Raw genomic sequence first — 56,343 nt, 5'->3', positions numbered from 1 at the left:
CCGCGAATTCGTCGCCGATGTCGATCGCCTGGAACGCTTGACCGGCGGCGATCCCACCCGGCTCGACGATCGCCGGTTGCTGAGCCTGATCTCGTTGGCGCGTGACCAGGTTGTGCACGGCTGGGTGCTGGCGGCGGGCTCATTCCTGTTGTGCGCGGCTTTCAACGTGTTGCTGCGCGGTTTGTGTGGCCGGGACACGGCCGCACCCGCCGGACCGGAATTGGTCAGCGCGCGTTCGGTCGAGGCGATGCAGCGGTTGGTGGTCGCCGCACAGCGCGATCCGAAAGTGACGGCGCTGCTGGCCGAACCGGGGGACCGCCTGGACAAGCTGGCCGTGGAGGCACCGGAATTCCATGGCGCGCTGCTGGCCGAGCTGGCGCTGATCGGACACCGTGGCCCGGCCGAACTCGAGATGCTGTCAACCAGCTACGCCGACGACCCCGAGCTGCTGGTCCGGATGGTGACCAGAGCGATGTGCGCGCCACCCGCGCCGGAGCCCCAGCGCACTCGGATCCCACTGCGGGCCAAGCCCATTGCGGTGCTGGCCACACAGCAACTCCGGGACCGCGAAGTCCGCCGTGACAAGGTGGTGCGGGCGAACTGGGTGCTGCGCAAGCTGCTGCGTGAGTATGGGCGTAGGTCGGTTGAGGCCGGGATCTTCGGGACCGCCGACGACGTCTTCTATCTGCTCGTCGACGAGCTCGATCCACTACCGGCGGATGTCGGGGCCCTGGTGGCCCGCCGCCGGGCCGAACAACGCCGCCTGGTTGCGGTGGCTCCGCCGACGGTATTCAGCGGAAGCTGGCGGCCAAGCACGACCTCGTCACCCGCGCTGGCCGGCGGGGACACCCTGCGCGGGGTCGGCGTGTGCGGGGGACGGGTTCGCGGTCGGGTGCGCATCGTGCGGCCCGACACCATCGACGAACTACAGCCCGGAGAAATCCTGGTGGCAGAGGTCACCGACGTCGGGTACACCGCTGCATTCTGTTACGCCGCGGCCGTGGTGACCGAACTCGGCGGCCCCATGTCGCATGCCGCCGTGGTGGCCCGCGAGTTCGGTTTCCCCTGTGTGGTGGACGTTCAGGGCGCCACTCGGGCGTTGCCGCCGGGCGCGCTCGTCGAAGTCGACGGCAGCACGGGGGAGATCCGAGTGCTCGACGCGGACACCGACGACGTCTCGTCACTCCCGGCGAGCGACCGGCGTCCGAACGCCTCCTAAGCGGATGAGGGATCGAACTCCACGTGCAGGCTCGTCGGTCCGCTCATGCCCAGCAGCGGCTTCCACGGTGCCGGTCCGACGCGGCGAGGGTGGCGGATCCGCCGCGTCAGGATCTTGAGCGCTTCTGAAAGCTCGAGCCTTGCCAGGTTCGCGCCCAGGCAATAATGGGCGCCGCCGCCGAAGGTCAGAATGGGCGGCGGTTCGTCCCGGGCGATGTCGAAGCGGTCGGGTTCGGCATAGACCGCCGGATCACGGTTGGCGGCAAAGGTATTCACAAGGATGAATGTACCGGCCGGGAAGGTGTAGCCACCGAGCGTCGTGTCGTCGGTGACGGTGCGAAGTGTGCTGCAGACGGCGGGTGAGTGTCGCATGCTTTCCTCGACGGCGGGCATCGCCAGTTCGGGATGGTCGGCCAATAATGTCCACTGCTCGGGGTGATCGCACAGGACCTGTACCGAAGCCGCCAATTGACCACGCGTGGTGTCGGTTCCGGCTACCAGGATGCTGAATGCCAACATGCGCAGTTCGGCGGCGTTGAGCCGGTCGCCGCTGTCCTCGGCGCGGATGAGCTCGGAGAGCAGGTCGTCGGTCAACCGATCCCGCCTCAGCGAAACCATCTTGTCGACGTAGTCGTCGAACTCACCCCACGCACGCAGGACGACCGGCTCCTCCTCGACGAGATTGCAGTCGAAGCTGACGATCTTGAAGATGTCTTCGGCCCAGCGCGAAAATTGTTCCCAATCCTCGCGTGGAGCGCCAAGCAGCGCGCAGATGACCGGAATGGGGTAGGGCCGGGCGATGTCTTCGACGATGTCACACCGGCCGATGCCCAGGAACCGGTCCACGAGTTCGTTGACCACGGTGTGGATGGTGCCATGCATACGCGAGGTGGCCCGCGGCGTGAAGGCCTTGGACACCAGGCCGCGCAGGCGGCGGTGCTCGTCGCCTTCCATGCACAAGATGCTGCGAATCACTCGGTCCCACAGCGGGCCCGACGTGATGCCGTGCGCGGTGAGATGGATACCCGGGGGGATGACGAAACGAGGGTCACGAAGGAGGGACCGGGCGAGGTTGTAGGACAGCACTTCTGGACCCAACGGGCCGATCGCGATGGGAGCGAGGTCCTGCGCTGCCCGAATCCTCGGGTAGACGTCCAAGGGGGCCTCGGTGGTGTCGTAGCTGAGCGCCGGAAGGCCGGCATCGAAGATGCTCGGCATCGTGGTGTTCACGGTCATGGTGTCTCCCTTCACGGGATGTTGGTCGCCAGGAATGTCAGTGTCAGCCCGAGGATCGACACGTCGTTTTCGTCAAGGTAGGTGCCCTCGCCCTCCATGCGTTGCCGAAAACGCGTTGTCGCGCCGTAGCGCTCGGCGACGGCGTCGGCCCTGGAAGCTGCCGGGACTCCGATGACCACGGTGAACACGCCGTCGCCGTGGCGCTCGAGGAACTCGGTCACCGAAACGGCGACCTCCCCGGTCGACCCGGGGATCGGGCTGATCAGCTCGATACCCCGATTCCAGTCGAGATGGATGTCCAGGCCGAGCTCGGCCAGCTGCAGCGGCTGGAAGACGAATCCGAGATCGCTGAACATTTGCGCCGCGGCGGCATGTCGTTCCGGTGCTACGGCGAACACGACGTGATGGAGCGAGGGTTCTTGTGTTGCGGTCATGTTGTCAGGACTCCGCGGGGAAGTGGCAGCGGTAGGTCGGTGTAGGTGACGATGCCAGGAGGCGCGGCGACCACGGCGGGTATCGCGGTGATCGCCGGCATCGCGGTGATGGTCAGGCCCAACATGATGTAGTCGTCCAGTGTCTCGCCGACAAAATCTTGCGGTGGAAGGAAACTCAGGGTGGTCTTGATCGTCGGTCGACCCTGCACCTCGATCGTGTAGCCCATGTCCAGCGGCCAATCCGGATCCAGTGTCTGGCCCTTGCGCCATCGGCCGCGGATCTCAATGACCTCCCGGTCCCCGACAATCCCTTTCCAGCGGACGTCCACGCCGGCGACACACCCCTTTGCGATCGTCCAATCGCCGGGAAGGTGGAGATCCTCGGTGGTCTGGGCGTATTCGGCTTCGCAGCGCACCTCGTCGAGCTCGACGCCCAGCGCGTCGGCGATCAGCAACACGCCATCGGCGAAGATGCCGGACCCCTTCTCGGTGATGGCCGCAAGATCGGGCTGGTCGATGGGATAGCCGAAGCCCATGGGTATCTCGGTGGCGGGTGAGTTGTAGATGGTGGTGTCAACGGATTCCAGCATCGAGACCTTGTCCACCCGTTCCGAGAGGCCTGCCGACACGATGGCGAAGAGTTGGATGAAACCGGGGTTGATGCCGCTGCCGAAGATGGACGATCCGCCCGCTTCGCAGGCCCGCGCGATGCGCTCCCGTCCCGCACCCAGGAAGTGACCGGTGATGAACCCGGCCGTGCCCACCACGTTGATGCCCGCGCCGAGGATACGGACCAGCTCGTCGACGTCGGCGAACATCGGGTTGTAGACCACACAGTCCGGCTTGAGCGCGAGCAGCGCCTCAATATCGTTGGTGGCCTTCACATCCAGCGTTTCGATCCCGCACAGCTCGCCGACGTCACGCCCGGCCTTCTCCGGCGACCAGGCATAACATCCGACCAGCTCCAGTGTCGGATTTGCGGCGATCGCCTTGACGGAACTCTTGCCGACGTTACCGGTCGTCCACTGAACGACCCGATAGGTCAACGGGCCGGCCCCGTCATGGGTGCGGCACCGCCTGCTGTGGGGCTGCTTGCCGAGCCAGCCTTTCGTCGTGGATCCTGACGAGCTCGCGGAACCCCAGCCGGTGGTATTTGGGTATCGGCTGGATCCCCCAGACGTCCTGTGCGGTGGCCTTGCCCTCGGCGCCCTCCGGGGGCCCGAACGGCGGGTAGGGGTACTTGCACTCCAAAGTGTCGTTGGAGTACCGGATTTTGAGCAGTTCACTGCAGACCTCAGTGAGGCTCAGCGTCGGGTAGCCGTAGTAGACCGCCATGAACGGCAACGTGAACGCACCTTCGATGACCAAAGCCACCAGGCACACCAAGACGGCCCGCTTGATCCATCGGTGCATTCGTGCGTAGTACGGCGTGGTCCCCGGCTCGAGATCGGCGGCCGGGTCTTTGTCTTCGGTGGTGGGTGCGGTCATGGCACAGTTCCTTTTAGTCGGAGAAGATTTCGCGATTGACGGTGTGCAGATAGGGGATGGCCAGGAACGGGGTGATGTAGAAGATGTCGTAGAGCCACCAGCCGATGACCGGGAACACGACACCGGCGTAGCGCACATCGGCGAACATGGTCATGTTGAACACGTAGGCGGACCAGATCACCACGCCCATCCAGCAGGTGACGACCATCCACTGATGACCCCACCGCTTCATCTGTAGAAACCCGATCGCCGCGGCCACCCGCATCGAGAAAACGGTGAAGATCAGGCCGGCCACATAGGCTTTCTCACCCGGGCCCGCCGAGCCGCCGATCCATAACTCGTTGTAATGCCAGAAGTAACCGGCGTCGAACATGTTGCCCCACCCGACCATCAGCACCCTGTTGATCAACGTGTGGTTGGCGACCAGGTCCAGGGCCCAGCCCAGGCTGTTGAGCATCCCGTCGATCAGGACCAGATACCCGATCAGGGTCACGATCATGGGCCGGACCGATAGGCCCGCGCGCAGCGCCTGGCGCTGCAGCCATACTCCGCGCATGAAAATGGGAAATCCGATCAGGCCCGGCGCCCACATGCCCATCAGGGCGGCGCCGACGATCATCCACTTGTCGGCATGGCGCTGGGCCCGGCGGGATTCGTCGTGGTGATCCTCGAGGCTGGGCGATCCGTCGGCACGGTCCGGCTCGCCCCCCGAATTGCGTTTGAGCAGCGGCACATTCACAGATTCCACCACCCCCGCGCGAACGACATGTAGAGCTGGATGCCAAACATCGCCAGCAGATAGCCGTAAATGAAGATTTGGAAGATGATGAGCGCCCTTTTGCGCTTCTCCTCCTGTCGGTCCATGCCGGTTGCTCCTTTCTCTAAGACGAACTGTTCGAGGCGGCCAGGCTGGCGGCCGCGACTTCACGCAGACCGTCGGTGACCGCGCCGTCGGTGCTCAGTGGCGCGAGTATGCAGGCGTCAGCCGCGTCCAATTCGGTTGCGCCGGCGGCGATCAACTGGGCGGCGGTGACCAGCACCCTGGTCGACGGCGGCTCGAAATGGAAGGCTTCGTCAGCGGTGCGGATCGCCACCGCGCAGCCGACCAGCCGCCGGGCGGTGGTCAGGGGGATTCCGGATTCGGCGACGATCACATCGGCCTCGCGGTCGGGCGGCAAATACTGCATCGTCAGCGTGGCGAACCGCTGGCGGAACGACGGTTTGAGCTCTTTGAGTGAGCTGCGATAGGCCGGGTTGTACGAACACACCAGCATGAACTCCTCGGGCGCCTTCACCACCTCACCGGCGCGGTCCAGGTACAGCGACCGCCGGTGATCGGTGAGCGAATGCAGGATCGCCAATGAGTCGTGGCGAGCCTCGACGACTTCGTCGAGATAGCAGATCGCGCCGGCCTTGACGGCCCGGGTCAGCGGGCCGTCGGTCCAGACGACATCACCGCCGGTCACCATGAAGCGGCCGACGAGGTCGGAGCTGGTGAGATCGTCGTGGCAACTGATCGTCACCACCGGCCGCCGCAGCAGCGAGCCCATGTGCTCGACGAAGCGGGTCTTGCCGCACCCGGTCGGACCGGTGAGCATCACCGGCAGGCGCCGTAGGAAGGCCTGCTCGAATAGCTGAACTTCGTTGCCGTTGGCGAAATATGTGTCGGTGGTCATCTCTTCCTCAGGTGGTCGGCAGTCAGGCTGCGACCAGTTCGCGATGGACATGGGCCAGTACCCGGGGCAATTCCTCGATGCGCCGGATTCGTTGCGACCGCCGCGGTCCGAACACCTCCGGAAGGGGGTCGACGCGGGTAGGCCCGACGCCCACGTAATACATCGACACCCCGGCCTCGTTGGCCTCCTCGACGGCGTGCGCGGTGTCGGCCCAGGCGTAACGGCCCTCGTAGCCCTCATCGGAGATCAGCCCGTCACCGATGATGATCAGCAGGCGCCGCTCGGAGGTCTGCGCCAGCAGCCGGCTGGTTAAATGGCGAAGTGGCGCACCGAGTCTGGTGTAGCCGCGGGTGGACAGGCCCAGCCCGCTCGGCGGCACGAACCGGCGGTCTTCGAAGTCTTTGAGGCACCGCACTTCGACCCGATGGCGGGTGTTGCCGGTGAACACGAAGACGCCATGGCGTTCGCGCGCCAGCGTCATGGCACGCGAAAGCGCGTCGGCGCACGCCAATTCGAGTTGGAACACGCGACCGCCATGCACCCCCAGCGACGAGCTGCCATCGAGCAGCAATGCGGTGGTGACGTCGCGGCTGCTGGGCAGCAGGTCGCGGAACACCCTCGGTTCCTTGGCCTCACCGGTCGTCAGGTCGATGTAGTGGTTGACGTATTGGTCGACGTCGAGGTCGGACCCGTCTTCGAGGCGGTTGGTCATCGTCCGGTGGGTGTGTTCTTCGAACCACTTGCGGACGTCGACGGCCACCGGCACCGGCCGGCGGAGGTGTCGGCCGTCGGCATGCTCGATGACGGCGACGTGGTCGTGCATGAATCGCTGTGTCCACATGTTCCATTCGGGATAGGGAATCCCGGGCCGGTGTTGGGGTGTGACGTCGAGATCGTTGTCCTGCGGCCGGCTCGGCGGCGGCAGGTTGGGATTGCGGACGCCCCCATCACCGCCGACCGGAACCGAGTACGGCCGGGGGAGACGTTTCTGCGTGGTGGTCCACGGCATCCTGCCAAAGCTGCGTCGCAACTTATCGGTCAACCCATGCGGCGCCGTGTAGGCCAGCGGTAGGGCGCCCAGCAGCGGATGGACCGTCAATTCCTGTCCCGTGGCCGCCAATGCGATTGCCCGGCTGAGCATCTGCGTGGCATCCATGTCAGCGGCTTCGGTGCCGACCTCGGGGAGCAGTCGTTGAACCTCGGGTAGCAGGCCGGGCCACCGCGCCGCTATCCAGCCGACGGCGACGCCGCCTTCGACCAGCGTGAGCGCACGCAGTTCGGGTACGGACAGCTCGTTCAGGCGATATTCGGTGACACGTTCCTTTGATGGCGAGCATTGCAGCGCCACACCGCAGGTCACGGTCCTGCGTGTCCAATCGGCATTCCAGCGGCCGGGGGCGGGGTAGGGGACATGAACGAAGGTGAGCGCCGCGTTCAACCCGAAACCTCGCCGGTCGCCGGTGACGAGCCGGACGCCTTCGCGCCGCTGCTCGCTCAGCGCGACCGCCGTCACGGCGCAACTGCGTTCCAGCGCCATGGCGTGGCCATCGGAATGTTCGGTCATCGGTCCAATCCCGCGTTCCCCGACCCCGGCTCAGAACGTCCCGATGTTGGAGAACAGCCAGTACCAGAACCAGATGATCAGTCCGGTGCCGCCCCACGCGGCGACATAGCGAAGGATCTCCCACAGATAGCCCACGATGTGACCTCCTCGGTGACGTGGTCGGTTGATGCGTACTGAGATGTCGAGAACTCTCGTGAACCAAAGGCGCGTACGGCTTTCAGTCGGAGAAGAGTTCGCGGTTGACGGTGTGCAGATAGGGGATGGCCAAAAACGGGGTGATGTAGAAGATGTCGTAGAGCCACCAGCCGACGACCGGCAGCACGACGCCGGCGAAGCGCACGTCGGCGAACATGGTCATGTTGAAGACGTAGGTAATCCAGATCACCACGCCCATCCAGCAGGTGATGACCATCCACTGGTGGCCCCAGCGTTTCATCTGCAGAAAGCCGATGGCCGCGGCGATCCGCATGGTGAAGACGGTCAGGATGAGGCCGACCTCCAACGCCTTTTCGCCGGGGCCCGCCGCGCCGCCGACCCACAGCTCGTTGTAGTGCCAGAAGTAACCGGCGTCGAACATGTTGCCCCACCCGTTGAGCAGCACGCGGGCCAGCAGCGTGTGGTTGGCCACCAGGTCAAGGGCCCAGCCGACGGTGTTGATGGCGGCGTCGATAATGACGAGATAGCCGAGCAGGGTGACCAGCATCGGCCGAACGGAGAGGCCGTCTCGTTGTGCCCGCCGCAGCAGCCGCACTCCCCAAAGGAACAGGGGCAGCCCGAAAATGCCCAGGGCCGCGGTGCCGATCAGAAGACTGCCCGAGATAAGCCATTTGTCGGCCCGGCGCTGCGCGCGCTGGGAGCGTTCCATGTGCTCGTCGATGGCCAGACCCGGCGGGGCGGAGCCGGACGATCGCGTGGCTGCACCTATCCCGGCGTCGCGCTGATGCAGCTTCGGCAAATCCACGAACCCTCCCCGGTCATCGACGCTGATTGGATCGGCTCGTGCACTATAACAGGCTGACTAGAGTCAGCAAAAGGCATCGACAGGGTTGGTATGGCGCTAAGCCGCGCTTCGCTGTGTTCCCAGATTATTAGCGCGTGGCACAGCGCAATACTCACGGTCTGGGCAGCTGCCTGTGTCGTATCCACGTTGCGGTGGTACTGACGAAAGTCAGCTGGCAATCGTTGACACACCCTTCGGGACACGCCTACGCTCAGCGAGCGCTCAGGCGTTCTGGCCATGCAAAGGAGTAGCGATGACGCTCAACTCGCCGCCCGAGAAGAAGTATCGCGTAATCCAATGGGGCGTAGGCAATGTCGGAACGATAGCGCTGCGCCATTTTGCGCACAACCCTGCCTACGAGCTGGTCGGGGTGCTGTGCAATCGTCCGGAGAAGGTCGGCAAGGACGCCGGTGAACTCTGCGGAAAACCGCCGACCGGTGTGCGGGCGACCACCGACAAGGCGGTCATCGAGGCGCTCGATGCCGATTGCGTGTTCTATGCGCCGTTATGGTCTGACCCCGATGAGGTGTGCCGCTTGCTGCGCGGCGGCAAGAATGTCGTCGCGTCGGGCGGGGCGTGGTGGTATCGAACTGAGCACAGTCAGGCGGACATTGACAGGATCGATGCCGCGTGCCACGAGGGTGGCACGTCGTTTTATGCGGGTGGTGTCAACCCGGGCTTTGCCGGAGACCTGCTCGTCCTGACGCTGGCCCGAATCGTCAGTCAGATCGACACCATTCACATCTACGAGGTGGTGAATTTCGGGCGGGACACCCTGAAGTACCTGTATGAGATGGGCATGGGAAGCGATCCGGCCGGGTTTGAGGATGGCCCAAATCTGTTGGGGCAAGCATGGCCATTGTTCGCGCAGTCGATGGCGATGATTGTGGAGGGAATGGGTAAAACGGTCGAGAAATACACGACTGAGGTGGAGCTGGGATCGGCCACGCGCGACATCCCCTTCGAAGGAGGGGAGACCAGCGACATGCCCGGCTTCAGGGGCGTGATCAAGAAGGGTACTGTCGCTCGCCAGCATCACAAGTGGACGGCGTGGGTGGACGGTAAGCCCCTCATAATCTTTCACGAGATATACACGATGGACACCTTCGATGCCATTGAACCGCAGGAGGATTGGCCTCAGCACTACCACTACCGGATAGTGATCGAGGGTGATTCATCCACCGAGCTGATCCTGCAGGGAGCGCAAGACCCCAACGGCGGTTACGCGCTGCCCGGCTACACCTGGACCGCGATGGGCCCCGCCAACGCCATTCCCGCAGTGTGCGACGCGCCGCCGGGATTCATGTCCCACAAGGAACTCGGACTGATGCCGCTGCGTGGCGTCATACGGCCCTAGCGTCAGGGCTTCAGACTTCGCACCGTCCTCGCGACGAAGTCTTCGAGCAGGGTGTGGCCGGCCGGCCAGTGGTTGGTCGTGATCAACAGGGAGTAGAGGCCCAGCAAGAAGAACACCGCACTGTTCATCGCATTGACGTGCGGATCCGTCTCACCGCGCTCTTGCGCCTGCGCGATTTCCTGGGCGACCAGGACGATCAACGGGTGATCCCTGCCGTCCTCGGTCTGCGGACGGGTTTGGGAGAAGTGCAGCGCGAGAAAGTCATTGAAGAGCCGATCGCCCAGGCGGCGTTCCAGTCCGACCACGAGGCGCACCGCCTCATTCAATGCGGAGACAAGATCGTGCTTGGACTTCAAGAATTGTGCGAACTGCTTGGCTATGCGGTCCTCTTCGCGGCGCTCCAGCTCCAGCAGCACATGCTCCTTGGTGGGGAAGTGGAAGAAGAAGGTCCCATGCGCGACTCCTGCCGCGGCCACGATGGCACTGACGTCGGCCTCGGCCATGCCGGCGCGGGCGAACTCCGCGATTGCGGCGCCCATCAAGCGCTCCCTCGTCTGCAGGCGCTTTGCTTCTCGTGCCGACAGGCGATCCGTCACGGCCATTTCTTTCCTCACGGTTGACCCGGCTCATGCGAGAGTTACGGGGCTCACCGGCCCATTATGCCGTGCCTGTACCAAAAAGGCTTGCATAACTTGATCATTGTCCGATAAGCGGTGGCACCACGCACATCGGTCGCGTGGGTTCATTGACTTTAGTCAGCTATGTTCCTAGATTGAACTGCGCACCACACCACGTGCGATCGAAGGAGCTCGGCATGGCGTTGGAACAGTTCCAGCTGGACGGACAGGTCGCGATCGTCACGGGCTCCGGGAAGGGCGTCGGGGCGGGCATTGCCCGGGTGCTGGCGGAGGCGGGCGCCACCGTTGTCGGGACCGCACGTACCGAGGCGGATATCGTTGGCACGATTGAGGGTATCGAGGCCGCGGGCGGCAAGGGGTTGGCGCTCGTCGCGGACGCGATGAGTCGTGCCGATTCAGAGCGCGTCGTGAACACCGCGATGGAGCGGTTCGGCCGCATCGACATTCTCGTCAACAATGTCGGCGGTTCCACCTACGCGCGGTTTTTGGACATCACCGACGAAGACTTTCGGCACACCTTCGACTGGTGCGTGACGTCCGCGTTCATCATGAGTCAGCTGGTGGCCCCGCACATGCTCGGTGCGGGACACGGCTCCATCGTGAACATTTCGTCCGGCTCTGCCCGGTTCGGCATCCGGGCGCTGACCGCCTATTGCGTCGCGAAGGGCGGCCTCGAGGCGCTCACCCGCGCCATGGCGCAGGAACTCGCGCCGAAGATCCGCGTCAACGCCATCGCTCTGGGTTCATTCGCCACCGACGGTCTGCGGGGCAGCCTGGACCTGATGCCCGGGTCGCTGGAGAAAATGCAAGAGGCCACACCGCTGCACCGCCTGGGTGACGTCGAGGATCTCGGGCGGCTCACGGTGTATCTGTGCACGCGCGACTGTTACGCGACGAACGCGACCTTCCACGTCGACGGCGGCATCGACTCGAACAATTCGCCGCTGCCAATACCCGATTACTGAACTGGACTGTGGTTCAACGCGGCATGATGGGTCATCTCCGACGGTCGGAAGGATGAGGGCAAGTGCGCAGAGTCATTCAGTTCTCCACGGGAAATGTGGGCCGGCATTCGTTGCGGGCGATCATCGGCAGACCGGATCTGGAACTGGTCGGGGTGCACGCCGCCAGCGCCGAGAAGGTGGGCCGGGACGCGGCGCAGCTCTGTGGGCTGGACGAACCGACCGGCATCATCGCCACCGACGATATCGACGCGCTGCTGAACCTGGGCGCCGATTGCGTCGTCTACACGTCTCAGGGTGAGACCCGGCCGATGGAGGCCATCGAACAGATGGCCAAGTTCCTCGCGGCGGGCATCAACGTCGTTGGCACGTCGATGGTCTGGCTGGTCACGCCCCGCCATGCCGACGATTGGTTGCGGGAGCCCTTGGAGCGTGCCTGCGCGGCCGGTAACACCTCGCTCTACGTCAACGGGATCGACCCCGGCTTCTCCGGCGATACGCTGGTGCACTCGGCGGCGAGCCTGACCACGCGGATCTCGTCGATCACCGTGCAGGAGATCTTCGACTACGGAAACTACGATGACGCCGAGTTCACCGGTGCGGCAATGGGATTCGGATCAACTGAGGACGACGATTCGCCGATGATGTTCCTTCCCGGGGTCATCGTGTCGATGTGGGGCGGTCAGGTCCGCAGTTTGGCGGACAACCTGGACATCAAGCTCGACGACGTGCGCCAACGCGTCGAACCGTGGTACACCCCAGAACGTATCGAATGCACGATGATGACGGTGGAGCCGGGACAGATGGCCGCGGTTCGGTTTGCCACCGAGGGCGTCCGCGACGGCGAACCGGTCATCACCCTCGAGCACGTCACCAGGCTCACCCAGGCCGCTGCGCCCGACTGGGAGTTCCCGCCCGAGGACCACACCGGGGTGCACCGTGTCGTGGTGGAGGGTGAACCACGGGTGGAAATCAACACCCACGTCTCCCACCCGGTACTGGATTCCACTGACGCAGGGTGCATCTCGACGGCGGGCCGGGCGGTCAACGCGATCGACTGGGTGTGCAACGCGCCCCCGGGGCTGCTCGGTGTGGAGGACATCCCGCTCTCCGCGACGATGCGCGGCCTGATGTGGAACGAGCGGTGAACTGACGAACTCAGCTCCGGGACGTGTCGCCGGTAAACGCATTCTGATCACGGGTGCCGCGCGCGGTATGGGGCGCAGCCATGCGCTGCGGCTCGCCGAGGAAGGTGCGGACCTCATCCTGCTTGACATCTGCGAATCCCTGCCGCAGATCGAATACCCCTTGGCCACAAGGCAAGAGCTCGAGCAAACGGCGCAGGCGGTGAGCGACCTCGGCCGTCGCTGCGTGAGTTGCGTCATCGACGTCCGTGACGAGGCGCGACTGCGGTCCGCGGTCGACGACGGAGTCGGCGAGCTGGGCGGCCTGGACGGCGCGGTGGCCAACGCCGGGGTGTTGACGGTCGCGGCGTGGGACAAGACCACCGCCGATCAGTGGCGCACGGTGGTCGACGTGAACCTGATCGGAGTGTGGAACACCTGCGCGGCCGCGATACCGCACCTGCTCGAGCAGGGTGGAGGCAGCCTGGTCAATGTCAGCTCGGCCGGTGCCATCAAAGGCTTTCCGTTGCAGACGCCCTACACGGCGGCCAAGCACGGCGTCGTCGGCTTGACGCTGGCCCTGGCCAACGAACTGGCGGCACAGAACGTGCGCGTCAACACGGTGCTTCCCACGGGTGTGCCCACCGGGATGGTTCCGCCGTCGTTCGGGCCTCTCTTGGGCGAGCAGCGGTCCGATCTGATTCCCATCTTTGTGAACGCGATGCCCACGCCGGCCGTCGAGCCCGCCGACGTCAGCAGCGCGGTGCTGTTCCTGCTCTCGGACGAGTCCAGGTACGTGACGGGGCTGCAGTTCAAGGTCGACGCGGGCGTGACCATCAACTAGAGCGAAACTCGCCAACGCCGGCCGCAAAAGTTTGCGTGTTCAAGCTGCGGGCGGGTGGGGTACGGGATACAAATAGCTGACCTCGATGAGGAGGGCTCATGACAAATGTCCGGACGTCCGCGCTCGGCCTGACGGCCACCGCAATGCTGCTCAGCGCCACGATGGCAGGCTGCGGCCAGGACACGGGTTCGACGGCGTCGTCGGGTTCGGCCCCGGCGTCGAGCGCGGCCATCTCGTCGGGCCCCTCGTCCTCTCCGGGGGCGCCGGGGGACTACAGCTCCATGCTGATCAAGCCCGCCGACGTCGGGCCCAATGCCACCGCTGACGGGCCGCCGACTCAGAATCCGGGCGGCATCGTCGGCGTGGGACAGGTCTTCAAGAACCCCGACGGCAAGCGCACCATCGTCGACACGATCGCGGTCTTTCCCGATGCGGCCACGGCCGACCAGACTGCCGCGAACATGCGAGACGTCGTCGGCAAGAAGGTCAGCGGCCAGCAGCAGCCCATCGACATCGGCTCCAACGGGTTCATGGTGATCGGGCAGGGCACCGACCCGGCCAACCCCATGGAGATTTCCGAGGCGGTGTTCGTCGAGGGCAGAGCCATGGTCGACCTGGAATCCGACTGTGTCATCGGCAATCCCACGCCGGCCGATGTCCTGCTCGATCTCGCCCGCAAACAGGACGCCGCCATCAAGGCGGGCCTGCCAGCCAGCTGAGTGGCCGCGGGTTCACAGGGGCCAGCCGTCGGGCTGCAGCGTGTAGCGCAGCGCGGCGGCCGGCGGCAATGGCCGTCGCTTATCGACCGATATCGCGTCGACGACGAGGGCGACGTAGCGCCGCCAGCCGTCGCTGTCCGAATCCATCGTCGACAGCACGCTGAAGAGCATCGCGATCAGGCGAGGCAGGTCGTCGCTGACCAGATCGGCGCGGATGCTGCCGACCCGCTGGCCTTCGCGGGCAAGCTCGGCGAGCGCGGCGTTGAGCGACACCGAGATGTCGGAGGTGAGGGACCCGGCCCGGCGTGCGGCGGACAGCAGGCTGTGTTCGCGGGCGCCCAGCGAGATCGCCGCCTCGATCAGTTGGGTGAGCCCACGGAGTGGATCCTTCGCGCGGCGGGCGCTGTCGATCACCGGGGTGAGATCCTCGGCGATGCTTTGGTCCAGTGCCGCCAGGACGAGGTCCGCCTTGGTGGGAAACCTGCGATAGAGGGTTCGTTCGCCGACGCCGGCCCGGCGGGCGACCGCCTCCACCGGGGCGTCGGGGCCCAACTCGCCGTAGACCTCGCGCGCCGCGCGCAGGATCCGTTCGACGTTGCGTGCCGCGTCCGCCCGTAACGGCCGGTCTTCCACCGCGGTCATTGTGACAGCGTAACTGACGGTTGACTCCCGACAACCGCCCCTTTACGCTCTACAACTGGCAGGTAACTGACACTTAGTGGGAAACACGGTTTATGTCAATATCTTTCGAGACGTCCGACTCCTGCTCGGACGCCGGGCTTCCGGCACTGCCTGTGCCGCGTCCCGCGCAGTGTCCGCTCGCGGTGCCGGTAGAGTTCGCGAGCTGGCGGGAAGAGCCCGGGCTGCGACGGGCGATGTTCCACGGCAACCCGGTCTGGGTGGTGAGCCGTTACCAGGACATCAGGGCCGCGCTGGTCGATCCGCGCCTGTCCGCGAAGACCATTCCGGACTCGATCATGCCCACGGACGCCGACAACAAGATCCCGGTGATGTTCGCGCGCACCGACGATCCCGAGCATCACAGGATCCGCCGGATGATGACCGGCAACTTCACCTTCCGGCGTTGCGAATCGATGCGGCCGCACATCCAGGAGATGGTCGACCACTTTCTCGACGAGATGGTCGCCATGGGGCCGCCGGCGGACCTGGTCCGTGAATTCGCCTTGCCGGTACCATCATTGGTAATCGCGCTGCTGCTGGGAGTGCCGCCCGAAGATCTCGAGCTCTTCCAGCACAACACCGCCGCCGGGCTCGACCAGAAGACGTCCGACGCGGAAAAGGGACAGGCCTTCGGGGCGATGTACGCCTACATCCAGGAGTTGGTGCGACGCAAGGAGCGCGAACCCGGGGACGATCTGATCAGCCGTCTGATCACCGAATACGTCGCGACGGGCCAACTCGATCACGCGACCACGGCGATGAACAGCGTGATCATGATGCAGGCCGGCCACGAGACCACCGCCAACATGATCTCGCTGGGAACGGTTGCGCTGCTGCAGCATCCCAGCGCTTACGCGCGACTGGGCCAAACCGACGAACCGGCCGTCATCGCGAATATCGTCGAAGAACTGATGCGCTATCTCAGCATCGTGCACAGCCAGGTCGACCGCGTGGCGACCGAAGACCTTGTGATCGGCGGCCAGTTGATCCGCGCCGGAGAGTTCGTGATGATGAACCTGCCCGCCGGGAACTGGGACACCGAATTCGTCGACGATCCGGAGAAATTCGACATCGATCGAAACACGCGTGGGCACTTGGGATTCGGCTACGGCGTGCATCAATGCATCGGGGCCAACCTGGCCCGCGTCGAGATGCAGGTCGCGTTCGCCACCTTGGCCAGGCGGCTGCCCGGACTGAAACTGGCGGTCCCGCCGCAGGAGTTGAGTTTCAAGTACGCCGACATCTACGGCATGAAAGAGCTCCCGGTCACCTGGTGATGACGACCAAGCCGCTGCGGTTCGACCGGCAGGTCGCCGTGATCACGGGTGCCGCCGGGGGATTGGGCAAGGAATACGCGCTGTTGCTGGCGTCGCGTGGGGCGCGCGTCGTGGTCAACGACACGGGCGGGTCGGTGACTGGTGACGGCTCGAACACCGAGGCGGCAAGCGCGGTCGTGGAAGAGATCGAAAAGGGGGGCGGTGAGGCGATCGCCGACGGTCACAGCGTGACGAATCCCGAAGGCGCAGTGGCGATTATCGATACCGCCGTGCGTACCTGGGGGCGCGTGGACATCGTGATCAACAATGCGGGCATCGTCGGTGACGCGCCGTTCGAGGAGATGACCGCCGAGCGGCTCGAACCCCTGGTGGATGTGCACCTCAAGGGCGCGTTCTATGTGACACGTCCCGCGTGGAAGGTCATGCGCGAACAGCGGTACGGTCGCGTGCTCAACACCTGCTCGGCCGCGGGGATCCTTGGCGCCGAACGCATGAGCAACTATGGTGCGGCCAAAACGGGGTTACTGGGCCTGACGCGTGTGCTCGCCGCCGAAGGGGCCACGCACGGCATCAAGGTTAATGCCATTTCCCCGATCGCTTACACGCGGATGTTGACGCATTCGCTCGACCAGGCAACCGGCCAGCAGACCGTCGAAAATGATGCGGCGTCGCAGGCTGTGCTGGACGACCTTGTGGGCCAATACCTCCAGAAACTGGACCCCGCGCAGGTCGCGCCCGTCGCGGCCTTCCTCACCCACCGGGATTGCCCGGTTTCCGGTGAGATCTACACGGTGGGCGCGGGCCACGTCGCGCGGTTCTTCATCGGCAGGACAAAGGGTTTCTACCGCCGCGGGCTATCCATCGAGGATGTGCGCGACCACCTCGACGAGATCCGCAACGAGGACGGATACACCGTTCCGGACGGGCCCGGTGACGAAATGAGCGAGCTCTTCGCGATCATCGCAGGGGACCTCAGCAGCTGAACGCCGCCCCGACCCCGTCCGGCGGCGGCACCGACCGTAGGCAGCCGAACGGCTCGATGCCGGCGGGGCTGAATTTGGCCGCCGACTGGTGCGCGTAGTTCACGCAATACAGGCCGGCTTGATCGGCGCGGCACCGATAGTCGCCGAAGGACAGCGAATCCCCGTTGGCCAGCTCGGGCCCGTTGCCGTTGAGGAACGGACCGGGGTCGGCCCGGGCCGCTCCGATCTGCAGATTCACCCCATCGAAGGTGACCCAACCGGCCTGCCATTCGCCGTAGGCCGTCGCGGGCGCCGGCGCGGGCGTGGTCAGCTTCGCCAGACAGACCAGGGCGCCGCCGGTGTGTTGGGAGTCCGTCGCGCAGGAGACTTTGCCGGCCGCGCCTGTCAGGGCGATGTCGTCGCCCAGCGGTGTGGCCGCACCGTCGCGGGTGGCCGTGTGATAGCGCCCCGGATCGGCGGGGTGGCCCGCCTCGATCCACGCGATGACGTCGGAGATCGCGGCACCGGAGGCCGGCGCGGCGGAGGTTCCCGTCGGTGTGCTTCCCGACGGCCCCGCGGACGTCTGGGTGGCGCCGGGCGTGGGCTCGGAATGGCTGCCCGTGGTGTGTGAGCACCCGGCGAGAAGTAACGACGCGGCGATCATCGCAGCTATCCGCATAAGTCAGGCTAACCGCCGCGCCGGGCGATTAAGGCGCTGCGCGCGCGTTACGGACGGCATGTCGGTTACCGTCGGGTTATGCATGACCGGACTGTCCGCGCACGCACGGCCCTCGGCACCGTCGAGGGCTTCACCCGCGACGGGGTCAATCGGTGGCGGTCGATCCCGTATGCCCGCCCACCGGTGGGAGACCTGCGCTTCCGGGCGCCGCGGCCGGCGGCGCCGTGGTCGGGGGTCCGGCACTGTCACGGCTTCGCCAATTGCGCGCCTCAGCAGCGCCGCTACACTCTGCTCGGCCTGTCGGGTTTCGGAGGCCGCTATCAGCCGATGGGCGAGGACTGCCTCACCCTCAATGTCGTGGCGCCCGAGGCCCCCGAGGGGCCGCTACCCGTCATGGTCTTCATTCACGGCGGCGGGTATTTCCTGGGCAGTTCGGCGACACCGCTGTACGACGGGGCGGCGCTGGCACGGCGGGGGTGTGTGTACGTATCGGTGAACTACCGGCTCGGCGCGCTGGGGTGTGTGGATTTCTCGTCGCTGTCGACTCCCGATATCACCATCGACAGCAACCTGTACCTGCGCGATCTGGTGCTGGCGTTGCAGTGGGTTCGCGACAGCATCGCCGGGTTCGGCGGTGACCCCGACAACGTGACGATCTTCGGCGAGAGCGCGGGCGCCTGTATCACCGCTTCCTTAGTGGCGGTACCCGCCGCCGAAGGTCTGTTCGCAAGGGCGATCTCGGAAAGCCCCGCCTCGGGTCTGGTGCGCTCGAAGGAGGTTGCCGCTGAATTCGCGAACCGCTTCGCCGGCCTGCTCGGGGTGCGCAGGCAGGATGCCGCCGACGCGCTGATGCGGGTGTCCGCGGCCCAGCTGGTGAAAGCCCAACACGCATTGATCGACGAGGGCATGCAGAACAAGCTGGGCGCCTTCCCGATTGGCCCCGTCGTCGGTGACGACGTGCTGCCGATGGATCCCGTCGAGGCGATGCGGCGCGGCGAGGCGCACCGGGTGCCTCTCATCGTGGGCACCAATGCCGAAGAAGGGCGGCTGTTCACGCGGTTCCTGGCAATGTTGCCGACCAACGAGTCGATGGTCGAAGAGCTGCTGGCCGAGGCGGAACCCGCTATCCGCGAACGCATTACCGCCGCATACCCGGAGTATCCCGAGCGCGCGGCGTGCATCCAGCTCGGCGGTGATTTCGCGTTCGGCTCGGCGGCCTGGCAGATCGCCGAAGCCCACGCCACGCACGCGCCGACCTACCTCTACCGGTATGACTACGCCCCGCGCACGCTGCGCTGGTCGGGTTTCGGCGCCACCCATGCCACCGAGTTGCTGGCGGTTTTCGACGTCTACCGCACCAGGTTCGGCGCGTTGTTGACGGCGGCAGCGGATCGCCGCGCCGCGTTGCGGGTGAGCAACCAGGTGCAACGACGCTGGCGCACCTTCAGCCGCACGGGTGTCCCGGGCGAGGACTGGCCTCGCTATAACGCCGCCGATCGCGCCGTGATGGTCTTCGACCGGCAATCCCGCGTCGAGTTCGATCCACACCCGCACCGCCGGATGGCATGGGACGGCTTCTCACTCGCGCGCTGACCTGGCACGCTAACCCCATGCATGCCGAGACCGAGCAAGTCATCGAACGACCCAGTGACCTCACCGCAGCCTGGTTGGCCACGGTGATCGGCACCGGACCCATCGCCGACTTCTCCGTCGAGCGCATCGGCACCGGCCAAATGAGTGAGTGCTACCGCATCCGGCTCAGCTATGCCGACGCCGACGGCGCGGGGCCGTTCGACCCTCTCAACAGACCCGAGTCGGTGGTGCTCAAGGTCGCGGCCACCGACCCGGTGAGCCGGCAGACCGGGCTGGCTCTGGGACTCTACGAGCGCGTGGTCCGCTTCTACGGCGACATCGCGCCGCGACTGGGTGGACCGATCGCGCCCTGCTACCACGCGGCGGTCGACACCTCGACGGGCGTGTTCGATCTGCTGCTGGGCGATGCCGGTCCGGCCGTGGTCGGCGATGAAATCGCCGGTGCCACAGCCGAACAGGCCCGCCTCGGCGCGGTCGAATTGGGACGCCTGCACGGCCCGCTGCTCGGCGACGTCTCGCTGGCCCAAGCGCCATGGCTCAACCGCGAGGCGCCGCTGAACCAGGCGATGATCACCCCGCTGTACGCGGGTTTCGTCGACCGCTATGGCGACCAGATCGCACCCGAGCACCGCGTGGTGTGCGAACGTCTGGTGGCCGCGTTCGACGGCTACCTCGCTCAAGAAGCGCAGGCGGCGGGATCTTCCGGACAGGGCCGCATCCAGGGCCTGGTGCACGGCGATTACCGACTGGACAACATGTTGTTCGGTACCGCCGGCGCCGACCGCGCGTTGACGGTGGTCGACTGGCAGACGGTGTCCTGGGGCCCGGCACTGACCGACCTGTCCTATTTCCTTGGTTGCGCGCTGCCGACCGAGGACCGCCGGGAGCACTACGACGCACTGTTGCGGGCATACCACGAGGCGCTGGGCCCTCACGCGCCCATCACCCTGGACGACGTCGCCGACGGTGTCCGCCGACAAAGCTTTTTCGGCGTGATGATGGCGATCGTCTCCTCGATGCTGGTGGAACGCACCGACCGTGGTGACCAGATGTTCATGACGATGCTGCGCCGGCACTGCGATCACGTGCTCGATACGGACGCGCTGTCGACACTGCCGGTCGCGGTGGCGCCCGAGCCGCTGCAACCGTCACCCGAGGACGAACTCGCCCACGATCCCACCGCCGAACCGTTGTGGAGCGAGAGCTGGTATGCCGACTTCGCCGACACCGCACAGGGATTGGGCGGCTGGTTCCGCCTCGGCCTGGTGGCCAACGAGCAGACCGCATGGGTTCACGTGCTGTTGTGCGGCCCCGACATGCCAACCGTCGCCGTCGACGCGCAGGTTCGGATGCCGCCGGATCCGTGGACGGTGCGCACCGACGAGTTCGAGCTCAGCCATTCCGCCGGTGCGCCATTACAGGGCTACCGCGTGGACGTGCGCGCGCGGGCCCAGGCTTACGCCGACCCCGCGGCGTTGCTGCGCGGGGAGACCGGCACGCCGGTCGCGATGACCATGAACCTGGTGTGGGACACGGACGGAACCCCGTATAAGTACGGGCTGACGACGCGGTACGAAATTCCGTGCACCGTCTCGGGCACCGTCACGATCGGCGACACCAGCTATCGCGTCGACTCGGTTCCCGGCCAACGTGATCACTCCTGGGGTGTGCGCGATTGGTGGAGCATGGATTGGATTTGGAGCGCGCTGCACCTGGACGACGGCACCCATCTGCACGGCGTCAACATCCGCATCCCCGGCGCGCCCGCGTTCAGCATCGGCTACGCGCAGGACGCCGCCGGACGGGTTACCGAGCTGCAGACGGTCGACTCACGAGAGTCGTTTGACGGCAACGGGTTACCGCTGAACGCGGCGGTGACGCTCAACCCGGGGGAGATCACCGCCAACGTGGACGTGCGCGGCCAGGCGCCGGTCCGGCTCACCGCCGCGGACGGACGGGTCAGCCAGTTCCCCCGCGTCTGGGCCACGGTCACCACCGCTGACGGGCGCAGCGGTGTCGGTTGGCTGGAATGGAATCGCAACCTCGGCGACCAAACGTAGGTGAGCGGATCGGCCCCCGTGGTGGTGATGGGCGTATCCGGATCGGGCAAGTCGACGGTCGGGGTTGCGCTCGCGCGACATACGGGGGTCCCGTTCGTTGACGCCGACACCCTGCACCCGGCGGTCAACATTGCCAAGATGGCGGCCGGCGAACCGCTCGACGACGACGACCGTTATCCCTGGCTGGAACTGGTCGGCGAATGGTTGGCCGGTCACCGCGACGGCGGTGTGGTGAGTTGCTCGGCGCTCAAACGGAAGTACCGCGACCAGCTGCGCGCGCGCTGCCCAGGCGTCGAGTTCCTGCATCTGTCCGGCTCGGCGGAACTGATCGGCCGCCGGCTGGCGGCCCGGGCGGACCATTTCATGCCGGCCTCACTGCTGCGGTCGCAGTTGGACGCCCTGGAGGCCTTGGGCCCCGACGAGGCCGGCATGACCGTCGACGCCGGCCACGATGTCGACGCGATCGTCGACGCGGTCCTGGAGGCGCGTCGCTAGCAGGGGATGACGCGGTGGTGTAGCATTCTGCTACAGCCTGTAACGGTATGCTGCACCAGGGAGGAAGTCATGGCGGAGGCTCTCGATCGCGTCACCCGTGTCGCGTCCGACCTGATGGACAGTGCGGCGGCCGAGGGCGCCCGCCAGAGTCGTTCGGCCAAACAGCAACTCGACCACTGGGCGCGGGTCGGACGCGCGGTGTCCAGCCAGCACACCGCGTCTCGGCGGCGGGTCGAAGCCGCGCTGGCCGGCCAGCTGGCGACCAGCGAACTCACCGTCGAGGAGGGCGTGGTGTTCAACGCCGAGATCTCCGCGGCCATCGAAGAAAGCCTGGCGCGCACCAACTACGGGGCGACGCTGGCCGGGCAGGGGGTCACCACGGTCGCCCTCAACGAGAACGGCGACATTGTCGAGCACCGGCCCGACGGCGCCGCCGTGGTGCTCGCGGCCGGGCGCTGACCCGAGCTTCGTGGGCGCGGCCCGATGGATCGACTTGATTTGGTGGTCGGGCCGAACGGTGCCGGCAAGTCGACCTTCATCGCGTTCACCCTGGCGCCGCTGTTGCCCGCAAGCCTTGTGGTCAACGCCGACGAAATCGCACGGCAGCGCTGGCCGGAGGATCCGGCGGCGCGCGCCTACGACGCCGCGCAGATCGCCGCCGGCACGCGCGCGAAGCTGATCGACCTGGGTCGGTCATTCGTCGCGGAGACCGTGTTTTCCCACCCGTCGAAGTTGGACCTCGTCCACACCGCCCGCCGCGCGGGCTTCACCGTCGTCCTGCACGCGCTGCTCATCCCGGAAGACCTTGCCGTCGAACGTGTCCGGCACCGGGTGCGTGCCGGCGGCCACGACGTACCGGAATCCAAGGTCCGCCAGCGCCATCGCCGCTTGTGGACACCGGTCGTCGAGGCCGTCGCGCTGTCTGACATCGCCACCGTCTACGACAACAGCCGCCTGCGCGGGCCACGCATTGTCGCCCGGCTCAGCGGCGGCCTGACGATCGGTTCCCCCGACTGGCCCGCATGGACGCCGGAGATCTTGCGGTCGCGCTGGCCGGACTAGTTCACGGGTGCGGGCGTCATCGCCAGGGCAGCTTGCGGCGGCCGGCCTCGACCTGCCCGCCGGCTCGCTCACGTGCGGCGTCGGCGAGATGGCTGCCACGCTGGCGGGCGGTCTCGGCGAGCTCCTCCCCGCGTACACGCGCCGTGTCGGCCAGTTTTTCGCTGCGCTTGCGTGCCTGCTTGGCTAATTTTTCGCTGCGCTTGCGCGCCTTCTTGGCCAGTGGTGCGGCCCGGTCGGCGGCTTCGTCGGCCAGTTCTTCGCTGCGCTTGCGCGCCCGCTCGGCCAGATAGGCGGCCCGGTCGGCGGCCTCGTCGGCCCATTCCTCCCCGCGCTTGCGCGCCTTCTTCGCCAGCGGCTTGCCGCGCTCGGCCGCGGTGCTGGCCAGCTCGCGGCCGCGTTCGAGCGCGGTTTCGGCGTACGGGGCGCCGCGTTGCGCTGCCGTGCTGGCCAATTCGCGGCCGCGTTCGAGCGCGGCTTCGGCGTAGGGCGCGCCCCGTTCGGCCGCGGTGCTGGCCAACTCGCGGCCACGTTCGGCGCCGACCTGCAAGCCGTGCGCGATCCGATCACCCAGCTCGGAAAAATCGGCGTCGAAGGCCGAATCGTCGGATCCGGGCCACGCCGACGACACCCTTTCCGAGAGCCGCTCGGCCGCCCGGCGGCCGCGCCACCCCAGCGAGGGTTTGCCCGCGGTGTCGGCGGAGGCGATCAGAAGCCCGCCGAGCAGGCTGAGATCGGTCAGAAATTGCTGGCGTTTCTGGGCTTTGGCCGCCGGGTCGCTCTCATTCCAGAACGAGTGCGCCCCAAGGTTGGCCGGCAACACCGTCACCGCGAGCGCGGCCGAGGCGATGCGGGGGAGCTTGCCGGTGGCAAGCAGCAGGCCGCCGCCGATTTGCACGGCCGCGGTGATTTGGGCCACCGTCTCGGGGTCGCTCGGAATGTTGCCGCTCACCGAATCCGGCAACGCCTGCAAGCCGTCCGCTGCCGGCGCCGCCGCCTCGGCCGCCGATTTGGGGTGGAGCAGTGAATTGACTCCTTGCCCGATGAATGCCACTGATAACAGGGGTCGCGCGATTCTCCTGATCACCATGGCCCGTGTATTACCCGACTGCTTGTCGAGCAAACCGTGACGCCGATATGCGCAGCTAGGGCAGCGCAGCGGCGCACCCGGATAGGGTGGGGCGGGTGCGAGCGTTGATCATCGTCGACGTGCAAAACGACTTCTGCGAGGGCGGCTCCGTGCCCGTGTCCGGCGGGGCCGCCGTCGCGCCCGCCATCAACGCCCACCTGGGCGGGGCGCCGGGCTATCGGTACGTCGTGGCGACCCAGGACTTCCATATCGACCCGGGTGACCATTTCTCCGACCGGCCCGACTACTCCTCGTCCTGGCCCCCGCACTGCGTCGCCGGAAGCGTGGGCGCGGAGTTTCGCCCCGACCTGGACACCACGCGCATCGATGCCGTCTTCCGCAAGGGCGCCTACTCCGCGGGGTACAGCGGCTTCGAGGGTGTCGACGAGAACGGGACCCCGCTCGTGGAGTGGTTGCGGCAGCGGGGGGTTGACGGCGTCGACGTGGTCGGCATCGCCACCGACCATTGCGTCCGCCGGACCGCCGAGGACGCGGCCCGCGCGGGTCTGACCACCAGGGTGCTGGTCGACCTGACCGCGGCCGCGGCGGCGGATTCGGCCGCCGCGGCGCTGGCGGAAATGGAATCCTTCGGCGTCGAGCTGGTGGGGGGACGGTAATGGTGGTGCCACTGGACCGGGAACGCCTGCTCGCGGCGGTGGAGCGCTCGCCGCAGGCGGCCGGCGCGCACGATCGCGCCGGGTGGGTGGCGCTGTTCACCGGCGACGGCCGCGTCGAGGACCCCGTGGGCTCGCGACCCCACGTGGGACATGAGCAGATCGGCCGCTTTTACGACACGTTCATCGGCCCCCGTGACATCAAGTTTCATCGCGACATCGACATCGTCTTCGGCACGACGGTTCTGCGTGATCTCGAACTCGAGGTGGCGATGGGCCCGGCGGTGACGATGTACATTCCCGCGTTCCTGCGCTATGACCTCCGAGAAGCCAACGGCCAGTGGCTCATTGGTGAACTGCGGGCCTATTGGGAGTTGCCGGCCATGTTGGCGCAGTTCCTGCGAACCGGCCCGGGCGCGGTGGCCCCCGCCCTGCGCCTGTCCACAGGGCTGCTGACGAATCAAGGATGGCGGGGGACCGCCGGTTTCATGGCCGGATTCCGGCGGGTGGGCGCGCGCCACCGGGGGCTGGTGCGAAGGTTTTTCGCCGCCGTCGCGCGGGGAGATACGTTCGCCGCCGCCGGGGCGTTGTCATCAAGGGCCACAATAAGTTTGGGTGATCGTGACCCCCTCGAGCTGGCTGAACTGGTGGAGCAACTGAACGGGGCCGGCGCCACCAAGATGAACAGCGCGGGCCCGACGGTCGCGGTCTCGATCAACTCGGGTCACGGGCGCGCCATCATGTTCGCCGATGTGGCGTGGCGCGGCGACGCGATCAACCGGATCCGGTACTTTCCCGGCTGATTCGGCTCTGTTCAGTGCGCCACCATCAGCGCCAGCGACGCCGCGGATAGGCACAAGTAGGCACCGGGAAACGCGATGTTGTACAGCACATGGGCTCTCAGGTGGGTCAATACCGCACCGACGAAAAACAGAACCAGGCCGGCGGCGGCAGCGATTCCCAACTCGCGTGGGCCCAGCAGCCCGACCACGATCCCGGCGGCCCCGGCCAGCTTCACCGCACCCAGCGCCGGTAACCACGAACGCGGCACCCCAACCTGGGCGGAGTTCGCCAGCACGAATCGAGCCGGAACGAGATCGGCGATGGCGATCGCGGCGGTGATGGCCGCGGTGAACAGCGTGATCACGACAAGCGCGGTGTGCATGTCGATCAATCCCTTGTCGCGCAGCGATTTCCGCGGCGGCGACTTGCGCGGTTGCAGTGCGCACCGCGGCGCGCAGACGGTAAGGTCATGGTGTTGGTCTCCTTCGCAACAGGAAGTCCGTTGGATGCGGTCATCTCCTTGACGATTTCCGCGCAGAAAAGGTGACCCATGGGCACAACAACGGATTTGGTGGCTCTCGCGCAGCGTTTCGACGCGGATCGGCGACACCTGAGATCGGTCGCGTTCGGACTGCTGGGCTCGGTGGCCGACGCGGACGATGTCGTGCAGTCGGCGTGGCTGAAGGCAAGCCGAGCGGACTTCGGGGCCGTCGACAACCTCTCCGGCTGGTTCACCACGATCACCGCGCGCGAGGCGCTGGACCAGCTCCGGGCCCGCAAGCGACGCGCGGAACAGCCACTCGCCGAACCCGACGAACTGGATCGGCTGGCCGGGACGGCGTCGGCGCCGGCCGAGGAAGACGCGCTGCTGGCGGAGTCGGTGAGCAACGCGCTGCTCGTCGTGCTGGACCGGCTCTCACCCGCACAGCGCGTCGCCTTCGTGTTGCACGACGTGTTCGCCATGCCGTTCGAGACGATCGCCGCGTTGCTGAACCGGTCGCCGGATGCCGCGAAGAAGCTCGCCAGCCGGGCCCGAGGCCGGCTGCACGCCGGCCCGGCCGCCCAACCGCGCCGCACCACCGTCCACCTCGAGGTGGTGGAGGCGTTTCTGGCGGCCTCCCGCGGCGGCGATATCGCCGCTCTGCTGCGGCTGCTGGCTCCCGACGTGGTGCGCACGGTCGACCGGGCCCTGGTCCCCGAGGACGTGTCGACGACGCTGCGCGGCGCCAGGCAGGTCGCCGAGGAGACCCGCCGGTTCGCCCGGCGGGCACGCGCCGGTGCTGTCATGCTCATCGACGGGACACCGGGCATCGTGATCGCCGCCCGGGGGCGCGCTCAGGTCCTGCTGGTGATCGGCATCGGAGCCGACGATCGCATCCACACGATCGATATCACCGGCAATGCCGACCGCATCCGCGGGGCGGCGCTCGCGCTGCCACGCTGGCCGATCCAGGAACATCACAACGTCATCGGGTACCAAGGACCTCAGACAGAGCCGGTCAAGGGCCGGCACCGCGGCTAGACCCGGGAGAGCCATGCTCGATAAGCCGTTCGGGCGGCGCAGCCTGCTGCGGGGCGCCGGCGCGCTTTCCGCGGCGGCGCTGGCACCGTGGCCGGCCGGTTGCGCTCCCGACGACGACGCGCTGACCTTCTTCTTCGCGGCCAATCCGGACGAGCGTGACGCCAGGATGCGCATCGTCGACGAGTTTGCGCGCCGCCACCCCGACATCAAGGTTCGCGCGGTGCTGTCCGGGCCGGGCGTCATGCAACAGCTTTCGACGTTTTGCGTGGGCGGACGATGCCCGGACGTGCTGATGACCTGGGAACTGTCCTACGCCGAACTCGCCGACCGCGGTGTGCTGTTGGATCTGAACACCCTGTTGGCGCGTGACAAAGCGTTCGCCCGGCAGCTCAAGGAGGACAGCATCCCGGCGCTGTATGAAACCTTCACGTTCGACGGGAGACAGTTCGCGCTTCCCGAACAATGGTCGGGCAACTTCCTTTTCTACAACAAACGGCTGTTCGCCGACGCCGGGGTACCGGTACCGCCCGCAACGTGGGAACGGCCTTGGGATTTCACCGAATTCCTGGACACGGCCCGCGCGCTGACCAAGCGCGACGCAGCCGGGCGCGCCGCGCAGTACGGGTTCGTCAACACCTGGGTCTCGAACTACTCGGCCGGCCTGTTCGCGATGAACAACGGCGTCCCGTGGTCCAACCCGCGAGTGAATCCGACCCACCTCAATTTCGACAACGACGCCTTCCAGGAGGCCGTGCAGTTCTACGCCGACCTGTCCAACGAACACCGGGTCGCGCCGAATGCGTCGGAGACGCAGTCGATGTCGACCCCCAACCTCTTTGCGGTGGGACGGGCGGCGATCGCGCTCGGCGGACACTGGCGCTACCAGACCTACCTGCGCGCCGAGGACCTTGACTTCGATGTTGCGCCGTTGCCGATCGGGCCGGCGCTGGCAAAGGGGCGTGCCGCGTGTTCCGACGTCGGCGCCACCGGGCTGGGTATCTCGTCGACCAGCCCACGCAAGGAGCAGGCCTGGGAGTTCGTGAAATTCGCGACCGGACCGGTCGGGCAGGCGCTGATCGGCGAATCCTGTCTGTTCGTTCCCGTGCTGCGCTCCGCGCTCAACTCGGAAGGGTTCGCCAACGCCCATCGCAGGATCGGCAATCTCGGCGTGCTCACCGAAGGGCCGGCCTTTTCCGAAGGCCTGCCGATCACCCCGGCCTGGGAGAAGGTCAACGCCTTGATGGACCGCAACTTTGGTCCCATCCTGCGCGGTCGCCAACCGGCGACGTCATTGGCCGGGCTGTCCCGCTCCGTCGACGAAGTGCTGCACAGCCCATGACCTCGATGCGTTCAGGCGGTGCGGTCGCCCCGGTGGGGAAGGCGATCGAAACGACCCCGAAAGGCCCGAGCCCGTGGCGTCGGCACGCCTGGGCGGGCCGGCTGTTTGTCACCCCCAACCTGGTGGCGGTCGCGGTGTTCATGCTCTTCCCGCTGGGCTTCTCCCTGTACATGAGCTTTCAGCGGTGGGATGTGTTCACACCGCCGAAATTCGTGGGCCTGAAGAACTTCGGAGATCTGTTCACCGCGGATCCGCTCTTCGTCATCGCGATCCGCAACACGGTGATCTTCACCCTGGGGACGGTGCTGCCGACGGTCGTCATCAGTCTGGCCGTCGCCGGTGTGCTGAACCGAAAGGTCAGGGGCATCGGCATTTTCCGCACCATTGTCTTCCTGCCATTGGCGATCTCAACGGTCGTGATGGCGGTGGTGTGGCAGTTCGTGTTCAACACCGACAATGGCTTGCTGAACATCATGCTCGGCTGGGTTGGGCTCGGTCCGGTCCCGTGGTTGGTCGAGCCCCGATGGGCCATGGTCTCGCTGTGCATTGTCAGCGTATGGCGCAGCGTGCCGTTTGCCGCGGTCATCTTGCTGGCCGCAATGCAGGGTGTCCCGGAAACGGTGTACGAGGCGGCCAAAATCGACGGAGCCAGCGAGATAAGGCAATTCGTCTCCATCACGGTGCCATTGATCCGGGGGTCGATCTCGTTCGTGGTGATCGTCTCGGTCATCCACGCCTTTCAAGCGTTCGACATGGTCTATGTCCTCACCGGCCCTGGCGGCGGGCCGGAATCGGCGACCTACGTCCTGGGCATCATGCTGTTCCAGCATGCGTTTTCGTTCCTCGAGTTCGGATATGCATCCGCTCTGGCGTGGGTGATGTTCGCCGTCCTGCTGGTGCTGACCGTGGTGCAGTTGAAGGTCAGCCATCGACGTTCTTTGGAGACTTCACGTGGGCTTAAGTGAGGGTGCCATCAGGCGCACCGCGGTGCGCGGCGGCGTGGTCTATGCCGCGCTGCTGGGCATCGCCTGGTGCGCGCTGTTCCCGATAGCGTGGGCGGTGTCGGGTTCGCTGAAAACCGAGGGCGAGGTCAGCGAGCCCACGCTGTTGCCGGCGCACCCGCGGTGGTCCAACTACACCGACGTGTTTGCGTTGCTGCCGTTCGGGCGGATGTTCTTCAACACCGTGGTGTACGCGGGATGCGTCACCGCCGGGCACGTCTTCTTTTGCTCGCTGGCCGGATACGCCTTCGCGCGACTGGACTTCCGCGGTCGCGATGCGCTGTTCGTTATGTATTTGGGCACGTTGATGGTGCCCCTGACGGTGACGGTGATCCCGCAGTTTCTCGTGATGCGGACCCTGGGATGGGTCGATACTCCGTGGGCGATGATCGTGCCGGGCTTCTTCGGTAGCGCGTTCGGCACCTACCTGATGCGGCAATTCTTCCGCACCCTCCCCACCGACCTGGAGGAAGCGGCGATACTCGACGGCTGTTCACCGTGGCAGGTCTATTGGCGCATCCTGCTGCCCCATGCCAGGCCGGCGGTGATGGTGCTCGCGGTCCTCACCTGGGTCAATGTCTGGAACGATTTTCTCTGGCCGCTGTTGATGATTCAGCGCAACAGCCTGGCAACCCTGACCCTGGGCCTGGTCCGGATGAAGGGCGAATACGTTGCCCGGTGGCCGGTCCTGATGGCAGCCTCGATGCTCATCATGCTGCCCCTGGTCATCATCTACGCGATCGCGCAACGCTCGTTCGTCCGCGGCATCGCGGTCACCGGAATGGGTGGGTGATCAATGGCTTCGGTGAGCTTCGAGCAGGCGACCCGGCGCTATCCGGGAGCGGATCGCCCGGCCCTGGACCACCTGGACCTCGTTGTCGGCGACGGCGAGTTCGTCGTTCTGGTGGGGCCATCCGGATGTGGCAAGACCACATCGTTGCGAATGGTGGCCGGACTGGAAACCGTGGACTCCGGACGCATCCGGATCGGTGATCGGGACGTCACCAATGTCGATCCCAAGGACCGAGACGTCGCGATGGTCTTTCAGAACTATGCGCTCTACCCGCACATGACGGTGGCCGAGAATATGGGCTTTGCGATGAAGATCGCCAAAACACCCAAGGCGCAGATCCGTGACCGGGTGTTGGACGCGGCGAAATTACTTGACTTGCAACCCTATCTCGATCGCAAACCGAAAGACCTGTCGGGCGGACAGCGCCAGCGGGTGGCGATGGGTCGCGCGATCGTGCGCCGGCCGCAGGTGTTCCTGATGGACGAACCGCTGTCCAATCTTGACGCCAAATTGCGGGTGCAGACCCGCAACCAGATCGCCGCATTGCAACGGCGGCTGGTCACCACCACCGTCTACGTCACCCACGACCAGGTCGAGGCGATGACCATGGGTGACCGTGTCGCGGTGCTGCGCGACGGTGTGTTGCAGCAGTTCGCCCCGCCTCGCGAGCTCTACCGAAGCCCGGACAACGTCTTCGTGGCGGGTTTCATCGGGTCGCCGGCGATGAACATGTTCACCCTGCCCATTGTGGATTCGGCTGTGTCGCTTGGTGATTGGCCCATTACATTGCCGCGGGAGATCGCCAGTGCCGCAAGCGAGGTCATCGTCGGGGTCCGGCCCGAACATTTCGAGCTGGGCGGCCTCGGTGTCGAGATGGAGGTCGACGTCGTGGAAGAGTTGGGTGCCGACGCCTACCTGTATGGGCGAATCATCAGCTCCGACAAGGCAATCGATGCACCCATCGTCGCGCGCACCGACGGGCGCCGTCCACCGGAGAGGGGCAGCAGGGTGCGCCTGCATCCGGAGCCGGGACACCTACACTTCTTCGGCGTGGACGGCCGCCGACTGTGTTGATCACGGCCCGGAGCCTTCGGCGCGCCATGCGTGCGCAGCCCGGCCCGCTCCGGCTAGGCTGGCGACAGTGAGCGAGGTGCGTGCCGACCTGGTGTGCGAAGGCGGCGGTGTCAGGGGTATCGGACTGGTCGGGGCGGTGGAGGCGCTCGACCAGGCCGGGTACCGGTTTCCCCGTGTCGCGGGAAGCAGCGCGGGCGCGATCGTCGCGTCGCTGGTGGCGGCTCTTCAGGTGGCCGGTGAACCGGTCAGCCGGTTGGCCGACATCATGCGCACCATCGACTACCGGAAGTTCCTTGACCGCAATCTGATCGGACGGGTTCCGCTGATCGGCGGCGCGCTGTCCTTGCTGACGTCGGACGGTGTGTACCGCGGGGCCTACCTCGAGCAGCTCCTCGACGGCCTGCTCGCGGATCTGGGCGTGCGGACGTTCGGCGATCTGCGCACCGGCGAAGAGCCCGAACAGTTCGCGTGGTCACTCGTGGTGACGGCCAGCGATCTATCACGGCGCCGGCTGGTGCGCATCCCCTGGGACCTCAGCACTTACGGCATCGACCCCGATGACTTTCCGGTGGCACGAGCGGTGCACGCCTCGTCGGCCATTCCGTATGTGTTCGAGCCCGTCCGGGTCGGCGGCGCCACGTGGGTGGATGGTGGCTTGCTGTCGGACTTTCCGGTCCAGTTGTTCGACCGGCCGGATGCCCAGCCACGATGGCCCACCTTCGGCGTTCGTCTGTCGTCGCGTCCCGGCATCCCGCCGACGCGCCCCGTCCATGGGCCGGTGTCGTTGGGGCTCGCGGCGATCGAGACGCTGGTGAGCAACCAGGACAACGCCTACATCGACGATCCCTGCACCGTGCGGCGCACCATCTTCGTGCCCGCCGACGAGGTCAGCCCGATCGACTTCGACATCACCGCACAGCAGCGCGAGGCGCTCTACCAACGAGGATTGCAAGCGGGCCAAGCGTTCCTGCGGACCTGGAATCACGCGGACTATCTGGCGGCCTGTGGCGGCCCGGTGCGCAAATCACCGTGACGGACGGCGGTGGGCCGTGTGGCGCCGCCTATCCGCGCGAGCAGCGAATCGCATGAACGCGTCGGTGGACACGCTCGACGTCGTCCGGTGACGGTAACTCGTTGGTGACCCGGGTGATCTCCACCCCGATGTCAATGGGGCTGACCGGCCAGACTCGACGCCCGATGAGATCGGTTGCGATGGCGGTGATGTCGTGACCGCACAGTCGTCGGCGCGTCAACGCCACCAGCGGCGCATGGCCGGCGGCCGGCATGCCGGTCGGGTAGCCGGCCCGCACAAACGCCACAATGCTTGTCACCCAATGCGACAAGTCCATACGTCCACCTCACTAACCGCCGCAGGTTGCGCGTGCACGGCAGTGTTTACCTTAGCTAGCAACGTATCATCAGCGACGCCATCAGCCAGGTAACGCCACACAGTTAAACGCATTTTTTCTGGGCGCCCGCCCTGGTGCGCGAGAGTGATTTTGCCGACCATCGGCAGCCCTGGCGCGCCGTAACGCTGTTTGGCCGCAAGGCTTTCTAGTATTGCCGCGTGGTGGATCGCTATGGAACCGATGTGCTGGCCGCGGGACGACGCAAGCCCCGCGCGACCGAACATCCTGCGGAACTGGGTCTGGTCGTCGAGGATGTCGAAACCGGCTACGTCGGCGCGGTGGTTCGCGTCGAATACGGTCGGGTGGACCTGGAAGACCGACGCGGTCATGTGCGCGGCTTTCCTTTGGGCCCTGGGTATTTGCTCGAGGGACGACCGGTGATCCTCACCGCACCGCGACGGGCGGCGCCGGTCTCCGCGACCAGGACGGCGTCGGGCTCGGTCGCGGTGTCGGGTGTCCGCGCGCGCGTCGCCCGCGCCAGCCGGATCTATGTCGAAGGCCGCCATGACGCCGAACTGATCGCGCAGGTGTGGGGAGAGGACCTGCGGATCGAAGGTGTCGTCGTCGAGCAACTCGGTGGCGTCGACGATTTGGTGGACATCGTGGCCGAGTTCGCGCCCGGCCCGGGACGGCGCCTCGGTGTGCTCGTCGATCACCTCGTCACGGGTTCCAAGGAAGCGCGCATCGCCGAGGCGGTGCGACGGGGTCCGGGCGGCACCGACACACTCGTCGTCGGCCACCCCTACGTCGACATCTGGCAGGCCGTGAAGCCGCAGCGGCTGGGGCTGGCCGCCTGGCCGCACGTGCCTCGGCAGGTGGAGTGGAAACACGGCGCGTGCCAGGCGCTGCGGTTGCCCCACGCCGATCAGGCGGACATCGCCAGGGCCTGGCGGCATATCTGTTCGCGGGTACGCGACTGGAACGATCTGGAGCCGGCGCTGATCAGCCGGGTCGAAGAACTCATCGACTTCGTGACCCAGCCGGTGCGCTGACCTCGGCAGCCCAAGGACCAGGGCCGATCGGCGGCTGTTAGTTCGGCTACGCTAAGCCGAAAGTCCCGATCGGCGGGACAGAAATAGGGCGCATGCAGGGCGTATTCGGCGTATTCATAGGCACGTTCCTCATCGGCCTCCGTGAAGGCCTCGAGGCTTCACTCATCGTGAGCATCGTTGGCGCCTTCCTCAAGCGCAACGGCCAGACGATCCGGCCGATGTTTGCCGGCGTGGCCGCAGCCGTGGTGCTCAGCGTCGTGGTGGGCGTGGGGCTCGATCTGTTCGCCGCGAGCCTGCCGCAGGCCCAGCAAGAGATGATGGAAACGGTCATCAACGCCATCGCCGTGGTGTTCGTGACGTCGATGATCATCTGGATGAACGGCAACGCCGCGCGGCTGAAGGGCGAACTGGAACGCGAAGCCCGGCAGGCGGTCAACCGCGGCGGTGCGCTCGCCCTGGCCGCCATGGCCTTCCTCGCCGTGCTCAAGGAGGGCTTCGAGACCTCGGTGTTCTTGCTGGCCGCCGCCCAGACGTCGCATGGCAATCGGTGGTTCGCCCTGCTTGGCGGCGCGGTGGGCATCGCGACGGCGATCGGGCTCGGCGTGGGCCTGTACTTCGGCGGCCTGCGACTCAACCTCGGCCGGTTCTTCCGGGTCACGGGCGTATTTCTGGTGCTGATCGCCGCCGGGCTGGTGCTGGGTGCGCTGCGCACCGCACACGAGGCGGGCTGGGTGAACATCGGCCAGCAACAGGTACTCGATCTGTCGCGGTGGATACCGAGCAATTCCGTCCTGGGCGCGGTGACCGCGGGCGTGTTCGGCATCCCCGCCGACCCCCGCCTCATCGAGGTGCTGGGCTGGCTGCTGTATGCCGTTCCGGTGCTCACCGTCTTTCTGTGGCCGGCTGGGCTCGCCGCCGCACCGCGGGCCCGGAGCCGGCTGCTGGCGGCGGCCTCGGCGCTGCTGCTCATCGTCGCGGCGGCGCTGGCGTTGGCGGTGCCCGGCGGCGGTGGCGCCGACAGCGCGCGGCCACGCAGCGTCACCGACCAGGCCGGCCATACCGCTGCGGTGTCGATCGTGACCGGGCCGCACGGACGCGAGCTGATCGTCGTCCCCCAGGGCACCTCGACCGTCCGCCACATCCTGCTTGTCCCGGCAGACGACCAAACAGTGGACGGCTTGCCTGTGCAGGTATGGCGGGCTTCGGAGGCTGCCGGGGCCGATGGCGCACCGCAAGTCACGCTGGATCAGTTGCTGAGCATGACGGGGGGCCGGCTGCCGGTCGGTCTCGCGGTTGGGCGCACGCCAGGGCCGTTTCAGGGGCAATGGTCAACGACCACCGTGTATACCGTGCTCGCGCGAGGTGAGTCCGTGATCAGCGCGCAAGCGACGAGCAACCGCACGGCGATTTTGACCGGCGGCGGGTTGACGGGGGCGAAGACCGTCAGCCTTGGCGGGCTGGCGACGGACTGGTCCACGTCCCGCGCCGAAGACCGCGCGACCGCGGCTGAGATCGTCGCGAGCGGCCGCAATCGTGGTGAGCGGCTGCTCTGGTATGTCTGGCTTCCATTGGTGATAGCGGGTTTTGCGTTGGCGTGCGCGCTGTCAGCGATCGCCTCGGTGCGCGTGGACCGCAGGCAGCAGGATGAGAGGAAATCAATCAATGGTGAGTCGCATCGCCCTCGCAACGTACCGGTCTCGTGAATTCTTGTTGACGGCAACAGTCCTCACTGCGACGGTGGTGTTGACGGCGACCGGATGCAGCCACTCGAGCAGCCACTCGGACCCCGCGACGCAACCGAAGCCGGGCGGCACCAACGCGGTCAAGGTCACGATGACCAACACCGCCGGCAAGGACGGCTGCGCGCTGGACATCACCAACGTGCCCGCGGGCCCGGTGACCTTCACGGTGGCCAACACGAACGCGCCCGGGATCAGCGAAGTCGAATTGCTCAGGGACCAACGGATCGTCGGGGAAAAGGAGAACCTCGCACCCGGCCTGGACCCGGTGTCGTTCACCGTCACACTGGACGGCGGCTCCTACCAGCTCTACTGTCCCGGCGCGAGCACGGAATATCAGACCCTGACGGTGACGGGTAACGCACCGGCGGCGCCGACGGGCACCGTGGCCGGCATCCTCAATCAGGGCACCAAGGACTATGCGGCCTACATCGTCAACCAGATCGCCCAACTCAACGATGGCGTAAAGGCTCTCGATGCCGCCGTGCAGTCGGGCAACCTCGACGTCGCGAAGACGTCCTACGCCAAAGCCCGACTGTTCTGGGAGCGTTCGGAATCCACCGTGGAGGGCTTTGTGCTACCGGGGTTCGTGGTGGGTGACAATGCCGGCAACCTCGACTACCTGATCGACATGCGCGAGTCCACACCGGTCGACGACAAGGTCGGATGGAAGGGCTTCCATGCCATCGAGCGTGATCTCTGGCAGGGCGGCGCGATCACCCCCGCAACGAAAGCATTCAGCACCGAATTGGTCGGCAACGTCGCCAAATTGAACGGCATCGTCGCCACCTTGGCATACAAGCCCGAAGACTTGGCCAACGGCGCCAGCGACCTGGTCGAAGAGATTCAAAACACCAAGATCACCGGTGAGGAGGAGGCCTTCAGTCACATTGACCTGGTCGACTTTTCGGGCAACGTCGAAGGCGCGCAGCAGGCGTACGCGTCGTTGCGGCCGGGCCTGGACAGGATCGACGGCAATCTGGTCAAGCAGATCGACCAGCAGTTTCGCACCGTGCTCGCCGCGCTGGACGGGTACCGCGACCCGACCGCGCTGGGCGGCTACCGGACCTACACCTCGGCGTTGAAGGCCAGCGACGCGCCAAAGCTGACGGCGGTCATCCAGCCGCTCCACCAGAGCCTGTCCACCGTCGCCCAAAAAGTCGTCTCGGGCGGCTGATCGTGACCGACGACATGACCGAACACCCCGGCGGCCGCCCGGACGATGTTGGCGCGCAGCCGGACTCGACGGCGGTGTCGCGCCGACGCGCGCTCGGCGGCGCGGTGCTGGCCGGGCTCGGCGGCGCCGCCATCGGCGCCGTCGGCGGTGGCCTTGCCGGACATGCGATGGCGGCCGGACAACGCGGCGACGATGACGACACCGTCGACCTGCGCCGCGCTTACCCCTTCTACGGCCAGGCGCACCAGGGCGGAATCGACACGCCGCCACAGCGTTACGCCATGTTCATGTCGTTCTCGTTGGCCGCGGGCGCCGGCCGCACAGAATTGCAGACCCTATTGGCACGGTGGTCGGCAGCGGCCGCAATCCTGCAGCAGGGAAAGCCGGTCGGCACCGTCCAACCGCAGGTCGAGGTGCAGCCCCCCGCCGACACGGGGGAGGCCTACGGGCTGAGCCCGGCCGGCCTCACTGTCACCGTTGGGTTGGGTCCGTCGCTGTTCGGTGACCGTTTCGGACTGGCCGCGCGCCGGCCCGCCGTGTTCACCGACCTGCCGACGCTCAACGGGGACAACCTCGATCCCCGCCTGCGCGGCGGTGACCTGTCCGTGCAGGCGTGCGCCGACGATCCCCAGGTCTGCTACCACGCCGTGCGCAACTTGGCCCGGTTGGGCCGCAACATCGTCTCGCCGTTCTGGGCGGTGTTGGGTTTCGGTCGCGCCTCGGCCGGACCCGGCCAGCACACTCCGCGAAACCTGTTGGGATTCAAAGACGGAACTCGCAACATCGCCACCGATGCGGAGTACGAGCGGTTCGTCTGGGTCGACGACAGCGATCAGCCCTGGATGAAGGGCGGGACCTACCAGGTCGTCCGCAAGATCCGGATGCTGATGGAGACATGGGACGTCGACCGGATCGGCAATCAGCAGAGGATCTTCGGCCGCACCAAGGAGGAAGGGGCGCCGCTGAGCGGCAAGACCGAATTCGATACGCCCGACTTCGCCGCCAAAGGCGCCGACGGCAGCCCGCTTATCGATCCGATGTCGCACGTGGGCCTGGCCGCCCGGGAAAACAACGACGGCACCATGATCCGCCGGAGGTCCTACAACTACACCGACGGCCTCGACGCCAACGGCCAGCTCAATGCCGGTCTGCTGTTCATCTCTTATCAAAATGACCCGCACGCTTTCATCCGTTTGCAGAACCGCTTGGGCGCCCACGACCTGCTCAACGAATACATCCGCCATATCGGATCAGCGCTCTTCGCGGTGCCGCCCCCGCCGCGTGAAGGCCACTACATCGGACAAAGCCTGTTCGGGTGAGCGCTGATCTACCGCGCGGCTGCGGCGGCGCCAGGTCTAGCGGTCGCGCGAGATCTGAGGTCCGACGGTTGAGGACCAAAGCCTCACGACCGATGGAGCTATCTCCGATAGCATCGTTCGCGATGGAGGGAGAACGAAATGTCCGCATCCGTCAAACAACTCGGCATCGTCGTGGCGGTCGACGGTTCGCCGGCGTCAACGGCCGCCGCACGCTGGGCAGCCGGCGAAGCGGCGATGAGAAACATCCCGCTGACCGTCATGCACGCGGTGACGACGCCCACCACGACATTCCCGCCGGTCCCGTACCCCGAATCCCTCGTCACGAACCTGGAAGACGAAGGCAAGAAGGCGATCCTGCACGCGATAAAGGTCGCCGAAGACGCGATGTCGGCGGATCGCAAGGTGTCCATCGACAAAAAACTGGTCTACTCGGCCCCGGCCCCGGCACTGCTCGAGGCGTCCGATACCGCGGAGATGATCGTCATGGGCAGCTCCGGTCGGGGATTGCTGGCCCGTGGTCTGCTCGGATCGGTCAGCTCGACCGTGGTACGGCACGCGAATTGCCCAGTCGCAGTTATTCGTGACGAAGAGTTGCCGGATCTGCGGAATGCTCCGGTCCTACTGGGCACCGATGGATCACCGGCCTCCGAACTCGCAACGGAAATCGCGTTCGACGAGGCGTCCCGTCGCGGCGTCGATCTGGTGGCCATCCATGCCTGGAGCGACGCGGCGGTGAGTGAAGTTTTCGACATCGAGTGGCCGGTGGTGGAGGGCGAAGCGCAACGCAGCCTCGCCGAGAGCCTGGCGGGCTGGGAAGAACGCTATCCCGATGTCACCGTTCATCGGTTCATTGCCCGGGATCGGGCGGCACGACATCTCATCGACAAGTCAGAAACGGCGCAACTGGTGGTCGTCGGCAGTCACGGTCGGGGCGGGCTGACGAGGATGCTGCTGGGGTCGGTCAGCAACGCGGTCCTGCATTCGGTCCGGATACCGATTATCGTCGCTCGGCCGCCGGCCTCTGCATAAATCCTTCACCGGTTTGCGCCGGGTCGAGCAGTCGAGGCCGCGGCCCCTGGTCCCGCCGAGGCGGCTGCGATGCACCTCCGCCCGCTACCCGACGGCAGATCGTTCGAGGGTTAGCGACGTCGCGTCGGCCGAGACGATGCGGGCAACCAGCCTGCCGCCACGAATGACCTCGATAGTCTGTCCCGCCGCGACCCGATCGAAATAGCGTCCCGCACGCTTCCGCAGTTCGTCGAGCTCGATCCCGGCACCGGCGTCCGCCCGACTCGGGGTCCTTTCGGAGCCGTCGGCCGACACGATCCGCGCCAGTAACCTGCCGCCACGAACAACACTGATCGTTTCCCCGGCCGCGACCCGGTCGAAGCACCGGCCGGCCCGCGTTCGCAGTTCGTCAAGCCCGACCCACCCACCGGCGTCCTGCGCAGCGGGTGCGACGGATCGCGCCGGGATCGGCGCCGGCCTCCATTCCCCGACCGACACGATCCGCGCTACCAGTTTGCCGCGACGGACGACGTCGATGGTCTCCCCGGCCGCGACCCGCTCGAGATAGGCACACGTATCGCTCCGAAGTTGCCCTAGACCAATCACTTTCCGCATGTCGCTCCGATCCTTGCGTTCCCTTGTCGATATCGGTGGGTTGAAACCCGCTGAGCCGCAGTGGCAGTGGTGGATTCACCTCGGTGGCGCCAGCATGTCCTTCCATCCGTCGTCACCCGTTTTGCTCGAATTCTCGACCGCGTACTTAACTCCGTCCGGCCCCACCAGTTCGCCGCTCTGAGGAACGTAGACGGCCGGGGGAGGACCGCCGGGGGTGTAGACGCACGGGTTTGGCTGTTGCCCATTGCATTCGACGGTTCCCGATCCGGGGCGCTGCAGCGGATCGCTGACGGGGGGTGGCGTCCCCGCCACCCTGTCGGAGGGCGCCGGGTTCAGGCCGTTGTTGACCGATGGCGCGGGGATGACCTGACCCGGCTTGACCGGTTGGTCGCAGCGCGCCGCGGCCGCCGGGCAGGTCAGGATCTGGTTGGGGTCGCCGTACCAGGGGTTGGTGCCCAACGGAACGTACGGCTTCGTGTCTCGACACTCCCGCGGCGTGGCGGCCCGCTTCCCGGGTACGTCGACACACGGGAGGTTGCGCGCCCCGCGCACGGCGTTGGCCGGATGGTCTTGCGGGATCTTGCAATATGTCCCGGACGGCATCGGCGCCAGGCTGGTATCCGCGGGAGACCGCCACTGAGGTGCCGGAAGAAACCCGGTCAGGCACGGCGGGGGCTGATTGATCGTCAGCGATGTCCCGAGCGCGGCGTAGCCCGGGAAGGCCGCCGTCACCGTCTGGCCTTCCGATATGCCCTGCGGATAGGCCACCAGCAGTTGCTCGACGCCCTTGTGGTAGCGCTTGAGCATGTCCAGCACGATCTCGATGTTCGCCAGTGTCTGCGGTAGCGACTCACGGACGTCGCCGAACACCTCGTTGACCTGATCGGCGGTTGGGGCCGCCTGAGACAGAATGCTTTTGACGTGCTGGTCGTTTTCCGCGCCCTGCGCGGCGAGGGTGTTCAAGTTGTGCGACCAGCGTTTAATCGCGTCACTGGAGTCGACCTGGCTGTCGATGACCGGCCCCGAGTTTTCGATGATGTCGTTGACATCGTGGATGTTGGTCTTGAAGTCGCCGGCGATCGCCTGCGTCGCGTCGACCAGACGTTGCAGCGCAGGGCCCAATCCGCCGACCGCTTGGGCCGTTTCGTCAAGCAGCGAAGCGATCTTGTCCTTGGGCAGCACCGCCAGCCCCCGGTTGGCGGCGTCCAGCGCCGGTCCGATCTCGGTGGGCACGGTACCCTTCGTGATGGTCTGTCCGGGCGAGAAGTATTGGCCCGAGTTACCCACGGACGCCAGGTCCACATACTGCTCGCCAACCGCCGACACCGAATGCACGCTCGCCGTCGCGTCAATCGGGATTCTGTACCGGTCGGAGATGCGCATGGTCACATGCGCGCCCCGCTCGGTCGGCTCGACGGAGGTGACCGTGCCGATGGTTTCACCGCGATAGGTCACGTTGGCCGTCTTGTACAGGCCGCCCGACGCGGGCAGGTCCGCCTTCAGCGTGTACTGGCCGATCCCTGCCGCGGCGGGAATGCGCAAGTAGTACCCGCCCAACACGATCGCCGTGACCACGCTCAGAATCGTGAACGAGATAATTTGGCGCCAGATGAAGCGGGTCAGCATTGCCTGTCCGCCCTTTCGACCAGCGGTCCGCCCGGCGCGTCGTTGGGGTTCGGCGTATAGCGCACATCGGGGATCATCGTTTCGGGGTCACGGCCCCAGGACTGCTCGAGGGCCCGCAGCGCCCCGGAGAACCCGGTCCCGGTCAGGACCGCGTTGTCAACGGCGCTGAGGGTCAGGTCGAGCGTGAGCGACAGGTTGAAGTAGTCGCCGCGGAACGCCTTCGGCACGGCGTCAATGTCGAACGGCCGCACGATGATCAGCTTGAGCGCGCGGATCAGGTACGGCGATGCGCGGCCGAGTTCCCGCAACGGGCACTGCAGCGAGAGCAGGTCCTGGTGGAGGTCGCTCCGCGAGGCGGACAGGTATTGGTCGGCAACCTGGCTGAGCCGCCCTGTCGCGTCGACCGCGTCGATCAAGAGGTTCTGCTTATCCGCGAAATGCTTGATCAGCGGTGGGAATTCGGTGAGGACGCGATCCAAGACATCCGAGCGGGTTCCCACGTAGGCCAGCAACCGGTTGGTGGAGTCGATAGCTCGGGTGATGTCCTCACGTTGCTCGTCGAGCCTGGTGGTGAACGTGTCCAGCTTGCCGAGGAAGGCGCGGATCTGGTCAGCGCGCCCGTTCACGATGTTGTAGACCTCGTTCTGCAGCACCTCGATGTTGGGGATGCCGCCGCCACGCAAGATCATGGCGAGGCTGGCCAGTGTCTGCTCGGTGGTGGGGTACGCGGATGAATTCTTCAGCGGGATGGTGTCGCCGTCCCCCAGTCGCTGCGGGGACGGGTCGGGGGGCGCGGTCAGTTCTATGTGCTGAGACCCGAGGAGGCTGGTCTGCCCGATCTTGGCGGTGGCGTTCTTGGGTAACTTGACGCCCTTGTCCAGCCGCAGCGTCAGCGTGGCGACCCAGTTCTTCAATTGGATCGCGCGCACGGTGCCGACGAAGACGTCGGCCACCCGGACCCGGCTGTTCGTGTTCAGGGCCAGCGTGTCGGGCATCTGCACGTAGACGGTGTAGGAGCCGTGTCCGGTGCCCGGGCCACCGGGCATCGGCACATTCGCGATCCCGTGCCACTTCGCGCAAGACGTCAGCACCGCCGCCGCGCTCAATACGGCCAGCCCCTGCCAGGTCCGGTGCCGGATGCGAGAACCCCACGCGCACAGCGCGTTTACCGTTACCATCACGACCCCGTCCCAGTGGGCGCTGCCGCCGGCGTGGGCTCGACCGGTCCGGGGACCACTCCCGGCGCGGGCGCTGGCGGCGGGATCGGCACCTGTGGGGCCTGCAGGCCGATCGGCGGCACCACCGGGTATTCGTCGTAGGCGTTCGGCGGTCCCGGCGGGGTTTGGAGCCCCGGCGGCGGGGGTGCGGTGTCCGGGCCGCCCATCAGTTCGGTCAAAGATTCGGGGGTCAGCAGGCCCCCGGTGACCGGTCCCACCTGTGTGCCTTGCATACCCGGCGCAACTACCCAGCCGGGCTGGGTGTTGCGGTGCGAGAGCGGGGTGTCGGGCACCCAGATCCCGGGTACCGTGGTGTCCTTGTATCCGTTGGGCGGCTGTAGGCGCGGCTCGGAGTAGGCGATTTCCTTGGGTAGCGTCTCGGCGGTGCTGAACAGATTCAGCCCGAACGGTAAGTAGTTGAACTTGATCGCATCGAGGATTGGCGCCAGGTATTGAGCACACAGCTCGGCGGACTCTTGATATCCCAACCGGCTACCGGCCTGAATCATGCTGCAGAAGAACTGCATTGGGTTCGCAAAGTTAGGGATTGCCGGGATGGACATGACCGCGCCGTGCGACGGGTGGTAAATCTGGCTGAGGTTCGTCTCCAGCGTCGGCAGGACGTGCAGGGCCGTCTCCAAACCGTTCAGCGGCTCGGGTTGGACCAGCGTGGTGGTCAGGTTGGCGAGGTTGTCGACGTCGTGCACGAACACCTCGTGGTTCTTGGCCAGGAACGGGCGCAAGGTGGCGAGCAGGCTGTCGAATTGCCGTAGCGCATTGGCGAGATCGTGGTCGGACCCGGTCAGGTTGTCAGTGAACTGGGCCAAGTTGTGGTTCAGCGCGACGAACTGCTGGTCGTCTTTGTGCAGGGCGTTGACGAACAGCGCCAGGCTGTGCGCCACCGCGAAGAAGTCGCCCCGGCCCTGGTTCAGCGCGGTGAAGGCTCGTGACAGGCTGTTCAGCGTGGTGTTGATCTGGTTGCCCTTGCCGGCCAGCCCGTCGGCGAAAGACTCGACGAGGTCACCGAAGGGGCCCTTGGGCTGCTCGGGCGTCGGGCCGAGTTTGCTGATGATGTTGGCGACGCTGTCGCGCAGTTCGTCGAACTCGGTGGGCACCTGCGTGCGCTCGATGGGAATCACCGCGTTGTCGGCCATCACCGGGCCACCCTTGTAGGGGGGCTCCAACTGGATGCTGCGCGACGCCACCAGCGTGGGGTTGACGATCACGGCGGACGCGTTGGCGGGCACCTTGTACTTGTTGTCGTAGTGAAACGTCACCTTCATCTTGTTGCCGGCGGGCTCGACCTTGTCGATCGAGCCCACACGAACACCCATGATCTGGACTTTGTCCCCGGAATAGAGCGCGTTCGCCGCTGGGAGGTAGGCGATTACGGTGTTGTTGGTCAGCTTCTGGTAGATCCGCCAGCCGGCGAACCCCGCGCCGACGGCCAGCACCACCACCAGTGCTCCGATGGCTCGGCGAAGCCACGGATTGCGGATGTTGAAGATGCCGCTCAATTCTGGCTTCCTCCCGTGATACCGCTGCCGCCCGTGCCGCCCGGCGAGATGAACGGGGCGGGCAGCTGCAGCCCGGGTCCCGGCGGCGCGGGTGGCCCCGGCGGCAAGCCCGGCGCGAACGTGGACGGCGGTGGGGTGGGGCCGGCCGGTTGCAGGTTCTCCGTGCGCGCGCCCGGCGGTGCCTGGATAGGCAACGGCACCGGTGTGCCCGGAACGTCCGGAGGCGCCTCACCGGGCCGCCCGGCGATTGGGATCCCCGACGTCGGTGGCAGGCCGTTCGGGTTCGGCGGCGATGTCTGCACGTCGATCGGTGCCGGGAAATTGCCGCCGAACGCGCCGACGTCTACGCCCGTGCAGGGCAACGGATTCCACGGCCGCGGCAGCGAGTCAGGTGGTGGGGTGTACGAACACGCCGTTCCCGGCGGGACGGCGGGCCCCGGATGGTCCGGGGTCCCTTCCAGCACCGGAGGTGCGGGCGGCGGCGCGCCGTTGGGGAACCGGGTGCCGTTCGGGTCGGGGAAGCGGAACTCGGGCAGGCCGGCGCTGCGCCAGAAGTTCTCCGGGTCGATACCACGCTTCTTGAAGGCGGCGTCGACCCACGGCTGCAAGACCCAGTACGGCAGCAGATTGGACAGCACGATCTTGAAGTACGGGCCGGAGGCGACGGATTCCCCCAACGACGCGGCGAATTGGCTGACATACGTGAAGGTTTGAGCCAGGTCATCTTTGCGCGCCACCAGTACGTCGCTGATGGCGTGCAACTGCTCCAGCACGGCATTCAGGTTCGGGTTGTCATTGATGAACCCCTGCACCTGGGCCGAAAAGGCCGAAATATTCTGCAGCAGAGCGCCGATCGCCCGCCCGCGTTCGTTGAATGCGGCCAGCAGCGTCTTCGAGTTGACCAGCAGCCGGTTGATTTGTTCGCTGCGGTCGCCGAGGACGCTGGCCACCTGGGTGGCCTGGGCGAGCAGGTGCTTGATCTGTTCGTCCCGTTTGCCGATGGTGTCGGAGAATTTGGCCAATCCGTCGAGGGCCGGGGTCAGGTGCGGGTAGGTCTGATCGATGGTCTGGGACAAGACGTTCAGCGATTGCTTGACGCTGTCGATGTCCCAGCCCGCGGCGGCCTTGGTGACGTCGAAGACCGCGTCGTAGAGCTGATAAGGGGTCGTGCTTTGGCCCAGCGGTAAGACACCCCCCGGCCGCAACGCCTGGGCTCCCCGCGGTTCGATCTCGAGCACCTTCTTACCCAGGATGGTGTCGGTTTTGATCGCGAGTCGGCTCTCGGTGCCGATGGTGTTGCCGCCGATGGAGAACTTGATCACGACGTGGTCCCCGTCGATGTCGAGCGACTGCACCGCGCCGACGTTCACGCCGGAGATGCGCACCTTGTCGTTCTTGTTCAGTTGACCCGTGTCGGTGAACTGCCCGTAGTAACTCGGGCTGGCGAAAAGCATTGGGACACTGGTGAAGCTTTGGCCGACGACGGTGACGAGCGCGAGCACGCCGGCGCCCATGAGCCCTACACGGGCGCGGTTGAATTCCGTCAGTGTTCTCATTGCGGCGAGCACCTACCCGTGGGCTGCTGCCAGAGCCGGACGGTGCGGACCGGGCCGCCGGGCTGCAGTCCGTTCCACTTGATCGTGAGGTCGCACACGTAGAAATTGACCCAGTCTCCGTAGAGGCCGATGCTGCGTCCGATCAGGTTGAGGGCGGTCGGTGTCTTGTGGATGAGATCGCCGAGCTGATCTCGTTGGTCGACGAGCGGCTGCTGCAGGTCCTGCAGGTAGTTGATCTCCTTGTGCAGCAGAGCGCGGTTCTCGCCGAGCAGCTCGGCCACCGTTCCGGCGGCGTTGCTGATGTTCGCGGTGCCGGCGGCCAGGGGATCGGCGTGGTTCCGTAATCCGGTGATCAATCTCTCGAAGTTGTCGACGGTCTGGTCGAACTCGTTGCGATGCCGAACGGTGGTGTCCAGCAACACGTTCAGGTTCTTGATCACCTCACCGATGGCCTGGTCGCGCTCCGCGATATGCGAGGTCAGCTGCGCCGTCCGGTCGAGGATGTCGTTGATGGTGCCGCCCTGACCCTGGAAGACGGTGATGATCGCCGACGCGATGGTGTTGACCTTTTCCGGATCGAGCGCCCGGAAGAGCGGCTTGAAACCACCGATCAGGGCGTCGAGATCAAGGGCGGGCGAGGTTCGCGACAGCGGGATGAACCCGCCCGTCGGCAGGGTCCGGTCCGCGCCTTCGCCGTTGCCGCGAACGAGCTCCAGGTAGCGGTTACCGATCAGGTCGAGATAGCGGATCTGTGCCGTCGTCGACTGGTACAGCGGTACCGCCCGGTCGACGGTGAAGTCCACCTGAACCCGCTTGCCGCCCTCGATCAGCCGTACTTTTTTGACCTTGCCGATCTCCACTCCGGAGGCGCGCACGAACTGTCCGTCGCGCAGGCCGCTGCCGTTGCTGAACTCCGCGGAATAGCTGTTGGTGCGGTTGAAGCGCATCTGCGCGAACACCACCACGATCGAGACGGTGATCAGCAGCAGCACCAAGGAGACGATGCCGAGCTTGATAGCGCTGCCGGTGGGTTTCATGGGTTGATCGTGTTGTCCCCGACCTGGCGGCCCCACACGTACTCGATGGCGTATGGCGAGCCGGTGTCCAGATGGTTGTACGGCGCGAGACTGGCGCCGGTGTCCACGACGAGGGATGGCGCCGGCCACAGGTCGTGGGTGATGCTTTGCCAACATCCCGGTGCGCCCCCGGGCCCGCCGCGAGCGTTCACCCGAGGGAGATTGTCCGGATACACATAGGGATTCGGTGCCCCGCCGACCAGTCCGGCCAGGCCCAGGAGCCCCAGGGTGCCCGCCGTGCCGGCCAACCCCGGGAGCGTGAGGATGCCCCCCAATCCTGACGTCAGCTCGGTCATGGTCTTCAGCGCGTAGCCGTTGCCACCGCCCACCGTCGCATAGGCGGCGGGCTCCTCGTCGTAATAGTTGCGGACGGTGCAAAAGATCTCGGGGCTATAGGTGTCGAGCAGTTGGGCGGTGGGCACCAGGTCGGCGACACCCCGTTGCAGATAGGGCCCGCCACGGGCGAAGATGTCTTCGCCCGTGTTGCCCAGCCCGGTTGCGGCCAACAACGCGGCATCCAGGTCGGCTTCCTGCCGGTGCAGCGTGCGCGCCGTGACGACCGCGTTGTTCAGGGCGTCGAACAGATCGGGTGCGGCGTCGGCGTAGATGTCGCTGAGGGCCGCCAGCCGCGCGATGTCGTGGCGGATCTGCGGCATTCGCGGATTGATGTCGTCGAGGATCGCGTTGCCGTTGACGATCGACTGCCCGAACTTGTCGCCCAATCCAGTCAAAGCCTGCGCGGCCCCGGCCAGGGTCAGGTTCACCTTGACCGGATCCACCTTCTCCGCGATCGAAGTCAGCGTCTCGAACAACGTGTTGAACTCCGTCGTCACCGACCTGGCATCGATCACCTGCCGCGAGTCGATACGTTGCGGCGTAGGGCTTTTCGGCGCGGTCAATGACACATACTTGTTGCCGAACACCGTGGTCGCCTTGATGTTGGCGTCCACATTGGCCGGAATCAGCGGGATGTACTTCGGATTGACATCCAAGATGAACTTCGCCGCCGGTATGCCGTCACGCTGGATCTCCGAAATCCTGGCCACGCGGCCGATTTCCACGCCGTTGTAGGTGACCTTCGACCCCGGGTCCATCACCAAACCGGCCCGGGGCGCCACCATCGTTAGGACGGTATTCGGCGTGAGACTGCCCCGAAACTGCAACCACACGAACCCCAACACCGCGGCGAAGACCATGAAGAACACCATCGCCGCCGTCCTGTACGGCGGAATGCGTTGCGGGTTCTCCTTCACCGGGGCCGTCATGGGGGGTCACACCGTGAGATTGAAGTTGGGGTTTTTGCCGTAGACCGACATCGCGGTCAGTACGACCACGACGACGATGGTGATCAACGACAGCCTCATCGAGCGACCGACCGCTTCACCGACGCCGACCGGCCCGCCGCTGGCGGTGTAACCGTAGTAGCAGTGGGTGGTCATCACGACCACGGCGACGAGTGTCACCTCCGCGAATGACCAGCCAACGTCATTGAGGCGCAGGAATGTATGGAAGTAGTGGTTGTAGGTGCCGATCGACTGCCCGTAGAGCAACACCGTGGTGACTTGCGCGGACAGGAAGGCCAGGGTGATCGCCAACCCGTAGAGCGGGATGATCACGACGAGACCGGCCACCACCCGAGTCGACGCCAGATAGGCGACCGACCTGATGCTCATCACCTCCAGGGCGTCGATCTCCTCGCTGATGCGCATGGCACCCAATTCGGCGGTGGCGCCCGCGCCGACCGTCGCCGCCAGCGCCTGGCCGGCCGCGACCGGCGCCACGAACCGCACGTTGACCATTGCCGCCAAGAATCCGGTGAACGCCTCGACGCCGATGTTGCCCAACGACGCGAAGCCCTGGATCGCGACCAATGAGCCCGCGGACAGGGTGATGAAGCCGACGATGGCGGCCGTGCCACCGGCCACGGCCATCGCACCGGTGCCCATCCCCATCTGGGCGACCATCCGTACCAGCTCCCTGCGGTAGCGGTGTATGGCGAACGGAATCAGGCTGATGGTGGTCAGTGCGAACCAGACCATCTGCCCGACCTCGACCAGTGGCCGGGTGGGGGTGTCCCCGTAGCGATGGAGAACGGCGGTGGTCCGCGGGAACCGGACGCGCAGGGCTGCCACCGTCGCCATGTCAGCGGCCCGTTCCGAACCGGACGCCGATGGTGGTCAGTGCCGCGTTGACCGCGAAGAGCGCGATGAAGCAGAGCACGACCGTCTCGTTGACGGCGGTGCCCAAGCCTTTGGAGCCGCCGCGAACGATCAGCCCCCGGTAACAGCCGACCAGGCCGGCGATCAGCCCGAATATCGCGGCCTTGACGAAGGCGATCACGACCTCGGGTAAGCCGGTGAGCGCCGTCAACGTGGAGAGGTAGGCACCGCTCGAGACGTTCTGTAGGTACACGCTGAAGAGGTAGCCGCCGCCCAGACCGACACCGATCACCAGACCGTTGAGCAGCACCGCAACCACTGTGGAGGCGACGACGCGGGGCACCACCAGCCGATGGATCGGATCGATGCCGAGCACTTCGAGGGCATCGATCTCCTCGCGGATGGTCCGCGCGCCGAGGTCGGCGCAGATGGCGGTGCCCCCTGCGCCGGCGACCACAAGCACGGTCACGATCGGGCCGAGCTGGGTGACCGCGCCGATCCCGGCGCCAGCACCGGAAACGTCGGCGGCGCCGAACTCGGCCAGCAGGACATTGAGCGTGAAAATGAGCAGCACGGTCTCCGGGATGGACACCGCGATGGTGGGCAACAGCGACACCCGCATGAGGAACCAGCCGTTCACGATGAACTCGCGCCATTCGAAGGGCTGCGTGAGGGCTTTGCCCGTGAGTACGCACATCCGGAAGAACCCCCCGGCCACTTCCGCGCCCGGACGAATCCTCTGGCCTACTTTGCTGGCGAACAGGTGCGAGGTCGTCATCTGCGTTGCCCCCGACGTGACCATCCGACGAGTCGCAAGGTCTCCGCTGACCGTCCGAGCGGGTCGCGCACAGTCGCGGGATGCAGATCTCGATTCCGATTCGGCCACCGGCCCGTCGAGCGGACGCCGCGTGGAAATCGCTGCCCCACAGAAATTTTCGAATACCGCTGGAGTGACGAAGACTGCGGGCTTCTTTGGTCCAGGTTCCGGTTCAATAAGGTGCCGCATTCCGCGCGGCGTGCCGCATCGCCTCGTTCCCGACGCCCGTCGACCAGGTGATCCCCCCGACCGGCACTCCGGGACTGTGCTCTCAGCTCCATACCGCCCTCGTTTGCGCCACGCAGCAACTATGGCATTAGACCGTACGGTCAGTCAATAACTTGGGCCGCCCGGTCGCGCGGTACCGCAAATCCTGCGGACATCAGCTGGCGCTGAGTCAGCGCTATTTGTGCTATTACCAGGTCATTTGAGCCGCAATCGCGTGATCCCGGGGCCGTGTCAAACTCGTCGACAAAGAAAGGATCGGGCATAAACCGACCGTCCGTACAGTTGCGGCAGCTGTGCCGTGTGCGCTCGGCGGAGTCGGCTAAGGAGGGCCAGGCGCATCAAAGGGGTCATGGTAGGGATCAAATCCCTTCCCGCATAACGTGTTCGAGGCTATCCGGTCAATTTGCCGGAGCCGTGACCGTGGCGAGGCATTCGCGCACCACCGAGACGACGTCCGCGGAAGGGTCCGCCCACCTGCTGAGGCCCAGACGGTCGAGCAGCAGTCCGCCGAGGAACACGTCGACGAAGGCCGCCCCGACCTGTTCGGGCGTCCAGGAACCAGTGGGGTCGAACCACACCCACATCCATTGCAGCGATCCCCACAGCTGCAGCGCGGCCAGTTCGACGTCGACGTTTCGGAACACGCCACTCGCTATCCCACTGCGGATCTCGTCAATCGCGAGGGTTTGCAATTGTTGGTGCAGCTTTCGCACTTGCTGCATCGCCGGGTCATCGAACAACTGAACCACCTCGCGCTGGCTCGCCACAGTCGCATCGCGGGTGACCACTTGCAGCAGCGCGGAGGCGTAAATGATGGCGGCGATCCGTTCGTGCGGTGCGGGAAGACGTGCCCATGCCATCTGCAGCGCGCCGAGTTGGCGGGCGAGGTGGGCTTCCTCGAGCTCCCGCAACATCTGCACTTTGGTCCCGAAGTGATGAACGATGGTGCCCTTCGACATGCCAAGCTCATCGGCGATGTCGCCCATATTCGTTCTGTCGTAGCCGCGTTCGGCGACATAGCGGACAAACGCGTCGAAAATCTCGCCACGCCTGCCAGGCGATCGGGGCATCTTCCACCTTCACTCAAACTAACCGTACGAACGGTCTATCATAAGTTTCGCGATGTCAAGATCCCACGAGCGGGATGGCAGGTAGCGGGCGGCGCCGTCAGCGTGAAGCCGCAGTGCCGTTGGTGCCCTCGGCGATCGGGTCCCGAAACCCTTCGACCTGCCGTCCAGAATGGCGTGTGAGACACCGCCGCGAGCAGATCGGTCCGACGGTCAGCCGGGGTTACAGCGCCCTGGGGCCACCGAATCTATCCGGCGCGGTGATGACATACGTGTTCGCGTTGGGCGCCGGCTTTATCTCGCCGGCGGTGTACACGGTCATGAGCTCTCTGCCATCGTCGTCGGCGACGCACACAAAGGTATCCGTCTCGGCGTCGTACTCGAAGCTGTCCCATGCCAATACGAACGCCAAGCAGTTGCCGTCGCGGTCCGCGATGACGAGCTTGTGTACCCCGGACTCCTTTAAGAGCTGGGCATCCTGCGAGCGCTGCTGAGGGCCGTGGCTGGTGTGGAGCGTAGCGTGCGACATCTGTGTACTCCCTTAGCGAGGGTGTCTCCGTCTAGCCTAGGCTCAACTGCTCAGGTATTCCGAGCCTTGACGGAAACGTTTCTCGCCGGATATCACCCCGAACAGGGCCCTAGGGCCCCTCTCGGGAGGTCGTAAGTCGCTTACTCCGGGCGGTCACGACGACCGGCCCATCGTTAAGCGCTCGGACGGCGCTGCGAACTGGGGACGGTGACGGGTGACGGGGATCTGGGCCGCACCGCCACCAACACCGCCCCGGCGAAGAACACACCCGCGGCCGGCCACGAGAATCGCCCGTCCGGTGCGAATCCGCCCTGGGCCAAGAGGTGCAGCCCAACTGCGGCGAGGACGGCGCCGATCAGCATGACCGCCTCGGCCCAGCGATCGCCCAGCGGTAGGCCGAACGTGCGCAGCGGAACCGCGAAGAACCGCCGCTGCCACCACAACAGCAGCATTTGCGCCGCCGTCACCACGCTGAGGATCGTGATCCACTCCAGCCGGACCAGCCACCACGCCGTCGAGCCCTCGGGTGGCTGCGGTATCAGCCCGGCCGGATACGCGACGATCGCGACGATCACGACCGGAATCATGTGCCAAAGGTAGAGGGCCATCACGTTGGCATTGGCGGTCGACAACACGCGCTGCACCGGGCGGCGGCGCAAGACGCGGTCGAGCATCGCCGCGAGTGCCATCGCCAATCCGGCTTGCGCACACGCGAACGCCATCATCGCCACCGTCGGGGGCGTCGTGTTCTCGATCGCCTGGCCCGGAACGCCGATCATGCTGACCGGATATGGTCCCACTCGGATCAGCAGCGCCAGAGCGACGGTCGAACCGGCGGCGAGCAGCACCGGTCTGCGGCTGGCCAGTAGCCCACCGTGCCAGGCGATCCCGAGCTGGTAGAGCAGGCCCCAGCACAGCAGATAGTTCAGCCAGCCGACATAGGGGACATGGCCCCCGAGCGAGACGGCGTCGACAAGCGCGACCCCCGCGGCCAGCACTACCGGCACCCTGAGGCCCCAACGGTTGTGTGCCGCAACGGCAATGGGCGTCAGTGACACCACCAACACGTACACGGCGAGGAACCACAGGTGCATGGCGACCGCCCAGCCCGCGTATTCCAGCACCGTGCCCGGCACCTGCCGGGCATGCAGAACCACCACGATCACCGAAACCAGCGCGACGTAGACCGTCGTGGGTCCCAGCACCCGAGCCAGCCGGTGCCGAATCCAGGCCTGGCGCGAGAAACTGTCGGCGTCGCGGCGGTGGGCCCACGACACGGCTCCGGCGTAACCGGCCACGAAGAAAAACACTGGGACCGCCTGGAAAATCCACGTCAGCCATTGCGTCCACGGCATGTCGAGCAGTGGGTTCTCGCGGCCGAATTGCCCGTCGTGGTAGGTCACCGAACCGGCCAGCCAATGGCCCAGCACGATGAGTACCACGCCCGAGGCGCGGTAGAAATCCACCGCCAGATTGCGGGCCGGTCGCGCAGCCGCTACGTCGTCCATCGGATCGCGGCAACATTGATGCGGTGCACCCGCGCAACGGTACCCGTCCCATGGCGTGAAGTCGCTGGGCGCACAATGACTCCATGAAACAAGCTCGTCTCGCCAACCTCGAGGTGGGTCGCCTGGGCCTGGGAGCGATGGGAATGTCGGTGGCCTATGCCGGCGCCGGCAGCGACGACGCCGAATCGATCCGTACCGTTCATCGCGCCATCGACCTGGGTGTCACCCTGATCGACACCGCCGAGGTTTACGGCCCCTACGTGAACGAGGAACTTCTAGCCCGCGCGCTGCGGGGCCGGCGCGATCAGGTGGTGTTGGCGACGAAATTCGGTCTCATCTCGCACACCGGCCGTGACGGACTCGACAGCAGCCCTGCGAATGTCCGTCTCGCGGTGGACGGTTCACTGCAACGACTGGGAACCGATCGCATCGATCTGTACTACCAGCATCGCCTCGATCGCCAGACCCCGATCGAAGACACGATGTCGGTGCTGACCGAGCTCGTCGCGGCCGGGAAGATCCGGCACATCGGCCTTTCCGAAGTCGGCGTGGAGACCATCCGCCGCGCGCACGCGGTGCATCCGGTCACGGCCGTCCAATCGGAGTATTCGCTCTGGACGCGCGACCAAGAAGAGGCGATATTGCCGTCGCTGCGCGAGCTGGGGATCGGGTTTGTCGCCTACTCACCGCTGGGTCGCGGCTTCCTCACCGGTACCGTGCGCTCCACCCAGGAGCTTCCCGACACCGACTACCGCAAGACAAACCCGCGGTTCTTCGACGACAACTTCCAGCACAACCTGCGCTGCGCGGACGAAGTGCGCGACATCAGCGCTGACGTCGGCGCCACGGCGGCTCAGGTCGCGTTGGCCTGGTTGCTGGCGAAAGGCCCCGACATCGTGCCGATCCCGGGCACCAAGCGCGTGACGCGCCTGGAAGAAAACGTCGCGGCGGACGCGATAGAGCTGACCGCCGACCAACTGGCCCGGCTCGACCGCCTCACCCCGCCCGTGGGAGGCCACCACGCTGAGGCGCAAATGGCATGGATCGACCGCTAGTGGCCAACAAGAAACTGGTGATCGGCGCGAGCGGGTTTCTGGGATCACACGTCACACGACAGCTGGTGGCTGCGGGCGAAGACGTGCGAGTCATGTTGCGCCGCACCAGCTCCACCGCAGGCATCGATGATCTCGATGTCGAGCGCTGCTACGGCGACGTATTCGACGACGCTGTTCTGCGCGCCGCGATGGCGGGCTGCGACGTCGTCTATTACTGCGTCGTGGACGCCAGAATGTGGTTGCGTGATCCGGCGCCGCTGTTTCGCACCAACGTCGAGGGATTGCGACATGTACTGAACGCGGCCCTGGACGCCGACTTGAAGAGATTCGTATACACCAGCACCACGGGCGCTTTGGCGATCAGCGACAGCAAACCGGTCACCGAATCCGACGCGCATAACTGGGATCAGGGCGGTGCATACATCGAAGCGCGGGTGGCAGGCGAAGACCTGCTGCTGTCGTACGCACGCGATAAGGGGCTGCCCGGCGTGGCGCTGTGTATCTCCACGACTTACGGCCCCGGGGACTATGCGCCGACCCCGCATGGCTCGCTGATCGCCCTGGTCGCCAAGGGCCGGTTCCCGTTCTATTTCGGTTACTCGGCCGAGGTGGTGGGCATCGAAGACGCCGCCAGGGCAATGCTTCTCGCCGCCGAGCACGGATGCAACGGCGAACGCTACATCGTCTCCGACCGGTACATGAGCGTCCGGGAGTTGCACGAGATCGCGGCCACCGCCGTCGGCAGACCGCCGCCGCGCATCGGCATCCCGATGTCGGTGCTGCGCGCCGGGGCGCGGGTCAACGACCTGGCGGCGAGACTGTCGCGGCGCGACTTGCCGTTCGCCTATGCGGGGATGCGGATGGCCGAACTGATGTCGCCGCTGGACCACGGCAAGGCCACCCGTGAACTGGGATGGACGCCGGAACCCGTCGAGGACTCGATCCGCAAAGCCGCGGTCTTCTTCGCGTCACGCTAGTCGATGCTGGCCAATGCCGCTGTGCCATACTTCTTTTCGATCAACGCCCACGGGTCGGCGTAGGGGCCGCGTCCCTCCAGCCGGCGCTGCACCAGCAGGATGGTACGCAGCACCGGGCGCAAGATCGGGCCGAGCAGCCGGAGCACGATGCGCATGGGGCCCTGCGACTCGGCCAGCCAGGCCACGGTCTGCTGCCAGTCGTGCTCTTGAAAGTCGAGCAGCGCCTGCGCTTCGCTGGTGTCGTACCAGCCGGTGAAACTCCAGCCGCGGTCGTCATCCGGGTCGCCGGGCAGGCCGGCCGACGGGCCGAGCGGGCCCAGACCGGCGGCGGTCATGATGTCGTCTTGCAGGACGTGCTGTCGGAGCACGTACGTTTCGTTGCCGCCGATGAGCAACACCTTGCCCGAAATGGTCGCTTCGCGATCGACGCCATTGGCGAACGCCAGCGCCACGTCACGCGCGTCCACCGCATGAATGCGGTTGTCGCTCGGCATCGAACGCATCAGCGTGAGGTAGTCACCGTTGATACCGGCCTGGGTGTCCGGCGAGATGACGCCGGCGAGCCGGTAGAGCGCGTAGGGCAGGCCGCTGGCGCGGATCGCCGCCTCGGCAAGCACTTTGTCCTGGCCGTACTGATCGATGGGGTTGACGGGGGTGTCCGGGGTGATCCGCTCGGGCTGGCGGAAGGGGTTCCGCGATCCGTACACCGCGGCGCTGGACGCCATGAGGAACAGCGGCCGGCGGGGGAGTGCGGCGCAGGCCGCCAATAGGTTTTCGGTGCCACCCACGTTGACGCGCCGGGCCAAGCCGGGATTGCGATACGACGGTGGGGAGACGACGGCGGCCAGGTGAACGATGGCTCCGGGCCGGTGGGCGGCGACCAGATCACGCACCGCGTCGGCGTCCAGCAGATCGGTGTAGGCGGGGATCAGCGTCCCCGGGTGCCCGGCGGCGGTCAGTGCTCGTTCGACGGCGACGGTGTTGTCGTTGCGCAGGTCCATCGCGACGACGGTGCGCCCCCGGTCGAGCAGGGTTTGCGTGCAGCGCCTGCCGACTTGTCCGAACGCGCCGGTGACCAGAACCGTGTTGACAGTCATGGGCGCGTCACCGATCCATCAGCCGGCCGGCGATTTTGCCTATCGCCGTGCGAATTCGGGGGGACACGTAGATCGAGAATAGTGGAGTCACGATGTCCTCACGGAGGCGAGTTAGCTTGGAGCTCTTGATAAGCCATCGGCCGGCGATGTTTTCGTAGGTTTCGTGGTAGTGGCCGTAGCCGACCAGGGTTACCCCGGGCCCGAAACGCACGACGTCTTGCAGCGCCCATATCCCGCGCGCCGTCGTTGCCGACGTGAGCTCGATTTCGGGTGTGTGCACTTGATGCGCGGTGGGCTGTGCGGGGCGGCCAAGGGCCTGGCGGGTGAAGGCCAC

57 protein-coding genes (1 of these 57 only partly in view) are annotated in these 56,343 nt (G+C 66.1%); 28 read left to right on the top strand and 29 right to left on the bottom strand.

The annotated features are described in order from the left end of the window. On the top strand, positions 1–1,219 hold the end of the coding sequence (locus tag Q0W90_RS02660; protein WP_297773016.1) for a sugar epimerase family protein. Its footprint begins 1,424 nt before the window's first position; 1,219 of the gene's 2,643 nt are visible here — the last part of the coding sequence; the start codon falls outside the window, past its left edge; it ends in the stop codon at positions 1,217–1,219. On the opposite strand, the gene Q0W90_RS02655 is transcribed toward Q0W90_RS02660, so the two are convergent. The 9 genes from Q0W90_RS02655 to Q0W90_RS02615 form a co-directional block, all read right to left on the bottom strand. Next, the gene (locus tag Q0W90_RS02655; protein WP_297697427.1) at positions 1,216–2,454 is read right to left on the bottom strand and encodes a cytochrome P450; all 1,239 of its coding nucleotides are present in this window, start codon (positions 2,452–2,454) and stop codon (positions 1,216–1,218) included. The genes Q0W90_RS02660 and Q0W90_RS02655 overlap by 4 nt on opposite strands. Positions 2,455–2,465: 11 nt before the next feature. After that, complete coding sequence (locus Q0W90_RS02650) at positions 2,466–2,888, bottom strand: hypothetical protein (protein ID WP_297595127.1); 423 nt, start codon at positions 2,886–2,888, stop codon at positions 2,466–2,468. After that, the gene (locus Q0W90_RS02645) at positions 2,885–3,934 is read right to left on the bottom strand and encodes a dihydrodipicolinate reductase (protein WP_297773014.1); all 1,050 of its coding nucleotides are present in this window, start codon (positions 3,932–3,934) and stop codon (positions 2,885–2,887) included. The genes Q0W90_RS02650 and Q0W90_RS02645 overlap by 4 nt, the downstream gene beginning before the upstream one ends. A gap of 13 nt (positions 3,935–3,947) precedes the next feature. Continuing rightward, the gene (locus Q0W90_RS02640; RefSeq protein WP_297595129.1) at positions 3,948–4,376 is read right to left on the bottom strand and encodes a hypothetical protein; all 429 of its coding nucleotides are present in this window, start codon (positions 4,374–4,376) and stop codon (positions 3,948–3,950) included. Between the two features lie 13 nt (positions 4,377–4,389). Further along, positions 4,390–5,115 (bottom strand): hypothetical protein, encoded by a 726-nt coding sequence (locus Q0W90_RS02635; protein ID WP_297595130.1) that lies wholly within the window; start codon positions 5,113–5,115, stop codon positions 4,390–4,392. Beyond that, entirely contained in the window at positions 5,112–5,240 is a 129-nt protein-coding gene (locus Q0W90_RS02630; protein ID WP_297595131.1) for a hypothetical protein, read from the bottom strand. Before Q0W90_RS02630 ends, Q0W90_RS02635 begins: the two co-directional genes overlap by 4 nt. Before the next feature lie 17 nt (positions 5,241–5,257). Then, a complete protein-coding gene (locus Q0W90_RS02625; RefSeq protein WP_297595132.1) occupies positions 5,258–6,052 on the bottom strand; it encodes a CbbQ/NirQ/NorQ/GpvN family protein in 795 nt (264 codons plus the stop codon). Positions 6,053–6,074: 22 nt separating this feature from the next. Further along, a complete protein-coding gene (locus tag Q0W90_RS02620) occupies positions 6,075–7,616 on the bottom strand; it encodes a MorD protein (RefSeq protein WP_297595133.1) in 1,542 nt (513 codons plus the stop codon). Between the two features lie 217 nt (positions 7,617–7,833). After that, a complete protein-coding gene (locus tag Q0W90_RS02615) occupies positions 7,834–8,481 on the bottom strand; it encodes a hypothetical protein (protein ID WP_297697434.1) in 648 nt (215 codons plus the stop codon). Between the two features lie 388 nt (positions 8,482–8,869). Between Q0W90_RS02615 and Q0W90_RS02610 the strand changes: the two genes are divergently transcribed. Further along, positions 8,870–9,973: a dihydrodipicolinate reductase gene (locus Q0W90_RS02610; RefSeq protein ID WP_297595134.1), complete on the top strand. Its 1,104-nt coding sequence runs from the start codon at positions 8,870–8,872 to the stop codon at positions 9,971–9,973. A gap of 2 nt (positions 9,974–9,975) precedes the next feature. Here Q0W90_RS02610 and Q0W90_RS02605 read toward each other — a convergent pair whose 3' ends face one another. Continuing rightward, a complete protein-coding gene (locus tag Q0W90_RS02605; RefSeq protein WP_297773010.1) occupies positions 9,976–10,575 on the bottom strand; it encodes a TetR/AcrR family transcriptional regulator in 600 nt (199 codons plus the stop codon). A 212-nt stretch (positions 10,576–10,787) separates the two neighbouring features. Here Q0W90_RS02605 and Q0W90_RS02600 point away from each other — a divergent pair, with 212 nt between their 5' ends. The 4 genes from Q0W90_RS02600 (at position 10,788) to Q0W90_RS02585 (ending at position 14,260) form a co-directional block, all read left to right on the top strand. Then, the gene (locus Q0W90_RS02600; RefSeq protein WP_297595136.1) at positions 10,788–11,576 is read left to right on the top strand and encodes an SDR family oxidoreductase; all 789 of its coding nucleotides are present in this window, start codon (positions 10,788–10,790) and stop codon (positions 11,574–11,576) included. Positions 11,577–11,638: 62 nt separating this feature from the next. Continuing rightward, positions 11,639–12,721 (top strand): dihydrodipicolinate reductase, encoded by a 1,083-nt coding sequence (locus tag Q0W90_RS02595; protein ID WP_297595137.1) that lies wholly within the window; start codon positions 11,639–11,641, stop codon positions 12,719–12,721. A gap of 1 nt (position 12,722) precedes the next feature. Further along, entirely contained in the window at positions 12,723–13,541 is an 819-nt protein-coding gene (locus Q0W90_RS02590) for a mycofactocin-coupled SDR family oxidoreductase (RefSeq protein WP_297595147.1), read from the top strand. A 98-nt stretch (positions 13,542–13,639) separates the two neighbouring features. Continuing rightward, positions 13,640–14,260 (top strand): hypothetical protein, encoded by a 621-nt coding sequence (locus Q0W90_RS02585; protein ID WP_297595138.1) that lies wholly within the window; start codon positions 13,640–13,642, stop codon positions 14,258–14,260. Between the two features lie 12 nt (positions 14,261–14,272). Here Q0W90_RS02585 and Q0W90_RS02580 read toward each other — a convergent pair whose 3' ends face one another. After that, positions 14,273–14,902, bottom strand: coding sequence for a TetR/AcrR family transcriptional regulator (locus Q0W90_RS02580; RefSeq protein WP_297595139.1), 630 nt, complete (start codon positions 14,900–14,902; stop codon positions 14,273–14,275). A gap of 92 nt (positions 14,903–14,994) precedes the next feature. On the opposite strand from Q0W90_RS02580, the gene Q0W90_RS02575 reads away from it, so the two are divergent. Both Q0W90_RS02575 and Q0W90_RS02570 read left to right on the top strand, forming a co-directional pair. Then, a complete protein-coding gene (locus tag Q0W90_RS02575) occupies positions 14,995–16,218 on the top strand; it encodes a cytochrome P450 (protein ID WP_297595140.1) in 1,224 nt (407 codons plus the stop codon). Further along, the gene (locus Q0W90_RS02570; RefSeq protein ID WP_297697424.1) at positions 16,218–17,201 is read left to right on the top strand and encodes an SDR family NAD(P)-dependent oxidoreductase; all 984 of its coding nucleotides are present in this window, start codon (positions 16,218–16,220) and stop codon (positions 17,199–17,201) included. The genes Q0W90_RS02575 and Q0W90_RS02570 overlap by 1 nt, the downstream gene beginning before the upstream one ends. Here Q0W90_RS02570 and Q0W90_RS02565 read toward each other — a convergent pair. Next, positions 17,191–17,859, bottom strand: a complete 669-nt coding sequence (locus Q0W90_RS02565; protein ID WP_297773006.1) for a hypothetical protein — start codon at positions 17,857–17,859, stop codon at positions 17,191–17,193. The genes Q0W90_RS02570 and Q0W90_RS02565 overlap by 11 nt on opposite strands. A 78-nt stretch (positions 17,860–17,937) precedes the next feature. Between Q0W90_RS02565 and Q0W90_RS02560 the strand changes: the two genes are divergently transcribed. The 5 genes from Q0W90_RS02560 (at position 17,938) to Q0W90_RS02540 (ending at position 23,069) form a co-directional block, all read left to right on the top strand. Further along, on the top strand, positions 17,938–19,452 hold the full coding sequence (locus tag Q0W90_RS02560) for a carboxylesterase/lipase family protein (protein WP_297595143.1): 1,515 nt from the start codon (positions 17,938–17,940) through the stop codon (positions 19,450–19,452). Positions 19,453–19,469: 17 nt separating this feature from the next. Continuing rightward, the gene (locus Q0W90_RS02555) at positions 19,470–21,512 is read left to right on the top strand and encodes a phosphotransferase (protein ID WP_297773004.1); all 2,043 of its coding nucleotides are present in this window, start codon (positions 19,470–19,472) and stop codon (positions 21,510–21,512) included. Beyond that, complete coding sequence (locus Q0W90_RS02550; RefSeq protein WP_297697422.1) at positions 21,513–22,007, top strand: gluconokinase; 495 nt, start codon at positions 21,513–21,515, stop codon at positions 22,005–22,007. It begins immediately after the preceding gene. Between the two features lie 69 nt (positions 22,008–22,076). Next, positions 22,077–22,466, top strand: a complete 390-nt coding sequence (locus Q0W90_RS02545; protein WP_297595560.1) for a hypothetical protein — start codon at positions 22,077–22,079, stop codon at positions 22,464–22,466. A gap of 24 nt (positions 22,467–22,490) precedes the next feature. Next, a complete protein-coding gene (locus Q0W90_RS02540) occupies positions 22,491–23,069 on the top strand; it encodes an AAA family ATPase (protein WP_297595561.1) in 579 nt (192 codons plus the stop codon). A gap of 16 nt (positions 23,070–23,085) precedes the next feature. Here the strand turns inward: Q0W90_RS02540 and Q0W90_RS02535 are convergent, their stop codons facing one another. Beyond that, positions 23,086–24,156, bottom strand: coding sequence for a DoxX family membrane protein (locus Q0W90_RS02535; RefSeq protein WP_297697421.1), 1,071 nt, complete (start codon positions 24,154–24,156; stop codon positions 23,086–23,088). A gap of 95 nt (positions 24,157–24,251) precedes the next feature. Between Q0W90_RS02535 and pncA the strand changes: the two genes are divergently transcribed. Both pncA and Q0W90_RS02525 read left to right on the top strand, forming a co-directional pair. Further along, a complete protein-coding gene (gene pncA / locus Q0W90_RS02530) occupies positions 24,252–24,812 on the top strand; it encodes a pyrazinamidase PncA (RefSeq protein ID WP_297595563.1) in 561 nt (186 codons plus the stop codon). After that, positions 24,812–25,612 (top strand): ketosteroid isomerase family protein, encoded by an 801-nt coding sequence (locus Q0W90_RS02525; RefSeq protein WP_297595564.1) that lies wholly within the window; start codon positions 24,812–24,814, stop codon positions 25,610–25,612. The genes pncA and Q0W90_RS02525 overlap by 1 nt, the downstream gene beginning before the upstream one ends. 11 nt (positions 25,613–25,623) lie before the next feature. On the opposite strand, the gene Q0W90_RS02520 is transcribed toward Q0W90_RS02525, so the two are convergent. Continuing rightward, positions 25,624–25,974: a DoxX family protein gene (locus tag Q0W90_RS02520; RefSeq protein ID WP_297595565.1), complete on the bottom strand. Its 351-nt coding sequence runs from the start codon at positions 25,972–25,974 to the stop codon at positions 25,624–25,626. 168 nt (positions 25,975–26,142) lie between these two features. On the opposite strand from Q0W90_RS02520, the gene Q0W90_RS02515 reads away from it, so the two are divergent. From Q0W90_RS02515 to Q0W90_RS02490, 6 genes are read left to right on the top strand one after another with little or no spacing between them, the layout of a single operon-like run. Next, positions 26,143–27,114, top strand: coding sequence for a sigma-70 family RNA polymerase sigma factor (locus Q0W90_RS02515; RefSeq protein ID WP_297595566.1), 972 nt, complete (start codon positions 26,143–26,145; stop codon positions 27,112–27,114). A gap of 13 nt (positions 27,115–27,127) precedes the next feature. Beyond that, positions 27,128–28,453, top strand: coding sequence for a sugar ABC transporter substrate-binding protein (locus Q0W90_RS02510; protein ID WP_297595567.1), 1,326 nt, complete (start codon positions 27,128–27,130; stop codon positions 28,451–28,453). Next, entirely contained in the window at positions 28,450–29,418 is a 969-nt protein-coding gene (locus Q0W90_RS02505; RefSeq protein WP_297595568.1) for a sugar ABC transporter permease, read from the top strand. Before Q0W90_RS02510 ends, Q0W90_RS02505 begins: the two co-directional genes overlap by 4 nt. Beyond that, on the top strand, positions 29,405–30,247 hold the full coding sequence (locus Q0W90_RS02500; protein ID WP_297595569.1) for a carbohydrate ABC transporter permease: 843 nt from the start codon (positions 29,405–29,407) through the stop codon (positions 30,245–30,247). Before Q0W90_RS02505 ends, Q0W90_RS02500 begins: the two co-directional genes overlap by 14 nt. A 3-nt stretch (positions 30,248–30,250) precedes the next feature. Then, a complete protein-coding gene (ugpC, locus tag Q0W90_RS02495; RefSeq protein ID WP_297595570.1) occupies positions 30,251–31,321 on the top strand; it encodes a sn-glycerol-3-phosphate ABC transporter ATP-binding protein UgpC in 1,071 nt (356 codons plus the stop codon). Positions 31,322–31,379: 58 nt separating this feature from the next. Next, complete coding sequence (locus Q0W90_RS02490) at positions 31,380–32,354, top strand: patatin-like phospholipase family protein (RefSeq protein ID WP_297595588.1); 975 nt, start codon at positions 31,380–31,382, stop codon at positions 32,352–32,354. 28 nt (positions 32,355–32,382) lie between these two features. Here Q0W90_RS02490 and Q0W90_RS02485 read toward each other — a convergent pair whose 3' ends face one another. Then, on the bottom strand, positions 32,383–32,670 hold the full coding sequence (locus Q0W90_RS02485; protein ID WP_297595571.1) for a DUF3349 domain-containing protein: 288 nt from the start codon (positions 32,668–32,670) through the stop codon (positions 32,383–32,385). Positions 32,671–32,888: 218 nt separating this feature from the next. On the opposite strand from Q0W90_RS02485, the gene Q0W90_RS02480 reads away from it, so the two are divergent. The 5 genes from Q0W90_RS02480 to Q0W90_RS02460 all read left to right on the top strand — a co-directional run bounded on the left by Q0W90_RS02480 (position 32,889) and on the right by Q0W90_RS02460 (position 38,986). Further along, complete coding sequence (locus Q0W90_RS02480) at positions 32,889–33,722, top strand: DUF3097 domain-containing protein (protein WP_297772999.1); 834 nt, start codon at positions 32,889–32,891, stop codon at positions 33,720–33,722. Between the two features lie 92 nt (positions 33,723–33,814). After that, positions 33,815–35,425, top strand: a complete 1,611-nt coding sequence (gene efeU / locus Q0W90_RS02475; RefSeq protein ID WP_297772997.1) for an iron uptake transporter permease EfeU — start codon at positions 33,815–33,817, stop codon at positions 35,423–35,425. A gap of 37 nt (positions 35,426–35,462) precedes the next feature. Beyond that, entirely contained in the window at positions 35,463–36,638 is a 1,176-nt protein-coding gene (gene efeO / locus Q0W90_RS02470) for an iron uptake system protein EfeO (RefSeq protein WP_297697433.1), read from the top strand. A 14-nt stretch (positions 36,639–36,652) separates the two neighbouring features. Beyond that, positions 36,653–37,957: an iron uptake transporter deferrochelatase/peroxidase subunit gene (gene efeB, locus Q0W90_RS02465; protein ID WP_297773021.1), complete on the top strand. Its 1,305-nt coding sequence runs from the start codon at positions 36,653–36,655 to the stop codon at positions 37,955–37,957. Between the two features lie 138 nt (positions 37,958–38,095). Further along, a complete protein-coding gene (locus Q0W90_RS02460; protein WP_297595574.1) occupies positions 38,096–38,986 on the top strand; it encodes a universal stress protein in 891 nt (296 codons plus the stop codon). Between the two features lie 84 nt (positions 38,987–39,070). On the opposite strand, the gene Q0W90_RS02455 is transcribed toward Q0W90_RS02460, so the two are convergent. The 12 genes from Q0W90_RS02455 to Q0W90_RS02400 all read right to left on the bottom strand — a co-directional run bounded on the left by Q0W90_RS02455 (position 39,071) and on the right by Q0W90_RS02400 (position 52,880). Then, entirely contained in the window at positions 39,071–39,580 is a 510-nt protein-coding gene (locus Q0W90_RS02455; protein WP_297595575.1) for a hypothetical protein, read from the bottom strand. A gap of 75 nt (positions 39,581–39,655) precedes the next feature. Then, positions 39,656–41,206 carry an MCE family protein gene (locus Q0W90_RS02450; RefSeq protein ID WP_297595576.1) on the bottom strand — a complete coding sequence of 517 codons (1,551 nt, stop codon included), beginning with the start codon at positions 41,204–41,206 and terminating at the stop codon, positions 39,656–39,658. Further along, entirely contained in the window at positions 41,200–42,384 is a 1,185-nt protein-coding gene (locus Q0W90_RS02445) for a virulence factor Mce family protein (RefSeq protein ID WP_297772994.1), read from the bottom strand. Before Q0W90_RS02445 ends, Q0W90_RS02450 begins: the two co-directional genes overlap by 7 nt. Further along, the gene (locus Q0W90_RS02440) at positions 42,384–43,940 is read right to left on the bottom strand and encodes a virulence factor Mce family protein (protein ID WP_297697417.1); all 1,557 of its coding nucleotides are present in this window, start codon (positions 43,938–43,940) and stop codon (positions 42,384–42,386) included. The genes Q0W90_RS02445 and Q0W90_RS02440 overlap by 1 nt, the downstream gene beginning before the upstream one ends. After that, complete coding sequence (locus tag Q0W90_RS02435; protein ID WP_297595579.1) at positions 43,937–45,496, bottom strand: virulence factor Mce family protein; 1,560 nt, start codon at positions 45,494–45,496, stop codon at positions 43,937–43,939. The genes Q0W90_RS02440 and Q0W90_RS02435 overlap by 4 nt, the downstream gene beginning before the upstream one ends. Then, on the bottom strand, positions 45,493–46,533 hold the full coding sequence (locus tag Q0W90_RS02430; RefSeq protein ID WP_297595580.1) for a virulence factor Mce family protein: 1,041 nt from the start codon (positions 46,531–46,533) through the stop codon (positions 45,493–45,495). The genes Q0W90_RS02435 and Q0W90_RS02430 overlap by 4 nt, the downstream gene beginning before the upstream one ends. Further along, the gene (locus tag Q0W90_RS02425) at positions 46,530–47,837 is read right to left on the bottom strand and encodes an MCE family protein (RefSeq protein ID WP_297772992.1); all 1,308 of its coding nucleotides are present in this window, start codon (positions 47,835–47,837) and stop codon (positions 46,530–46,532) included. Before Q0W90_RS02425 ends, Q0W90_RS02430 begins: the two co-directional genes overlap by 4 nt. A gap of 6 nt (positions 47,838–47,843) precedes the next feature. Further along, entirely contained in the window at positions 47,844–48,713 is an 870-nt protein-coding gene (locus Q0W90_RS02420; RefSeq protein ID WP_297595582.1) for an ABC transporter permease, read from the bottom strand. 1 nt (position 48,714) lies between these two features. Then, positions 48,715–49,509 (bottom strand): ABC transporter permease, encoded by a 795-nt coding sequence (locus Q0W90_RS02415; RefSeq protein WP_297595583.1) that lies wholly within the window; start codon positions 49,507–49,509, stop codon positions 48,715–48,717. A gap of 665 nt (positions 49,510–50,174) precedes the next feature. Next, positions 50,175–50,846 (bottom strand): TetR/AcrR family transcriptional regulator, encoded by a 672-nt coding sequence (locus Q0W90_RS02410; protein WP_297595584.1) that lies wholly within the window; start codon positions 50,844–50,846, stop codon positions 50,175–50,177. 220 nt (positions 50,847–51,066) lie between these two features. Next, a complete protein-coding gene (locus Q0W90_RS02405) occupies positions 51,067–51,372 on the bottom strand; it encodes a hypothetical protein (protein ID WP_297595585.1) in 306 nt (101 codons plus the stop codon). A 173-nt stretch (positions 51,373–51,545) separates the two neighbouring features. Then, on the bottom strand, positions 51,546–52,880 hold the full coding sequence (locus Q0W90_RS02400) for an acyltransferase (RefSeq protein WP_297595586.1): 1,335 nt from the start codon (positions 52,878–52,880) through the stop codon (positions 51,546–51,548). An 83-nt stretch (positions 52,881–52,963) separates the two neighbouring features. Here Q0W90_RS02400 and Q0W90_RS02395 point away from each other — a divergent pair, with 83 nt between their 5' ends. Next, a complete protein-coding gene (locus Q0W90_RS02395; protein ID WP_297595587.1) occupies positions 52,964–53,935 on the top strand; it encodes an aldo/keto reductase in 972 nt (323 codons plus the stop codon). Next, the gene (locus Q0W90_RS02390; protein WP_297595592.1) at positions 53,935–54,912 is read left to right on the top strand and encodes an NAD-dependent epimerase/dehydratase family protein; all 978 of its coding nucleotides are present in this window, start codon (positions 53,935–53,937) and stop codon (positions 54,910–54,912) included. Before Q0W90_RS02395 ends, Q0W90_RS02390 begins: the two co-directional genes overlap by 1 nt. Here the strand turns inward: Q0W90_RS02390 and Q0W90_RS02385 are convergent. Beyond that, positions 54,909–56,009: an NAD(P)-dependent oxidoreductase gene (locus tag Q0W90_RS02385; RefSeq protein ID WP_297772986.1), complete on the bottom strand. Its 1,101-nt coding sequence runs from the start codon at positions 56,007–56,009 to the stop codon at positions 54,909–54,911. The two genes, Q0W90_RS02390 and Q0W90_RS02385, sit on opposite strands and share 4 nt — an antisense overlap. Positions 56,010–56,016: 7 nt before the next feature. Continuing rightward, a partial coding sequence (locus tag Q0W90_RS02380) for a nuclear transport factor 2 family protein (RefSeq protein WP_297772983.1) occupies positions 56,017–56,343 on the bottom strand: 327 nt, incomplete at its 5' end.

Source organism: Mycobacterium sp., assembly GCF_025933915.1.
Classification (GTDB): domain Bacteria; phylum Actinomycetota; class Actinomycetes; order Mycobacteriales; family Mycobacteriaceae; genus Mycobacterium.
Note: the sequence above shows the minus strand (reverse complement) of the source record. Positions and strands in the feature narration are given on the sequence as shown.

What these genes read in the sequence shown, in the direction of transcription:
- Q0W90_RS02655 (WP_297697427.1), bottom strand. Translation starts at nt 2,454, where the DNA reads ATGACCGTGAACACCACGATGCCGAGCATCTTCGATGCCGGCCTTCCG.
- Q0W90_RS02650 (WP_297595127.1), bottom strand. Translation starts at nt 2,888, where the DNA reads ATGACCGCAACACAAGAACCCTCGCTCCATCACGTCGTGTTCGCCGTA.
- Q0W90_RS02640 (WP_297595129.1), bottom strand. Translation starts at nt 4,376, where the DNA reads ATGACCGCACCCACCACCGAAGACAAAGACCCGGCCGCCGATCTCGAG.
- Q0W90_RS02630 (WP_297595131.1), bottom strand. Translation starts at nt 5,240, where the DNA reads ATGGACCGACAGGAGGAGAAGCGCAAAAGGGCGCTCATCATCTTCCAA.
- Q0W90_RS02625 (WP_297595132.1), bottom strand. Translation starts at nt 6,052, where the DNA reads ATGACCACCGACACATATTTCGCCAACGGCAACGAAGTTCAGCTATTC.
- Q0W90_RS02620 (WP_297595133.1), bottom strand. Translation starts at nt 7,616, where the DNA reads ATGACCGAACATTCCGATGGCCACGCCATGGCGCTGGAACGCAGTTGC.
- Q0W90_RS02615 (WP_297697434.1), bottom strand. Translation starts at nt 8,481, where the DNA reads ATGGAACGCTCCCAGCGCGCGCAGCGCCGGGCCGACAAATGGCTTATC.
- Q0W90_RS02610 (WP_297595134.1), top strand. Translation starts at nt 8,870, where the DNA reads ATGACGCTCAACTCGCCGCCCGAGAAGAAGTATCGCGTAATCCAATGG.
- Q0W90_RS02605 (WP_297773010.1), bottom strand. Translation starts at nt 10,575, where the DNA reads ATGGCCGTGACGGATCGCCTGTCGGCACGAGAAGCAAAGCGCCTGCAG.
- Q0W90_RS02600 (WP_297595136.1), top strand. Translation starts at nt 10,788, where the DNA reads ATGGCGTTGGAACAGTTCCAGCTGGACGGACAGGTCGCGATCGTCACG.
- Q0W90_RS02585 (WP_297595138.1), top strand. Translation starts at nt 13,640, where the DNA reads ATGACAAATGTCCGGACGTCCGCGCTCGGCCTGACGGCCACCGCAATG.
- Q0W90_RS02580 (WP_297595139.1), bottom strand. Translation starts at nt 14,902, where the DNA reads ATGACCGCGGTGGAAGACCGGCCGTTACGGGCGGACGCGGCACGCAAC.
- Q0W90_RS02575 (WP_297595140.1), top strand. Translation starts at nt 14,995, where the DNA reads ATGTCAATATCTTTCGAGACGTCCGACTCCTGCTCGGACGCCGGGCTT.
- Q0W90_RS02570 (WP_297697424.1), top strand. Translation starts at nt 16,218, where the DNA reads ATGACGACCAAGCCGCTGCGGTTCGACCGGCAGGTCGCCGTGATCACG.
- Q0W90_RS02565 (WP_297773006.1), bottom strand. Translation starts at nt 17,859, where the DNA reads ATGCGGATAGCTGCGATGATCGCCGCGTCGTTACTTCTCGCCGGGTGC.
- Q0W90_RS02560 (WP_297595143.1), top strand. Translation starts at nt 17,938, where the DNA reads ATGCATGACCGGACTGTCCGCGCACGCACGGCCCTCGGCACCGTCGAG.
- Q0W90_RS02555 (WP_297773004.1), top strand. Translation starts at nt 19,470, where the DNA reads ATGCATGCCGAGACCGAGCAAGTCATCGAACGACCCAGTGACCTCACC.
- Q0W90_RS02545 (WP_297595560.1), top strand. Translation starts at nt 22,077, where the DNA reads ATGGCGGAGGCTCTCGATCGCGTCACCCGTGTCGCGTCCGACCTGATG.
- Q0W90_RS02540 (WP_297595561.1), top strand. Translation starts at nt 22,491, where the DNA reads ATGGATCGACTTGATTTGGTGGTCGGGCCGAACGGTGCCGGCAAGTCG.
- Q0W90_RS02535 (WP_297697421.1), bottom strand. Translation starts at nt 24,156, where the DNA reads ATGGTGATCAGGAGAATCGCGCGACCCCTGTTATCAGTGGCATTCATC.
- Q0W90_RS02525 (WP_297595564.1), top strand. Translation starts at nt 24,812, where the DNA reads ATGGTGGTGCCACTGGACCGGGAACGCCTGCTCGCGGCGGTGGAGCGC.
- Q0W90_RS02520 (WP_297595565.1), bottom strand. Translation starts at nt 25,974, where the DNA reads ATGCACACCGCGCTTGTCGTGATCACGCTGTTCACCGCGGCCATCACC.
- Q0W90_RS02515 (WP_297595566.1), top strand. Translation starts at nt 26,143, where the DNA reads ATGGGCACAACAACGGATTTGGTGGCTCTCGCGCAGCGTTTCGACGCG.
- Q0W90_RS02510 (WP_297595567.1), top strand. Translation starts at nt 27,128, where the DNA reads ATGCTCGATAAGCCGTTCGGGCGGCGCAGCCTGCTGCGGGGCGCCGGC.
- Q0W90_RS02505 (WP_297595568.1), top strand. Translation starts at nt 28,450, where the DNA reads ATGACCTCGATGCGTTCAGGCGGTGCGGTCGCCCCGGTGGGGAAGGCG.
- ugpC (WP_297595570.1), top strand. Translation starts at nt 30,251, where the DNA reads ATGGCTTCGGTGAGCTTCGAGCAGGCGACCCGGCGCTATCCGGGAGCG.
- Q0W90_RS02485 (WP_297595571.1), bottom strand. Translation starts at nt 32,670, where the DNA reads ATGGACTTGTCGCATTGGGTGACAAGCATTGTGGCGTTTGTGCGGGCC.
- efeU (WP_297772997.1), top strand. Translation starts at nt 33,815, where the DNA reads ATGCAGGGCGTATTCGGCGTATTCATAGGCACGTTCCTCATCGGCCTC.
- efeB (WP_297773021.1), top strand. Translation starts at nt 36,653, where the DNA reads ATGACCGAACACCCCGGCGGCCGCCCGGACGATGTTGGCGCGCAGCCG.
- Q0W90_RS02460 (WP_297595574.1), top strand. Translation starts at nt 38,096, where the DNA reads ATGTCCGCATCCGTCAAACAACTCGGCATCGTCGTGGCGGTCGACGGT.
- Q0W90_RS02455 (WP_297595575.1), bottom strand. Translation starts at nt 39,580, where the DNA reads ATGCGGAAAGTGATTGGTCTAGGGCAACTTCGGAGCGATACGTGTGCC.
- Q0W90_RS02450 (WP_297595576.1), bottom strand. Translation starts at nt 41,206, where the DNA reads ATGCTGACCCGCTTCATCTGGCGCCAAATTATCTCGTTCACGATTCTG.
- Q0W90_RS02445 (WP_297772994.1), bottom strand. Translation starts at nt 42,384, where the DNA reads ATGGTAACGGTAAACGCGCTGTGCGCGTGGGGTTCTCGCATCCGGCAC.
- Q0W90_RS02435 (WP_297595579.1), bottom strand. Translation starts at nt 45,496, where the DNA reads ATGAGAACACTGACGGAATTCAACCGCGCCCGTGTAGGGCTCATGGGC.
- Q0W90_RS02430 (WP_297595580.1), bottom strand. Translation starts at nt 46,533, where the DNA reads ATGAAACCCACCGGCAGCGCTATCAAGCTCGGCATCGTCTCCTTGGTG.
- Q0W90_RS02425 (WP_297772992.1), bottom strand. Translation starts at nt 47,837, where the DNA reads ATGACGGCCCCGGTGAAGGAGAACCCGCAACGCATTCCGCCGTACAGG.
- Q0W90_RS02420 (WP_297595582.1), bottom strand. Translation starts at nt 48,713, where the DNA reads ATGGCGACGGTGGCAGCCCTGCGCGTCCGGTTCCCGCGGACCACCGCC.
- Q0W90_RS02415 (WP_297595583.1), bottom strand. Translation starts at nt 49,509, where the DNA reads ATGACGACCTCGCACCTGTTCGCCAGCAAAGTAGGCCAGAGGATTCGT.
- Q0W90_RS02410 (WP_297595584.1), bottom strand. Translation starts at nt 50,846, where the DNA reads ATGCCCCGATCGCCTGGCAGGCGTGGCGAGATTTTCGACGCGTTTGTC.
- Q0W90_RS02405 (WP_297595585.1), bottom strand. Translation starts at nt 51,372, where the DNA reads ATGTCGCACGCTACGCTCCACACCAGCCACGGCCCTCAGCAGCGCTCG.
- Q0W90_RS02400 (WP_297595586.1), bottom strand. Translation starts at nt 52,880, where the DNA reads ATGGACGACGTAGCGGCTGCGCGACCGGCCCGCAATCTGGCGGTGGAT.
- Q0W90_RS02395 (WP_297595587.1), top strand. Translation starts at nt 52,964, where the DNA reads ATGAAACAAGCTCGTCTCGCCAACCTCGAGGTGGGTCGCCTGGGCCTG.
- Q0W90_RS02385 (WP_297772986.1), bottom strand. Translation starts at nt 56,009, where the DNA reads ATGACTGTCAACACGGTTCTGGTCACCGGCGCGTTCGGACAAGTCGGC.